Origin of the sequence: Amycolatopsis sp. A1MSW2902, from assembly GCF_017312175.1 — a bacterium.
Classification (GTDB): domain Bacteria; phylum Actinomycetota; class Actinomycetes; order Mycobacteriales; family Pseudonocardiaceae; genus Amycolatopsis; species Amycolatopsis nivea.
The window spans coordinates 8,872,817-8,930,133 of record NZ_QJPO01000001.1 but is presented as its reverse complement, the minus strand read 5'-3'; the positions used below and the strand labels follow the sequence as shown (position 1 = coordinate 8,930,133).

51 protein-coding genes and 2 pseudogenes (2 of these 53 running past the window's edge) are annotated in these 57,317 nt (G+C 69.4%); 25 read left to right on the top strand and 28 right to left on the bottom strand.

Annotated elements, in window-relative coordinates; genetic code table 11:
• Positions 1–366, top strand: the 3' portion of a protein-coding gene (locus DMP23_RS41810; RefSeq protein ID WP_337824235.1) for a MarR family winged helix-turn-helix transcriptional regulator. It extends 54 nt beyond the left edge of the window; only the last 366 of its 420 coding nucleotides appear in the window; its start codon lies beyond the left edge, outside the window; it ends in the stop codon at positions 364–366.
• A 346-nt stretch (positions 367–712) separates the two neighbouring features.
• Here DMP23_RS41810 and DMP23_RS41805 read toward each other — a convergent pair whose 3' ends face one another.
• The gene (locus DMP23_RS41805) at positions 713–1,627 is read right to left on the bottom strand and encodes a proteasome assembly chaperone family protein (protein WP_134728155.1); all 915 of its coding nucleotides are present in this window, start codon (positions 1,625–1,627) and stop codon (positions 713–715) included.
• A 174-nt stretch (positions 1,628–1,801) separates the two neighbouring features.
• Here DMP23_RS41805 and DMP23_RS41800 point away from each other — a divergent pair, with 174 nt between their 5' ends.
• The 6 genes from DMP23_RS41800 to DMP23_RS41775 all read left to right on the top strand — a co-directional run bounded on the left by DMP23_RS41800 (position 1,802) and on the right by DMP23_RS41775 (position 7,954).
• Positions 1,802–2,314, top strand: coding sequence for a PH domain-containing protein (locus tag DMP23_RS41800; protein ID WP_199817936.1), 513 nt, complete (start codon positions 1,802–1,804; stop codon positions 2,312–2,314).
• A 74-nt stretch (positions 2,315–2,388) separates the two neighbouring features.
• Positions 2,389–3,840 carry a PH domain-containing protein gene (locus tag DMP23_RS41795; protein WP_205673072.1) on the top strand — a complete coding sequence of 484 codons (1,452 nt, stop codon included), beginning with the start codon at positions 2,389–2,391 and terminating at the stop codon, positions 3,838–3,840.
• 62 nt (positions 3,841–3,902) lie between these two features.
• The gene (locus DMP23_RS41790) at positions 3,903–4,658 is read left to right on the top strand and encodes an IclR family transcriptional regulator (protein ID WP_051729280.1); all 756 of its coding nucleotides are present in this window, start codon (positions 3,903–3,905) and stop codon (positions 4,656–4,658) included.
• 16 nt (positions 4,659–4,674) lie between these two features.
• Positions 4,675–5,193 carry a GNAT family N-acetyltransferase gene (locus DMP23_RS41785; protein WP_337824234.1) on the top strand — a complete coding sequence of 173 codons (519 nt, stop codon included), beginning with the start codon at positions 4,675–4,677 and terminating at the stop codon, positions 5,191–5,193.
• A 355-nt stretch (positions 5,194–5,548) separates the two neighbouring features.
• Positions 5,549–5,746: a hypothetical protein gene (locus DMP23_RS41780; protein WP_037715481.1), complete on the top strand. Its 198-nt coding sequence runs from the start codon at positions 5,549–5,551 to the stop codon at positions 5,744–5,746.
• Positions 5,747–7,072: 1,326 nt separating this feature from the next.
• Positions 7,073–7,954, top strand: a complete 882-nt coding sequence (locus tag DMP23_RS41775; RefSeq protein WP_337824233.1) for a hypothetical protein — start codon at positions 7,073–7,075, stop codon at positions 7,952–7,954.
• Between the two features lie 66 nt (positions 7,955–8,020).
• On the opposite strand, the gene DMP23_RS41770 is transcribed toward DMP23_RS41775, so the two are convergent.
• The 3 genes from DMP23_RS41770 to DMP23_RS41760 all read right to left on the bottom strand — a co-directional run bounded on the left by DMP23_RS41770 (position 8,021) and on the right by DMP23_RS41760 (position 10,988).
• Complete coding sequence (locus tag DMP23_RS41770; protein WP_337824232.1) at positions 8,021–9,292, bottom strand: aminotransferase family protein; 1,272 nt, start codon at positions 9,290–9,292, stop codon at positions 8,021–8,023.
• Between the two features lie 69 nt (positions 9,293–9,361).
• Positions 9,362–9,646, bottom strand: a complete 285-nt coding sequence (locus tag DMP23_RS41765; RefSeq protein WP_337824231.1) for a hypothetical protein — start codon at positions 9,644–9,646, stop codon at positions 9,362–9,364.
• A 13-nt stretch (positions 9,647–9,659) separates the two neighbouring features.
• Positions 9,660–10,988, bottom strand: a complete 1,329-nt coding sequence (locus DMP23_RS41760; RefSeq protein ID WP_238604386.1) for an MFS transporter — start codon at positions 10,986–10,988, stop codon at positions 9,660–9,662.
• 247 nt (positions 10,989–11,235) lie between these two features.
• On the opposite strand from DMP23_RS41760, the gene DMP23_RS41755 reads away from it, so the two are divergent.
• Positions 11,236–11,913, top strand: coding sequence for a GntR family transcriptional regulator (locus DMP23_RS41755; protein ID WP_336157515.1), 678 nt, complete (start codon positions 11,236–11,238; stop codon positions 11,911–11,913).
• A 2-nt stretch (positions 11,914–11,915) separates the two neighbouring features.
• Here DMP23_RS41755 and DMP23_RS41750 read toward each other — a convergent pair whose 3' ends face one another.
• Genes DMP23_RS41750 through DMP23_RS41740 form a run of 3 tightly spaced genes read right to left on the bottom strand, consistent with a single transcriptional unit; the run spans position 11,916 to position 13,553 of the window.
• Positions 11,916–12,344, bottom strand: coding sequence for an EVE domain-containing protein (locus DMP23_RS41750; protein WP_337824230.1), 429 nt, complete (start codon positions 12,342–12,344; stop codon positions 11,916–11,918).
• On the bottom strand, positions 12,341–13,192 hold the full coding sequence (locus tag DMP23_RS41745) for an NAD(P)H-binding protein (protein ID WP_337824229.1): 852 nt from the start codon (positions 13,190–13,192) through the stop codon (positions 12,341–12,343). The genes DMP23_RS41750 and DMP23_RS41745 overlap by 4 nt, the downstream gene beginning before the upstream one ends.
• Positions 13,185–13,553: a VOC family protein gene (locus tag DMP23_RS41740; protein ID WP_337824228.1), complete on the bottom strand. Its 369-nt coding sequence runs from the start codon at positions 13,551–13,553 to the stop codon at positions 13,185–13,187. The genes DMP23_RS41745 and DMP23_RS41740 overlap by 8 nt, the downstream gene beginning before the upstream one ends.
• Positions 13,554–13,616: 63 nt before the next feature.
• On the opposite strand from DMP23_RS41740, the gene DMP23_RS41735 reads away from it, so the two are divergent.
• The gene (locus DMP23_RS41735) at positions 13,617–14,066 is read left to right on the top strand and encodes a MarR family winged helix-turn-helix transcriptional regulator (RefSeq protein ID WP_337824227.1); all 450 of its coding nucleotides are present in this window, start codon (positions 13,617–13,619) and stop codon (positions 14,064–14,066) included.
• A 1-nt stretch (position 14,067) separates the two neighbouring features.
• Here DMP23_RS41735 and DMP23_RS41730 read toward each other — a convergent pair whose 3' ends face one another.
• Entirely contained in the window at positions 14,068–15,714 is a 1,647-nt protein-coding gene (locus DMP23_RS41730; protein ID WP_337824226.1) for a thiamine pyrophosphate-binding protein, read from the bottom strand.
• 184 nt (positions 15,715–15,898) lie between these two features.
• On the opposite strand from DMP23_RS41730, the gene DMP23_RS41725 reads away from it, so the two are divergent.
• Together DMP23_RS41725 and DMP23_RS41720 are read left to right on the top strand one after the other, a co-directional pair.
• Positions 15,899–17,266: a WS/DGAT/MGAT family O-acyltransferase gene (locus DMP23_RS41725; RefSeq protein ID WP_037817087.1), complete on the top strand. Its 1,368-nt coding sequence runs from the start codon at positions 15,899–15,901 to the stop codon at positions 17,264–17,266.
• A gap of 66 nt (positions 17,267–17,332) precedes the next feature.
• Positions 17,333–18,562: an MFS transporter gene (locus DMP23_RS41720; protein WP_337824225.1), complete on the top strand. Its 1,230-nt coding sequence runs from the start codon at positions 17,333–17,335 to the stop codon at positions 18,560–18,562.
• Here DMP23_RS41720 and DMP23_RS41715 read toward each other — a convergent pair.
• The 3 genes from DMP23_RS41715 to DMP23_RS41705 form a co-directional block, all read right to left on the bottom strand.
• Entirely contained in the window at positions 18,519–19,004 is a 486-nt protein-coding gene (locus DMP23_RS41715; protein WP_134728144.1) for a MaoC family dehydratase, read from the bottom strand. The genes DMP23_RS41720 and DMP23_RS41715 overlap by 44 nt on opposite strands.
• Positions 19,005–19,065: 61 nt before the next feature.
• Positions 19,066–20,448 carry an amidase gene (locus DMP23_RS41710; RefSeq protein WP_037817092.1) on the bottom strand — a complete coding sequence of 461 codons (1,383 nt, stop codon included), beginning with the start codon at positions 20,446–20,448 and terminating at the stop codon, positions 19,066–19,068.
• A complete protein-coding gene (locus tag DMP23_RS41705; RefSeq protein ID WP_443111368.1) occupies positions 20,430–21,377 on the bottom strand; it encodes a D-2-hydroxyacid dehydrogenase in 948 nt (315 codons plus the stop codon). Before DMP23_RS41705 ends, DMP23_RS41710 begins: the two co-directional genes overlap by 19 nt.
• A 162-nt stretch (positions 21,378–21,539) precedes the next feature.
• Here DMP23_RS41705 and DMP23_RS41700 point away from each other — a divergent pair, with 162 nt between their 5' ends.
• From DMP23_RS41700 to DMP23_RS41690, 3 genes are read left to right on the top strand one after another with little or no spacing between them, the layout of a single operon-like run.
• Positions 21,540–22,280 (top strand): maleate cis-trans isomerase family protein, encoded by a 741-nt coding sequence (locus DMP23_RS41700; protein WP_037817095.1) that lies wholly within the window; start codon positions 21,540–21,542, stop codon positions 22,278–22,280.
• Between the two features lie 46 nt (positions 22,281–22,326).
• Positions 22,327–23,052 carry an aspartate/glutamate racemase family protein gene (locus DMP23_RS41695; RefSeq protein ID WP_037817096.1) on the top strand — a complete coding sequence of 242 codons (726 nt, stop codon included), beginning with the start codon at positions 22,327–22,329 and terminating at the stop codon, positions 23,050–23,052.
• A 3-nt stretch (positions 23,053–23,055) separates the two neighbouring features.
• Positions 23,056–23,742 (top strand): GntR family transcriptional regulator, encoded by a 687-nt coding sequence (locus DMP23_RS41690; protein WP_037817098.1) that lies wholly within the window; start codon positions 23,056–23,058, stop codon positions 23,740–23,742.
• A gap of 299 nt (positions 23,743–24,041) precedes the next feature.
• Here DMP23_RS41690 and DMP23_RS41685 read toward each other — a convergent pair whose 3' ends face one another.
• The 4 genes from DMP23_RS41685 to DMP23_RS41670 all read right to left on the bottom strand — a co-directional run bounded on the left by DMP23_RS41685 (position 24,042) and on the right by DMP23_RS41670 (position 27,649).
• Entirely contained in the window at positions 24,042–24,542 is a 501-nt protein-coding gene (locus DMP23_RS41685; protein WP_337824224.1) for a GNAT family N-acetyltransferase, read from the bottom strand.
• Positions 24,543–24,595: 53 nt separating this feature from the next.
• Positions 24,596–25,063, bottom strand: coding sequence for a DUF4262 domain-containing protein (locus DMP23_RS41680; protein ID WP_134669781.1), 468 nt, complete (start codon positions 25,061–25,063; stop codon positions 24,596–24,598).
• Between the two features lie 70 nt (positions 25,064–25,133).
• Complete coding sequence (locus tag DMP23_RS41675; RefSeq protein WP_134669779.1) at positions 25,134–26,189, bottom strand: tartrate dehydrogenase; 1,056 nt, start codon at positions 26,187–26,189, stop codon at positions 25,134–25,136.
• Complete coding sequence (locus DMP23_RS41670) at positions 26,186–27,649, bottom strand: NAD-dependent succinate-semialdehyde dehydrogenase (protein WP_134669777.1); 1,464 nt, start codon at positions 27,647–27,649, stop codon at positions 26,186–26,188. Before DMP23_RS41670 ends, DMP23_RS41675 begins: the two co-directional genes overlap by 4 nt.
• A gap of 93 nt (positions 27,650–27,742) precedes the next feature.
• Between DMP23_RS41670 and DMP23_RS41665 the strand changes: the two genes are divergently transcribed.
• From DMP23_RS41665 to DMP23_RS41650, 4 genes are all read left to right on the top strand, one after another.
• Positions 27,743–28,999: an aspartate aminotransferase family protein gene (locus DMP23_RS41665; protein WP_037817109.1), complete on the top strand. Its 1,257-nt coding sequence runs from the start codon at positions 27,743–27,745 to the stop codon at positions 28,997–28,999.
• 3 nt (positions 29,000–29,002) lie between these two features.
• Positions 29,003–29,503 carry a DUF3830 family protein gene (locus DMP23_RS41660; RefSeq protein ID WP_037817111.1) on the top strand — a complete coding sequence of 167 codons (501 nt, stop codon included), beginning with the start codon at positions 29,003–29,005 and terminating at the stop codon, positions 29,501–29,503.
• Between the two features lie 780 nt (positions 29,504–30,283).
• The gene (locus DMP23_RS41655; protein ID WP_134669775.1) at positions 30,284–31,669 is read left to right on the top strand and encodes an FAD-binding oxidoreductase; all 1,386 of its coding nucleotides are present in this window, start codon (positions 30,284–30,286) and stop codon (positions 31,667–31,669) included.
• Between the two features lie 5 nt (positions 31,670–31,674).
• A complete protein-coding gene (locus DMP23_RS41650) occupies positions 31,675–33,237 on the top strand; it encodes an acetolactate synthase large subunit (RefSeq protein WP_337824223.1) in 1,563 nt (520 codons plus the stop codon).
• Here DMP23_RS41650 and DMP23_RS41645 read toward each other — a convergent pair.
• The 4 genes and pseudogenes from DMP23_RS41645 to DMP23_RS41630 all read right to left on the bottom strand — a co-directional run bounded on the left by DMP23_RS41645 (position 33,234) and on the right by DMP23_RS41630 (position 38,276).
• Complete coding sequence (locus DMP23_RS41645; RefSeq protein ID WP_337824507.1) at positions 33,234–34,712, bottom strand: MFS transporter; 1,479 nt, start codon at positions 34,710–34,712, stop codon at positions 33,234–33,236. The two genes, DMP23_RS41650 and DMP23_RS41645, sit on opposite strands and share 4 nt — an antisense overlap.
• Before the next feature lie 56 nt (positions 34,713–34,768).
• Positions 34,769–34,867, bottom strand: a pseudogene (locus DMP23_RS41640) (DUF3761 domain-containing protein); the annotation flags it as partial.
• 89 nt (positions 34,868–34,956) lie between these two features.
• Positions 34,957–35,409 carry a hypothetical protein gene (locus DMP23_RS41635; RefSeq protein ID WP_337824222.1) on the bottom strand — a complete coding sequence of 151 codons (453 nt, stop codon included), beginning with the start codon at positions 35,407–35,409 and terminating at the stop codon, positions 34,957–34,959.
• A gap of 38 nt (positions 35,410–35,447) precedes the next feature.
• Entirely contained in the window at positions 35,448–38,276 is a 2,829-nt protein-coding gene (locus tag DMP23_RS41630; protein WP_337824221.1) for a hypothetical protein, read from the bottom strand.
• A 345-nt stretch (positions 38,277–38,621) separates the two neighbouring features.
• Here DMP23_RS41630 and DMP23_RS41625 point away from each other — a divergent pair, with 345 nt between their 5' ends.
• Positions 38,622–40,022 carry a hypothetical protein gene (locus tag DMP23_RS41625; protein ID WP_337824220.1) on the top strand — a complete coding sequence of 467 codons (1,401 nt, stop codon included), beginning with the start codon at positions 38,622–38,624 and terminating at the stop codon, positions 40,020–40,022.
• A gap of 51 nt (positions 40,023–40,073) precedes the next feature.
• Here the strand turns inward: DMP23_RS41625 and DMP23_RS41620 are convergent, their stop codons facing one another.
• The gene (locus DMP23_RS41620) at positions 40,074–42,245 is read right to left on the bottom strand and encodes a 3-hydroxyacyl-CoA dehydrogenase NAD-binding domain-containing protein (RefSeq protein WP_037817120.1); all 2,172 of its coding nucleotides are present in this window, start codon (positions 42,243–42,245) and stop codon (positions 40,074–40,076) included.
• Between the two features lie 8 nt (positions 42,246–42,253).
• Positions 42,254–43,465, bottom strand: a complete 1,212-nt coding sequence (locus DMP23_RS41615) for an acetyl-CoA C-acetyltransferase (RefSeq protein ID WP_337824219.1) — start codon at positions 43,463–43,465, stop codon at positions 42,254–42,256.
• Positions 43,466–43,625: 160 nt separating this feature from the next.
• Between DMP23_RS41615 and DMP23_RS41610 the strand changes: the two genes are divergently transcribed.
• The 4 genes from DMP23_RS41610 (at position 43,626) to DMP23_RS41595 (ending at position 48,813) form a co-directional block, all read left to right on the top strand.
• Positions 43,626–44,807 carry a TetR/AcrR family transcriptional regulator gene (locus DMP23_RS41610; protein WP_275293383.1) on the top strand — a complete coding sequence of 394 codons (1,182 nt, stop codon included), beginning with the start codon at positions 43,626–43,628 and terminating at the stop codon, positions 44,805–44,807.
• A gap of 190 nt (positions 44,808–44,997) precedes the next feature.
• Entirely contained in the window at positions 44,998–46,176 is a 1,179-nt protein-coding gene (locus tag DMP23_RS41605) for a low temperature requirement protein A (protein WP_238604373.1), read from the top strand.
• A 101-nt stretch (positions 46,177–46,277) separates the two neighbouring features.
• Positions 46,278–47,573, top strand: a complete 1,296-nt coding sequence (locus DMP23_RS41600; RefSeq protein WP_037817128.1) for an acyl-CoA dehydrogenase family protein — start codon at positions 46,278–46,280, stop codon at positions 47,571–47,573.
• Positions 47,574–47,601: 28 nt separating this feature from the next.
• Positions 47,602–48,813, top strand: coding sequence for an acyl-CoA dehydrogenase family protein (locus tag DMP23_RS41595; protein ID WP_337824218.1), 1,212 nt, complete (start codon positions 47,602–47,604; stop codon positions 48,811–48,813).
• 63 nt (positions 48,814–48,876) lie between these two features.
• On the opposite strand, the gene DMP23_RS41590 is transcribed toward DMP23_RS41595, so the two are convergent.
• The gene (locus DMP23_RS41590; RefSeq protein ID WP_337824217.1) at positions 48,877–49,239 is read right to left on the bottom strand and encodes a winged helix-turn-helix transcriptional regulator; all 363 of its coding nucleotides are present in this window, start codon (positions 49,237–49,239) and stop codon (positions 48,877–48,879) included.
• A gap of 75 nt (positions 49,240–49,314) precedes the next feature.
• On the opposite strand from DMP23_RS41590, the gene DMP23_RS41585 reads away from it, so the two are divergent.
• On the top strand, positions 49,315–50,241 hold the full coding sequence (locus DMP23_RS41585; RefSeq protein WP_337824216.1) for an NADP-dependent oxidoreductase: 927 nt from the start codon (positions 49,315–49,317) through the stop codon (positions 50,239–50,241).
• A gap of 10 nt (positions 50,242–50,251) precedes the next feature.
• Here DMP23_RS41585 and DMP23_RS41580 read toward each other — a convergent pair whose 3' ends face one another.
• A complete protein-coding gene (locus DMP23_RS41580) occupies positions 50,252–51,199 on the bottom strand; it encodes an NADPH:quinone reductase (protein ID WP_037817265.1) in 948 nt (315 codons plus the stop codon).
• A gap of 108 nt (positions 51,200–51,307) precedes the next feature.
• On the opposite strand from DMP23_RS41580, the gene DMP23_RS41575 reads away from it, so the two are divergent.
• On the top strand, positions 51,308–51,703 hold the full coding sequence (locus DMP23_RS41575; RefSeq protein ID WP_337824215.1) for a hypothetical protein: 396 nt from the start codon (positions 51,308–51,310) through the stop codon (positions 51,701–51,703).
• Here DMP23_RS41575 and DMP23_RS41570 read toward each other — a convergent pair.
• The 5 genes and pseudogenes from DMP23_RS41570 to DMP23_RS41550 form a co-directional block, all read right to left on the bottom strand.
• Entirely contained in the window at positions 51,696–52,751 is a 1,056-nt protein-coding gene (locus tag DMP23_RS41570; RefSeq protein WP_037817139.1) for an alpha/beta fold hydrolase, read from the bottom strand. The two genes, DMP23_RS41575 and DMP23_RS41570, sit on opposite strands and share 8 nt — an antisense overlap.
• Positions 52,752–52,854: 103 nt before the next feature.
• Positions 52,855–53,721 carry an SDR family oxidoreductase gene (locus DMP23_RS41565; protein WP_037817142.1) on the bottom strand — a complete coding sequence of 289 codons (867 nt, stop codon included), beginning with the start codon at positions 53,719–53,721 and terminating at the stop codon, positions 52,855–52,857.
• 60 nt (positions 53,722–53,781) lie between these two features.
• Positions 53,782–54,292: pseudogene (locus tag DMP23_RS41560) on the bottom strand (GNAT family N-acetyltransferase).
• A gap of 70 nt (positions 54,293–54,362) precedes the next feature.
• Complete coding sequence (locus DMP23_RS41555) at positions 54,363–55,520, bottom strand: acyl-CoA dehydrogenase family protein (RefSeq protein WP_043832814.1); 1,158 nt, start codon at positions 55,518–55,520, stop codon at positions 54,363–54,365.
• Positions 55,517–57,317: the 3' portion of an acetyl/propionyl/methylcrotonyl-CoA carboxylase subunit alpha gene (locus DMP23_RS41550; RefSeq protein WP_337824214.1), read on the bottom strand. It continues 185 nt past the right edge of the window; the window shows 1,801 of its 1,986 coding nt (coding positions 186–1,986); its start codon lies off the right edge, out of view; its stop codon occupies positions 55,517–55,519. Before DMP23_RS41550 ends, DMP23_RS41555 begins: the two co-directional genes overlap by 4 nt.

Below are 57,317 nucleotides of genomic sequence, written 5' to 3'. Positions count from 1 at the left end.
CGCGTCGAGGGCGACCGCCGCTGCCTCGCTGCGGGCGGCGTGACGACCGCGCAGCTCGGCGCGCTGCTCGCGGTGCACGACCAGCCCGGGCTCACCCAGCGGGAACTGGCCACTGAGCTGGGCCAGCGCGAATCGGCGATCACCGCGATGACCGGACGGCTGGTCGACGCGGGGCTGATCGTCCGGCGGCAGCATCCGGAACAGCACCGGGCGCTGGTCCTGGACCTGACGGCGGAGGGGAACGCGACGATCGCCCGGTTGCGGCCGGTGATCGACTCGTTCAACCGCGAGTTGCACGCGCTGCTCGGGGACGCGTTCGGGCCGACCAGCGAGGCGCTGCGGTATCTGGCTGGCTGGCCGGGCTGACACGACCCCAAGCCACGCCCATGCGGCGCACGCTGCGCGAACCCGCTAGCCGATGCGCCTTCTGCGGGATGCGACTGTGCGTGAGGGGAACCCTGACGGAATCAGATTCCCTGAGGGGCCCCCGCACGCACAGTCGCGGAAGCGCGCCGGGCAGCGTTAGGGGCCGGTCCGGGTGCCAGGCCGCCCCACGCACCGGCTAGCTTCACCAGATGTCACCCGCCACACGCGCCCCCGCAGCCTCGCGGCAACGTGCGGGCCGCACCATGTCCGGTGTGGCGATCATGGCGGCCCGGCTCTGGTGGGCCTGGCAGACGGTCCGGTCCGCAGGCGTTGCTTACCTCTCGGCTCAGCGTTCGGAGCCGTCCCCGCCCTGTTCGGCGAGGAATCGCTCGAACTGCGAACCCAGTTCGTCCGCGGTCGGCATGTGTTCCTGCGATTCGGCGAGCAGGCTGTGCCCGGACGCTTCGGTGAACGTGTCGTACTGACGTTCCAGCGCGCGCACCACGTCGGCGGATTCCTCGGATTCGGCCACCTGACGGTCGATTTCCGCCTTGGCCACCTCGGCCGCAGTGCGGAGTTCGCCGTCGGGCAGGCGCAAGCCGGTGGCCTTGCCGATCGAGTCGAGGATCGTCAGCGCGGCGGCCGGGTAGGTCGACTGCGCCAGGTAGTGCGGCACGTGCGCGGCGAAGCCCATCGCGTCGTGGCCCCATTCGCCGAAGCGGTACTCGAGCATCGCGGCGGCGCTGCCCGGGACCTGCATGCGGTTCGGCAGCGGCTGGTGCTCCCCGACCAGGTGTTCGCGGGTCGCGTGCGCGGTGACGCCGAGCGGGCGCGTGTGCGGGGCGCCCATCGGGATCCCGTGGTACCCGACGGTGAGCCGCACGCCCCAGCGCTCCACCAGCTGCCGCACGGCGGCCGCGAACAGCTCCCATTCGCGGTCCGGCTCGGGGCCGGACAGCAGCAGGAACGGGATGCCGTCGTCGTCGTGCAGCAGGCGCACGACCAGCTCGGGGGCCTCGTATTCCTCCCAGTGGTCGACCGCGTAGATCATCGACGGGCGGCGCGACCGGTAGTCGATGAGCCGGTCGACGTCGAACCGCGCGATGACCCGGTTCTCCACCTCGCCGGCCAGGTGGTCAGTGACCAGCTGCCCGGCCGACCCCGCGTCCATGAAGCCCTCGAAGAAGTGCAGAAGCACCGCTCCGTCCAGGTCGGGGACGTCCGAGTCCACCTCGTACAGTTCCTCGGGATCGAGTCCCACCGGATCCTCCTGCTGCTCGCTTGCACGGACGTACGCGATACAACGCGGCCCGGCTGCGAATCCATCCCGCGCGCGGCGGAAATAGTAACGCCCCGCACTCACCAGCCACCCCGGATCGGGGCATCGTGACACTTGTCGTGGGCATCGACCCCCGCGCTCAGGCACTCTGAGCACGTGAACATCGAGGAATCCACCACGCTTGAACTGCGGCTGCGCCCGCCCGAACACCGGGTGAGCCGCCGGGCGATCGGCCACTGGGCGGCGTCCGCGGGGGCGGGCTGGCTGCTCGTGCTCGCGGTGCAGGCGGTGGTGGTCGCGACCGCGGACGACCCGCCGTCGTGGCTCACGGTGACGCTGCTGCTCTCCTGCGTGCTGACCCCGCTGCATCTGCTCGTCATGCCGCAGTGGCGCTACCGCGTGCACCGCTGGGAAGTCACCGGCGAGGCCGTCTACACCCAGTCCGGCTGGCTGAAGCAGGAGTGGCGGATCGCGCCGATCTCGCGGATCCAGACGGTCGACGTCGAACGCGGCCCGCTGGAGCAGCTGTTCGGGCTGGCCCGGCTCACCGTGACGACCGCGTCCGCCGCCGGGCCGCTGCGCATCTCCGGACTCGACCGCGACGTCGCGGTCGCGCTCGCCGACGAGCTAACCCGCACCACCCAGGCCGTGCGCGGGGACGCGACGTGAACGCGACCGCACCCTCCGCACCCGTCTCGGCCGAAGGCGCCGGCGACGCGCCCTGGCATCGTCTCGACCGCCGGATGTTGTTGATCCGCCCGGTTCTCGACCTGGTGAAGTCGCTGCCGGTGCTCGTCGGCGCGCTGGTGCTCGGCCACGGGAACTACTGGCAGTGGATCGGTCTCGTCGCCACCGCGGTGACGATCGGCGTCGGCATTTCGCACTGCCTCACCTCGCGCTATCGCGTCACCGCGACCCAGATCGAATGGCACACCGGATTGCTGCTGCGCAAGCAACGCGCGATTCCGCTCGATCGAATCCGTACCGTAGACGTGCTTTCGGAACCGAAACATCGGCTTTTCTCGCTGTCTGCGGTACGAATCGGTACCGGACGCCATGATCACGGAAAAGGTCCGGGCAAGGACCAGCTGGTGCTCGACGCGGTCACCCGCGCCGAAGCGCAGCGGCTGCGGACCTTGTTGCTGCACCGGAAACCGGCGGAAACCGAAGCGGCGCAACCGCCCGAGTCGCTCGTCGCCGAGGTCGACAAGCGCTGGGTGCGCTACGCACCGTTCACGTTGTCCGGACTCGCGGTGGTCGCCGCGATCCTCGGCACGGTCTATCACTTCGCGCACGAACTGCACTTCGATCCGACGAGTTTCGGGCCGCTCCGCGACCTCACCGCCCGCGCGCTCGAGCAACCGGTGTGGCTCACCGTGGTGCTGGCCGCGGCCGGGCTGCTCGTGCTGGTGTCGGTGCTGTCGGTCGGCGGATACGTGTTGTCGTTCTGGAACTTCCGGCTCACCCGCGAACCGGGCGGCACGCTGCACATCCGGCGCGGGCTGATCACGACGCGGTCGGTGTCGATCGAGGAGGACCGGCTGCGCGGCGTCGAGATCAAGGAACCGTTGCCGCTGCGGATGGTCGGCGGCGCGAAGTGCGTCGCGGTCGCGGCCGGACTGCGCGAGGGCAAGGGCGCGGACCGCGGCGGCGGCCTGCTGCTGCCGCCGGCTCCGGCAGGGAAAGCCCGGGAGATCGCGAGCGAGGTGCTCGGCGAGGACTTCGCGAATGTCCCCCTCGTACGGCATTCGCGGCGCGCGCTGACCCGCCGCATCACCCGCGCCGTGTTCGCTGTGCTGGCGCTTTCGGCCGCGCTGTTCGCGCTGGCCCGGCTCGATGTCCTGCCGGAATGGCCGTGGCAGGCCGCGCTGGTGCTGCTGCCGTTCGCGGTGCTGGCCGGCTTCGACCGGTACCGCTCGCTCGGCCACGCGATCACCGGCCGGTATCTGGTGACCCGTTCCGGGTCGCTGGCCAGGGCTACGGTCGCGGTCCGGCGTGACCGGCTCACCGGGATCGTCGTGCAGCAGTCGCTGTTCCAGCGGCGGGCCGGGCTGGTCACCGTCATCGCCCCGGTCGCCGCCGGTCGCGGGCACTACCGCGTGCTCGACGTGGAGCAGGGCGCCGGGCTCGCGCTCGCCGACGCCGCCGTTCCCGGATTGCTCACGCCGTTTCTTGCTGTGTCAGAAAAACCGTGACCTGTGGTAATTTACCGACGCGTTCGTGACTGAATTCGGTGCTCCTACGGAGAGGTTTCAGGATGTCTGAACCCGGACTCCGTCGCACGGCCGGTGCCAACAGTTCCCGGAAAGTGCTCCAGTTGCTGTTGTCGTTCACCGAACAGCGCTGGGAGGCCAGCGTGGCGGAACTCGCCGAGGTGGTCGGCAGCCCGGTCGCCACCACCTACCGCTACGTGCAGTTGCTGAAAGAGCTGCAGCTGCTCGAGGAGTCGCGGTCCGGGCGGTATCACCTCACCAGCCGCGTCATGCCGCTCGCGCGCGCTGCCCGGCTCGCGAACGACCTGGCCAGGGTGGCGCGGCCGCTGATGGAGGAGGCGGTGCGCGAACTCGGCGAGACCGTGCTGCTGTTCCAGCACTTCGGCGACGTCGCGGTGTGCAGCGACCGGGTGGAATGCGACCGCCCGATGCGGTTCACGTTCCAGCCGGGGCATTCGACCCCGCTCGGCGTCGGCGCGACCGGGAAGATGCTGCTCGCCCTCCTTCCCGACGGTGAACGCGAACGCCAGGTCGCCCGGATCTCCGCGGAACGCGGCGCCGAGGTGCGCGACGACCTCAAGGACGCGCTGGCCAACCGCTACGTGCAGAGCTGGGGCGAGATCGAGGACGGCGTGTGGTGCTGCTCGGTGCCGGTCGACGTCGACCGGCACCGGCCGAGCGTGCTGACGTTCGTCGGCCCGGCCACCCGCATCGGCGACGCCGAGCGCGAACGGGCGATCATGGCGTTGCGCGGTTACGCCGGGCAGATCGCAAAAGCGATTTCCGAGTACTCCGTGTAGCCGTAAAGTCGGGCCGGTGATCCGTCTCGCTGTCCCCGCCGATCTTCCTGCGCTGCCTGACCTCGAACGTGCTGCCGGAGAACCGTTCCGGACGGTCGGCATGGCCGAGATCGCCGATGACGCTCCGCCTTCGGTCGACGAGCTCTCGGTGTTCCAGTCCGCGGGCCGCTGCTGGGTTTGGGACGACGGCGGGACGATCGCGGCGTACGTGCTCGCCGAGGAGGTCGACGGTTTCGGTCATGTGGAACAGGTTTCGCTGCTGCCGAGCCACGCGCGCCGCGGGTTGGGGCGGGCGCTGATCGAGACGGTCGGGGCGTGGGCCGCGGAGCGCGGGCTGTCCGGGCTGACGCTGACGACGTTCGCCGAGGTGCCGTGGAACGCGCCCTACTACGAGCGACTCGGGTTCCGCGTGCTGGCCGACGAGGATCAGGGTCCGGCCCTGCGGGAGATCCGGCGGGCGGAAATCGCACGGGGACTGGACCGGTGGCCTCGGGTGGCGATGATGCGGTCTGCCCGCGTTTCTGGTGTGGGGTAAGCGGTTTCGGCGCTGTTCGGGCTGATTCCGTTGGGGTCGCCCGCGCCCCGGATCAGTCCGACAGTCCCGCGTTGGGGCAAGCGAGCTCACGACACTTCCGACTCGCTCCGGCCACTGCCGGAACTTCACTCGCCGCCGCTCGCCTCGTCGGCCAACCCCACGATGTCTCGCGGGTTTTCCTTGCCGGGCTGGCGGTCTTCCCGCGTCAGCCGCGCGTGGGTCGCTCGGGAGGGGGACCTGGATTGCCGCGAGAATCGAACACGTGTTCTACTGGGTGGGCCGGCCCCGGAGGGGGAAGCTCCGCGGGCCGGCACCCAGGCAGAACGTGTCCGTCGATCGATCCCCAGGAGGCAGTGTGGCGGTCAAGATCACCCACCTCGCCAGTGGTCAGCAGGTCCGCTTCGCGAACGCGGACGGCGCCCGCCGCTATGCCGAAATCATGGGCGGCGGAGTGGACAAGTGGCGGTTCACGATCGTCCCCGGGGACAGCGGCGCTCCGGGGATGCCCGCGGCGGTCGTCAATGTACCGGTGTGGCGGACTGTGGCTCGCTGAGTGCGGCCCCGGCGATGGGGGCTTTCGGCGGTGGCTCGGTGGGCTCCGGTGAGTGCGGGCCAGCAGCGGGCAGCTGTCGCCGGTGGCTCGGTGGCTTCCGGTGATCGCGGCCCGGCAGCGGGCGGCTGTCACCGACGGCTCGACGGCCCCCGATGAGTGCGACCCGGCAGCGGGCGGCTGTCACCGACGGCTCGACGGCCCCCGATGAGTGCGACCCGGCAGTGGACGGCTGTCACCGACGGCTCGACGGCCCCCGGTGAGTGCGACCCGGCAGCGCGCGGCTGTCGCCGACGGCTCGGTGGCTTCCGGTGAGTGCGACCCGGCAGCGCGCGGCTGTCGCCGAAGGCTCGGTGGCTTCCGGTGATTGCCGCCCCGCGACCGGTGCCACTCCCCCGACGGCTCCCCGGCGATCGTCCCCCGGCTGTCGGCGATCCGCTCCGATGGCATCCCGTGATCGCCGTCCAGCGACCGGCGGCACCGCCCGACGGCTCCGCGCGATCGCAGCCCAATGATGGGCTGCTTTCACCGGTGGCACCCGGCGATTCCCGCCCCGCGACCGGCGGCGCTTCCCGCTGACTTCCGGCGATTGCCGTCCGGCAACCGCCGCTCAGCGGGCGTCGCAGCGGCCATCCGCCTGATGCGATTTCCGCTCGGTGCCAGTCGCCGAGCAGCGGTCCCGGCGGTGCCCGGCGATCCCCGCCCGGCACCCGGCGATTCCCGTCCGGCGACCGGCGGCGCTCCCCGGTGACGCCCGGCAATTGCTGTCCGAAGACCGCGGCGCAGCGGCCATCCGTGGTGCGGCGTCCGCTCGGCGACGGTCGCCAAGCAACTCTCCCGGCGACCCCGCACAAAGGTCACCGAACAACCGCCCGGTGACCGTCGCCAAGCGGCCGTCACCCGGTCACCACTCAACCGCCGCCCGGAGCCTTCCCGAGAGACCGTTTGCCCGTCGACAGCACGGTAATCGGCCGACACATCACCGTCGTGCCGGTCAGTGGGACAACGTTACCTGCTGTTTGTTGCTTACCGGCCACGCTGTGTGCTCCACTGTCGATCACCCACTGCTGTAAGTCCCGCGTCTGCGGGACCGCCGCTTGTCAGCAGCGACCACCTCGGCACGGTCCTGCGATCCGTGCCCGACGGACAGAAGGAGCGGCTCCTTTGCTTGCGCACCAGCGTGGAACACATCTGCGGGGAAACAGCCGGCGTGGAAAAATCCGGGGCACCGTCGCGTTGGCGGTCCTCGCGCTCGCGGTCGGGGCCGGTGCGGCTCACGCGGCGCCGGCGGCTGCCCCGAAGGCTACGGCGTGGCCTGGCGGGTCAAAGGTGGCCATCGCCGACGACTCCGGGGTTTTCGGCAGCAACCTCAGCGGCGTGTCGTACGAATCGCCCACCGTGCTGTGGGCGGTGAAGAACGGCCCGAGCACCCTGTACCGGCTCGTCCAGGACGGCGCCAAGTGGCGGCCCGACACCGCCAACGGCTGGCCCGAGGGCAAGTCCATGCACTACTCCGACGGCAGCGGCGACCCGGACGCCGAAGGGGTCGTCTTCACTCCGGACGGCGTCTTCACCGCCACCGAGCGCGACAACGACGACGGCGATACGAGCAAGCCCGCCGTGCTTCGGTACGCGACCTCGGGATCGGGCAAGTCGCTCAACGCGACCGGGGAGTGGGACCTCACCTCCGACCTGCCGTCGGTCGAGCCCAACAAGGGGCTCGAGGCCATCTCCTGGGTCCCGGACTCGGCGCTCACCGCGCACAAATTCCGGGACGAGCACACGAAAGCCGCCTACAACCCGGCGAGCTATCCGAACCACGGGACCGGCCTGTACTTCGTCGGGCTCGAGGACAACGGGAAGGTCTACGCGTACGCGCTCGACCAGTCCGGGGGCAAGTACACGCGCGTCGCCACCATCGACAGCGGGTTCCCGGCGATCATGGATCTCGAGTACGAACCGTCGACCGGCCACCTGTGGGCCGAATGCGACAACACCTGCAAGGGCCGCACCAGCACGCTCGACGTCAACTCCAAGGGCGCGTTCGCGGCCACCGCGCAGTACGACCGCCCGTCCGGGATGTCGAACTACAACAACGAGGGCTTCGCCATCTCGCCGACCTGCGCGAACGGAAGCAAGCAGGTCGTGTGGTCCGACGACGGCAACGACGACAACCACGCGCTGCGCACCGGGACGCTCTCCTGTAAGTAGTCCTTTGTAGACAGACAACTGCGGCGGCACCGGAAACCCCGGTGCCGCCGCAGTGTCGCAAGAGCGTCAGTTCTTCAGCAACCGGTCCAAGGCCCGCGGAACGGCCGTGGCCAGCAGGTCCAGTTCCGCCTCTTCGGCGACCAGCGGCGGCGACACCGCCATCCCCTTGCCGAGCGAGCGCACGATCACGCCCTCCTCGAGCAGGAACTTGTGCAGCCTCCCGGGCGCGCCCGGGTCCGCGGCCAGCAGGTCCGGCGCGAGTTCCACCGCGGCCAGGAATCCCAGCCCGGCCCGGACCTCCGCCACCGCCGGGTGCCCGACCGCACCGGACAGCGCGTCCGCGAGCGGCTTCTCCAGTGCCTTGCCCCGCGGGATGATGTCGTCGCGCTCGTAGATGTCCAGCGTTGCGTTCGCCGCGGCGCAGGCGACCGGGTGCCCGGCGTACGTCGCGCCGTGGCGCAGGATCGGCGCGCCCGGACGGCCGGTGAAGAACGGCTCCGCCACGTGCGGCGCGACCAGCAGCACGCCGAGCGGGATCGTCCCGCTCGTCACGCCCTTCGCCGTGGTCACCAGGTCCGGCTGCACCGACCAGCGGTCGATGCCGTACCAGGTGCCGAGCCTGCCCCACGCGCAGATCACGCAGTCCGCGACGAACAGCACCTCGTGCTTGCGGCAGATCGCCGCCACTTCCTCGATGTAGCCCTCCGGCGGCAGCAGCACGCCGCCCGCGCCGATGACCGGTTCGCAGAAGAACGCGGCCACCCGTTCCGGCCCCACGCGGAGGATCTCCTCCTCCAGCGCCGCCGCGTTGTCATACGGCACCTGCGAGAAATCCGCGGCGGGCGGACCCCAGCCCTCCGCGTTCGCCGGAATGCCGGCCGCGGCGGTGCCGAATCCGTGCGTGCCGTGGTAGCCCTGGGTCCGGCTGATGATGTGGGTTTTCTCCGGACGTCCGGTGTGGACGAAGTAGGACCGCGCGATCTTCACCGCGGTGTCCACCATGTCGCCGCCGCCCGAGCCGAGGAACACCTTCGACCCCGGCACCGGAGCCAGCTCGGACAGCCGCGAAGCCAGCTTCAGCGCGGGTTCGTTCGCGACGCCGCCGAACAGGTTGTACGCGTCGAGCTTCTCCAGCTGCTCGGTCACCGCGCGGGTGATCTCGGGACGGCCGTGCCCGAGGTTCGAGTACCACAGCGACGCGGAGGCGTCGAAGTAACGGCGGCCCGCGTCGTCCCAGACATAGGACCCCTCGCCGCGGGTCACCACGAACCGGTTTCCGTCGACCGCGCCCATGTCCGCGAACGGGTGCCACAGCGGGTTCGGCTGCTGGTCCGGCATTGCTCCTCCTCGGGGTCGGCTCAACCGGCCGGCGCCGCGGGGAGCGGCGACCGGCCGCCGCCGCCCTTTCTACCCGCCCGGCCGGGGATCGGCGAACCGCGACCCCTCGACGCGCGCCATCGCGGAACCCCGCAGCCCGTGGGCCCGATGGCTCCGATGGCGCTGACCCCGGCCGGGCAGACTAGGCGCCTGCCGCCGTGCCGGACGGCGGCAGGCCAGCTCGCCCTTGTACAGCTCGGCGGCGCGGACCAGATCGGCGTAAGCCTCGACGTGGATCCGGTTGATCGCGTCGTGCGCGTCCCGGGCGGCCGCGTCGAGCCACGCGCAGTAGTCGCTTCGGGTCTGGGTCCGCATCGCGCGCCCCCGCTCAGACGTTTTCGACGGTGGTTGCCTGTGCGTTCGAAGGCGCGGAACTCAGCGACGCGCCCTTCCGGTCCTTGACGAAGAAGCTGGTGACCAGGCCGATCAGGGTCATCACGGCGAGGTAGCCGCCGACCGCGTAGACCGTGCCGGTGCTGGTCTGCAGGCTTTCGGCGATGGTCGGCGCGAACGCCCCGCCGAGCACCGCGCCGATCGCGTACGAGATCGCCGCGCCGCTGTAGCGGACTGTCGTCGGGTACATCTCCGCGTACAGCGCCGACTGCGGGCCGTAGGTGAACCCGAGCCCGACCGAGAACAGGAACAGCGCCACCAGGAGCAGTCCGACGTTGGCCGTGTTGATCAGCGCGAAGAACGGGAACATCCACGCCAGCTGGATGACGAACCCGATCCGGTAAGTGCGGACGCGGCCGATCCGGTCCGCGAGCCAGCCGCCGACCAGCGTGCTCACCAGCCAGGCGACCGCGGACAGCATCACCGCGATCAGCACGGTCGACCGGCCGAGGTGCAGGGTCTTCGTCGCGTACGACTGCACGTATCCGCCGGTGGTCATGTACCCGACGGCGTTGTTGGCCGCGAACAGCAGCGCGCCCGCGACGACCAGCTTCCAGTGGTGCCGGAACAACTGCACGAGCGGCATGCTCGACCGCGCCTTCTTCTCGCGGACCTCCTCGAACACCGGGCTTTCCGCGACTCGCGACCGGATCATCAGTCCGGCGACGATCAGCACCACGCTCAGCAGGAACGGGATCCGCCAGCCCCACGCCAGGAACTGCTCCGGCGAGGTCAGCGCGGTGACCAGCGCGAGGACGCCGTTGGCCAGCAGCAGCCCGATCGGCACGCCGATCTGCGGGAACGCACCGTACAGCCCGCGCCGCTCGGCAGGCGCGTGCTCGACCGCGAGCAAAGCCGCCCCACCCCATTCGCCGCCGGCCGAGAGCCCCTGCACGATGCGCAGCAGCACCAGGATGATCGGTGCCCACACCCCGATCGACGCGGTGTTCGGCACCAGGCCGATCAGCACCGTCGAGATCCCCATCAGCAGCAGGGTGAGGATCAGCATCGCGCGCCTGCCGAGCCGGTCGCCGAGATGTCCGGCGATCACCGCCCCGATCGGGCGGAAGAAGAAGCTGATGCCGACCGTCGCGAACGACACGATCAGCGCGTCCTTGCCGAGGACCGCGAAATACTGCGTCGCGAACACCAATCCGGCGCAGATCGCGTAGATGAAGAAGTCGAACCATTCGATAGTCGTGCCGACCATCGCCGCCAGGACGACGCGGCGGTGCTCTCTGCTGATCCCGGACGTGCGCGGCATCGCGCCTCCCCTGCTGACAGTGCTTCAGACCGTGCCAGATCGTATATAATCAGCCGCCATCCCGACAAGCCTCAATCAGGTAACTGAGCAGGACTTTTGTCTACAGTGGTCGAAACTGGCAGCGTGCCCGCCGATTCCAGTCAATGGCCACAGCGGGCAGATGGTATATTATTTAGCAGAGCGAACGGACCGGTTACGGTTGCCTGGACACCCCGCCGCGGCGGGTGGCGAAGGGGAGGCGACAGGGATGTCCACCACGCACGAGCAGGCGGGGCTGAGCAAGAGCCAGCACACGTATCAAGTGCTGAAGTCCCGGATCACCGCGGGCGAATACCCGGCCGGGCACCGGCTCGTCCTGGGTTCGCTGGCCAAGGAATTCGACGTGAGCACGGTCCCGGTGCGGGAAGCGGTGCGGCTGCTGCAGGCCGAGGGCCTCGTGCACTTCGAACGCAACGTCGGCGCGACCGTCGCGGCGATCGATCCGGTCGGCTACGAGCACACGATGCAGATGCTCGCGATCGTGGAAAGCGCGGCGACCGCGCTCGCCGCACCCCATCTGACGGCCGACGACCTCGCCGAGGCGCGCGAGCTCAACGACCGGATGCGCGCCGGCCTCGGCCAGCTCGAACCGGTCGAATTCACCCGGCTCAACCACGAGTTCCACGAGGTGCTCTACACCCGCTGCCCCAATCCGAGCCTGGTCGACCTGGTCAAAAAGGGCTGGGCCCAGCTCGCCACGATCCGCGATTCGACCTTCTCGTTCGTGCCCGCCCGCGCGCTCGCCTCCGTCGCCGAACACGACCAGCTGCTGGACCTGATCCGCTCCGGTTCCGGGGCCGAGTGGATCGAGCACTGCGCGCGGGCGCACCGGTCAGCGACGCTGGACGCGTTCCTCAGCTGGGACGCGGACGCGCACCACAGCTGACTTCACGCGGTCATCCGCGCGAGGATCGTCGCGAAATCCTGCTGTGGCACGGGAAACAGACCGCGGCGAAACGGCAGACCCCAATGCGCCGGGTCGGTGACAAACGACAACTGGCCGACCAGCGGCTTCGCGTCCACCCGCGCGCAAGCGTGGAACGAAGCCGCGAGCCGCCACGGCCGGAAGTCGTCGCTGACGTAGGCCTGGTAAGGCTTTTCGCCGGTGATGGTGGCCCACGCGGTGAACTGCCGGACCGGCGCGCCGCCCTGCAAGCTCGTGCGCGGCGAGTAGAAAATCATCTCGTCGCCGGGACGCGGCTGGCGAAGACGTTTGCCCGCACCGTGATCCGCCTGGGTGAAGCCGCCCTCGACGGCGGCTTCCACGTGGTCAAGGCTGACGGTGTTGATCCAGAAGCGCTGGGCAGCGGCGTTCACTTCGCGGTCAGCCCTTCGACCAGGCCGGTCGTCGGCCTGCCGAGGAGCCGGGAAAGATCGTCACCGACCCGCACGAAAACCCTGGCAGCAATGGTTTCGTCCAGACTGACCAGGAAATCGGCCATCTCATCAGCCATGCCTGTTTTGCGGAGCAGCGCCCGCAATTCCCCGGGAGTGACCGGCTGATAGGCGACTTCCCGCTCCAGCACCACCGACATCGCGTCGGCAATGTCGGCGTAGGTGAAGTCCGTGTCGCCGGAAAGGTTGTACGTGACGTTGTCGTGCCCTTCGGTGGTGACCACGACGGCCAGCGCCTCGGCCAGATCCTTCCGGCTGGCCGCCGCGACAACAGCGTCACCGGTCGCCGCGGCGAGAACGCCGGTGAAGCGGGGTCCGGCCAGCGACTGGACGTAGTTCTCGATGTACCAAGTGTTCCGCAGGATCGTGTACGGCGCGCCGGAATCGACCAGGGCCTTCTCGGTCGCCCGGTGGTCCGCGTTGATCTCGAACCGGTCGTCGTCGGCTCGGACTCCGCTGGTGTAGTAGAGGTGCCGGACGTTCTTCGCGGCTTTGATGACCGACTCGTGCTGCGCGAGGCGATTCTCGTCGCGGCCAGAGATCAACACGATGTCCGAATGCCGCGCGACCAGGTCCGCGACGCCCGACTCATCCGACAGGTCGACGGACGCGGCACGGAAACCGGCGGAAGCGAGTTCCGCGAGACGCGCCGGGTTGCGTCCGGCCGCGGTGATCGTCTCGGGACTCCTGCCCCGCTCGACCAGCGCGTCCAGGACATGCTGGCCGAGTGCTCCGGTAGCCCCGAAAACGAGGGTGCTCGCCTCAGCCACGGTCGTGGAGGGTGACGTGGTAGCCGTCGGGGTCGGCGAAGGTGAACGTGCGGCCGAAGGGACCGTCGATCGGCGCGGAGACGATGGGGTGCCCGTCGGCGACGAGCGCGTCGTGAATGGCCTGGACGTCGGTCGCGAGCAGCCAGATCGCGGCGCCGATGCCGGGCTGCGCGACGGAGGCGAGGTCAGTGCCGGGCACGACCTCGCGGAGGGCGAACGCGATCGGCTTCGTCTCGAAGACGACGGCGTGCGGCGGTCCGGCCGGCGAGCGGACGAGGCCGAGGTAGCGCTCGTAGAACGCCTGGGAAGCGTCCAGGTCAAGCGCCTGGAGGGAGAGGAAATCGGGGCCGATGGCGGGCACGGTGCTGCTCCTTTTCTTCGTGTCAGGTTCCTGACACGAGCCACTGTATGTCAGAATCCTGACATGAGTCAAGACGGCGCTGGGGTCGACCTGGACAAGTCGCTGGGCTACCTGCTGAAAGAGACGTCGAGCGCGTTGCGGGCGGCCATGGAGGAGGTGCTGCGTCCGCTCGGGATGACGGTGACGCACTACTCCTGCCTCGAGCTGCTGGCGCAGCGGCCGGGCCTGTCGAATTCCGAACTCGCGCGCGGCACGTTCGTGACCCGGCAGTCGATGAACGTGCTGCTCCAGACCCTGGAGCGGGACGGTTACGTGACCAGGCCGGCGGAGGCGCCCGTCGGGAAGGCCCTTCCCGCCCGGCTCACGCCGCGCGGACGGCGGAGCCTGGAGAAGGCGAGCGCCGCGGTCCGGGCTGTCGAGGTCAGGATGCTGTCCGGGCTGACCGAGGCCGAGCAGGCGGACGCGTTCCGGATCCTGCGCAGCATGGCCAGTTCCCTGCGGGACGGCGGATAGCTCAGCCGCGCGGTTTGCGGTACCAGCGCGGCGAAGTGTTCAGCGGCGGCTTCAATTTCGCGCGCACCACCAGCACGTTCGGCTCGTCCGATTCGACGAATTCGCTCAGCAGACGGCGAAACGCGCGGCCGAAGCCGGACACCCGGTCCGCGTGCACGCCGAACGAACGGGCCAGTCCGACGAAATCCGGGCTGTCCCAGTCGACCCCGCGGTGCGGCAGTCCTTCCTGGTCCTGGTCGAAGCGCAGCATGCCGTAGCCGCCGTCGTCCACGACCACGACCGTCACCGGCAGCTGTTCCTCGGCGAGCGTCGCCAAATCCCCTACCGCGTAAAGGAAACCGCCGTCGCCGGTGACGCACAGAACGCGCCCGCCGCCCGCCGCCTCGGCCGCCGCGCCCGCGCCGAGCGACGCCGGGAAGCCGTAGCCGAACGTGCCCCAGCCCATCGGGTACGCCAGCCGCCGCGGCGCGCGGACCCGGTGGAAGCCGCCGATCCAGTATCCGGCGACGCACATGTCCGTGACGATCGTCCCGTCCGCCGGGAGCACTTCCTCCAAAGTGGACAGAAAATCGGCGGCCTGCGGTTCCTCGTCGCGGATGCGCCTGCGCACCCGGCGGCCGATGCCGGCCAGCCGCGCGGTCAGTTCGTCCAGGCCGGGCCGCGTATCCGGATGCAGGGATTCGACGACGCGGCGGGCGTCGCCGACCAGGGTGACGTCCGGCCGGTAGTTCTTCGCCGCGTCGCCCGCGTCGACGTTGACCGCGATCAGCTTCGGCGGCGCGGGCATCTGCCAGTTCTGCGTCATCAGGCCGTCGAAATCGGTGCCGATCGCGAGCACCACGTCGGCCTCGTCCCACAGCTGCCCGACCTCCGGCGCGTGCACCGGATTCGGGGCCAGGCAAGGATGTTCGGGCGGAAGCAGGCCGCGCGCGCCGAAGGTGGTGACCACCGGCGCGGCCAGCCGTTCAGCGAGATGCCCGATCGCTTCGCCCGCTTCGGAGCGCAACGCGCCGCCGCCCGCCCAGATCAGCGGACGGCGCGCGGACGCCAGCAGCTCCGCCGCGCGCGGCAGATCCGGCAGGTCGAGCACGCGTTCGGCGGGCGGCGCGGGCGGTTCGCGTGGCGGCGTGGTCTCGCGGAGGAAATCGGTCGGAATGCCCAAATACACCGGACCGCTTTGCGGCATCAGCGCGAGCCGGGCGGCGCGGTGCAACGTCGCGGCGATCTGGTCCGCGCGGTGCACCGTGAAACCGGCTTTCGTCACCGGGGCGAACATCGCCTGCTGATCGGAGGTTTCGTGCAGCACTCCGCGCACGACACCCGGACGGCGCAGCGTCGACGGAATGTCCGTGGCGATCACCAGCACCGGAGCCGCGGACGCCATCGCTTCGCCGACCGCGCCGAGCGTGTTCGCCGCACCGGGTCCGGTGGTCACGAGCGCGACGCCGAGTTTTCCCGTCCTGCGCGCATAACCGTCGGCGGCGTACCCCGCGGTCTGTTCGTGCCGGACGTTGACGAGCCGGATCCCGGTGTCCGCCAACGCCTCCCACAGCGGCAGGTTGTGGACTCCCGGCAGGCCGAACACCACCTCGGTCCCGAGAGCCGTGAGCGCGTCCCCCAGCTGCTGAGCTCCAGTCCGTCCTGCCACGCCAGCGATGGTATCCGCCTCGCGTAAGCAGCTGCAGACAACGTCACCGGACAGGGGTTGTCATCGCCGCGCGGCCCCGCTGTCCCCCGGCCGGCCGCGAGATCTGAGGCGCCGCCTTTTTCGTGCGTACACTCCGGGTGCCGGGGACGCCGAGGTCCCCGCGGCAGCGGAAAGGGGTGGCCGAATGCCGTTGATGCCGGTGACCGACTCGATGTTCCTGATGGTCGAGACCCGCGAGCACCCGATGCACGTAGGCGGGCTCCAGCTGTTCCGCAAACCCGACGGCGCGGGTGACGACTATCTGCGCGACCTCCGCCGCTCCCTGCTCGAATCGGACAACATGCGCGGCGTGTTCCGGATGCGGCCGAGCCGTCCGGTGAACACGGTCGGGCACGTGCGCTGGTCGCGCGACACCGATCTGGAACTCGACTACCACTTCCGGCACTCCGCGCTGCCGCAGCCGGGCCGGATCCGCGAACTGCTCGAACTCACCTCGCGCTGGCACAGCACGCTGCTCGACCGGCACCGGCCGCTGTGGGAAACGCACCTCATCGAAGGACTGCGCGACGGCCGGTTCGCGGTGTACTCGAAGATCCACCACGCGCTGATGGACGGCGTTTCGGCGCTGCGGCATCTGCAGGGCACGCTCTCGGACGATCCCGCCGACCTGGACTGCCCGCCGCCGTGGGGTTCGCGCGACAAGCCGGCCGCGAACCGCAACGGCCGTGCCTCCGCGTCGCCGTTCGCCCTCGTGGGCAAGACGTTCGAGCAGGTCGCGGGCATCGCGCCGGCCGCGGCGAAGGTGGCGCGCGAGGCGTTCCGCGAGCACCGGCTCACGCTGCCGATGCAGGCGCCGAAGACGATGCTGAACGTGCCGATCGGCGGCGCGCGCCGGTTCGCCGCGCAGTCCTGGCCGCTCGACCGGGTGCGCGAGGTCGCGACGGCCGCGGGCGTGTCCCGCAACGACGTCGTGCTCGCGATGTGTGCCGGCGCGCTGCGCGACTACCTGATCGAACAGAGTGCGCTGCCGGACGCGCCGCTGGTCGCGATGGTCCCGGTGTCGCTGCGCCGCCGCGACTCCGGCGACGCGACCGGCAACAACATCGGCGCGCTGCTGTGCAACCTCGCCACCGACCTGACCGATCCGGCGCAGCGGCTGGCCGCGATCTCGGAGTCGATGTCGAACGGCAAGAAGCTGTTTTCGCAGCTGTCGCCGCTGCAGACGCTGCTGCTGTCCGGGATCAACGTGGCCCAGCTGGGCGCGTCGCCGATCCCCGGGGTCGTCGGCAACACGCGGCCGCCGTTCAACCTGGTCATCTCGAATGTGCCCGGCCCGCGCAAGCAGATGTACTGGAACGGCGCGGCGCTCGACGGCATCTACCCGGCGTCGGTGCTGCTCGACGGGCAAGCCCTGAATATCACGCTGACCAGCAACGGGGACAATCTCGACTTCGGCGTCACCGGATGCCGGCGCAGTGTCCCGCATCTGCAGCGGATCCTGACGCATCTGGACACCGCGCTCGCCGAACTGGAGTTCGCGACCCGGGGGTAGCGCGGGCACTGGATGGCGCCGGAGACGGCGTGGTTATTCGATTGACAGCCGCGGGAGGCTCGGCCGGTGAGCCTCCTGGAGCCGTTGCGGCACCGCAGTTTCCGTGCCCTCGCCGCCGGGCGGACGCTCGGCACCTTCGGCAATTCGGTCGCTCCGGTCGCGCTCGCGTTCGCGGTGCTCGACCGCACCGGGTCGGCGGTCGATCTCGGGCTGGTCGTCGGGGCGCGGTCGCTCGCGAACGTGCTGCTCCTGCTTTTCGGCGGCGTGCTCGCGGACCGGCTGCCGCGCGCGGTGATCCTCCAGGGCACCGAGATCGCGGCCGGGCTCAGCCAGGCCCTGATCGCCGCGAGTGTCCTTTGTGGATTCTCCTCGGTCCCGTTCCTGATCTCGCTGAGCGTGGTCAACGGAGCGGTCTCGGCGATGTCGCTGCCCGCCGCGGCGGCGATCACCCCGCAGACCGTGCCGCGCGACCTGCTGGCGCCGTCGAACGCGTTGCTGCGGCTGCTGGTCAACGGCGGTCGCATCGCCGGGGCGGGAGTCGCCGGGGTCGCGGTGGCGGCGGTCGGATCCGGCTGGGCGCTGGCGGTCAACGCGCTGCTGTTCTTCGCCGCCGCGCTCGCCTACCACGCGGTCCGGCTGCCGCGCGCCGAACGAGCGCCGGGCAGCAGGCCGATCGCCGACCTGATCGCCGGATGGCACGAATTCCGGTCCCGCACCTGGGTGTGGGCGGTGGTGGCGCAGTTCGCCGTCGTCAACGCCGCCGGGTTCGGCGCGCTCACGGTCATCGGGCCGGTGGTGGCGGACGAGACGTTCGGGCGGTCCGGCTGGGGACTGGCGCTGGCGATGCAGACCGCGGGCGCGCTGCTCGGCGGGCTCGTCGCCGCGCATTGGCAACCGCGGCACGCCTTGTTCATCGGGGTGGCTCTGGTGACGATGGACGCGCTGCCGGCACTGACGCTCGGCTGGTGGCCGTCGCTCGTCCCGGCGCTGATCGCGATGCTGGTGGCCGGGCTGGCGATGGAGCAGTTCAGCGTCGCCTGGGACGTTTCGCTGCAGGAACACGTCCCGCCGGACCGGCTCGCCCGCGTGTATTCCTACGACATGCTGGGGTCGATCGCCGCGATGCCGCTCGGGCAGATCGCGGCGGGTCCCCTCGTGCAGCACTTCGGCCGCGAGCCGGTGCTCGTCACGTGCGGAGTGCTGGTCGTCGTCGCGACCGGCCTCGCGCTGTGCAGCCGGGAGATCCGGCAGCTCACGAACCGGCAGGCGGCACCGGTCGCACCGACAGGAAGTTGACCGCGCTCGCGCTGAACACCAGCTCGTCGTCGCCGTTGAACAGTTCCATCTTGGTGCGCACGAGGCCGCGGTCGGGCTTCGACTTCGACAGCCGCGCCTCGGTGACGGTCGCCCGCATCCGCAGCCGGTCCCCCGGCCGCACCGGACGCGGCCAGCGCAGTTCGTCGACGCCGGGGCTGCCGAGGCTCGCGACCGACGACAGGTAGTGGTCGGCGAACATCCGCATCATCAGGCTCGACGTGTGCCAGCCGCTCGCGATCAGCCCGCCGAACGGGCCCTCCTTCGCCGCCACCGGGTCGACGTGGAAGCTCTGCGGGTCGTACTTTTCGGCGAACTCGACGATCTCCGCCTCGGTGACCGTCGTGTCGCCGAACTCGTACACCGATCCCTCGGGGTAGTCCTCGAACCAGCGGTCGTCGATGGGCACGGTGAACTCGGTCATGCGGGACAGCCTGCCACAGCTCGTCACCGGCGAAACGTGCCGAGAGTCTCCCCAGCGGACGTCACGGCGCGGCCCAGGGACGGACCTCCTCGAGCAGCTTCGCCACCGCCAGCACCAGGTCGTCCGAATGCCGGGGGCCGACGATCTGCAGGCCCACCGGAAGGCCCGATTCGGTGCGCCCGGCCGGGACGCTGATCGCGGGCTGCTGCGTCATGTTGAACGGATAGGTGAACGGCGTCCACTCCGGCCATTCGGTCATCCCGCTGCCCGGCGGCACGTCGTGGCCGGCCTCGAACGGCGGGATCGGGACGGTCGGCGTGAGCAGCACGTCGTAGCGGGTGTGGAACTCGCCCATCAGGATGCCGAGCGCGGCGCGTTCCGCGGTCGCGTCGAGGTAGTCGCCCGCGGAATAGGTGCGGCCCTGTTCCCACACGCGGAGCAGGCCCGGGTCGATCCGCGACTCGCTGCCCGGCGGGAACGCTTCGAGGGACTTCGCCGCGCCCGCGGACCACAGCACGTCGAAGGCGTCCTTCGGGTCGGCGAATCCGGGGTCGGCCTGCTCCACCTGCAGTCCGGCGTCGGCGAGGGACTGCACCGCCGACTGGACGATCGCCGCGACTTCCGGGTCCACGTCGGCGAAACCGAGCGTCGGCGAGTACGCGGCGATGAGCCCGCGCACGTCGCGCCGCACTGCCTCGCGGTACGCGCTGATCGGCGGGGCGAGCCCGGTCGGATCGCGGTGGTCCGGCAGCGCGAGGACGTCCAGCAGCAACGCCGTGTCGTCCACGCAGCGCGCCATCGGCCCGGCGTGCGCGAGCGGCCCGAACGGGCTCGCCGGGAACAGCGGGACCCGGCCGTGCGTCGGCTTCATGCCGACGATTCCGCAGAACGACGCGGGAATCCGGATCGAGCCGCCGCCGTCGGTGCCGACGGACAATTCGCCCATCGCCGCCGCGACCGCGGCCGCGCTGCCGCCGCTGGACCCGCCCGCCGTCATCCGCGGGTTCACCGGATTGCGCGTGATGCCCGCGAGCGCGCTGTCGGTGACGCCCTTCCAGGCGATCTCCGGCGTGGTGGTCTTGCCCAGCACGACCAGGCCCGCCTCGCGCATCCGCGCCATCACCGGGCTGTCGACCTCCCACGGCTGGTCGGCCGGGATGCTCGTGGAACCGCGCAGCGTCGGCCAGCCCTGGGTGAGGAAGATGTCCTTGATCGACGCCGGGACGCCGTCGAGCGCGCCGATCGGATTCCCGTCGCGCCAGCGCGCCTCGGCCGCTTTCGCCTGCTCCAGCGCGCGCTCGGCGTCGACGAGGCAGTAGGCGTTGACCTCGCCGTCGCGATCCTCGATGTTCTGCAGGGCGCTCTTGGTCGCCTCGACCGGCGACAGTTCGCCGGTGGCGTAGGCGGCGACGAGTTCGCTGGCGGTCAATTCCCGGTCGCCCATCCGGCGCCTCCCTGCGATTCGGACGGCACGTAGCCGAGCCGTTTGTCCACGACGTTCCAGAGCGGTTCCCCGGCGAGCCAGCGCCGGAAGTTCCCGGCGAACACCTCTACCAGCGTCCGCCGCCAGCCGAGGAAGTCCCCCGACATGTGCGGGGACAGCAGAACGTCCGGCATGGTCCACAGTGGACTTTCGGCGGGCAGCGGCTCGGTTTCGAAGACGTCGAGGGCGGCGCCGGCGATCTCCCCCGCCTGCAGCGCCGCGATGAGATCGGACGTGACCACCAGTTCGCCGCGCCCCACGTTGACGAACCGCGCGGACGGTTTCATCGCGGCGAACGCGGCGGCGTCGAACATGCCCTTGGTCTGGTCGGTGAGCGGCGCGACCGCGACGACGTAGTCGAACTCGGGCAGATACCCCGTCAGCCCGGCGGATTCGCGCACGACGCCGAAATCCGGATCCCCGACCCGGGCCCGCCGCCCCGCCCCGGACACGCGCATCCCGGCCGCGCGCAGCATCCGCGCGATGGCCCTTCCGATCGGTCCGGTGCCGACCACCAGCACCTCCCGCCCGGCGATCCGCTCGGTCTCGCGGTGCTGCCACGTGCCAGCGCGCTGCAGGTCGAGCGAACGCGCGAAGTCCTTGGCGAACGACAGCACGACGCCGAGCACGTACTCGGCGATGGCGTCGTCGAACACCCCGCGCGAGTTCGTGAGCACGACGTCGCTCTCGCGCAGCCCCGGGAACAGCACCGGGTCGACGCCGGCGCTCGCGATGTGCAGCCACTGCAACCGGTCCGCGGCGGGCCAGGCGCCGGGGACGGCCCCGGAAAGGAAGTCGTAGACGAAAAGCGCGTCGGCCCCGGCCAGCGCACCGGCGAGGCCGCGTTCGTCGGTGTAACGAACTACCGCCGCGTCTTCGATAGCGGCCATGTCCGGTGGATGGTCTGCCCCGCAGAGCACTGCCAGTACGGGGTTTTCCGGAGCGGTCACGATTGACACGGTAAAAGTGGCTCGTATGATTGTCAACAATCCGAGGACCACCCCCGGAGCACCGGACGGGCATCGGCACAGGCGTATTCCGGAGGCTGAACCTTGGATCTGGACTTCCTCGCGTTCGAGGGCCCGCTCGCCCAGCGCGGCATCGGCGTGATCGCGCCGTTCGACCTCGCGCTCGAGCGCGAGCTGTGGCGCTGGGTGCCGATGGAGGTGTCGCTGCATCTCGCCCGCACCCCCTACGAACCGGTGCCGGTGAGCATGGAGATGGCACAGCTGGTGAGCGACAGCAGGCACCTCGCCGCGGCCACGCGCGACGTGCTGCACGTGGAGCCGGAGGTGGTCGCGTACCTGTGCACCTCGGGCAGCTTCGTGAACGGCATCGACTACGAACGCTCCCTCACCAAGGCGATCTGCGACGCGGGCGCGCCGGACGCGGTCACCACGTCCGGGGCGCTGGTCGAGGTGCTGCACCAGCTCGACCTGCACCGGGTCTCGGTGCTCACGCCCTACGACGCCGACCTCACCGGCAAACTCCACGATTTCCTCGGCGAGGTCGGCGTGACCACGGTGTCCAGCGACCACCTCGGACTGGGCGGCGGCATCTGGAAGGTCAGCTACCGCACCATCGCCGAGCGGATCCTGGCCGCGGACCACCGCGACGCCGAGGCGATCTTCGTCAGCTGCACCAACCTCCCGACGTTCGACCTGATCGAACCGCTGGAAAAGGCGCTCGGCAAACCCGTGCTGACCGCCAACCAGCTGACGATGTGGGCGTGCCTGCGCCGGATGCAGCTGCCCATCGTGGGACCCGGCCAGTGGCTGCGGGAGGTGTCTTGACCAGTCCCGCTAATATTGTCGACAATTTGCGCATCCCGGAGGTTTCGTGACCACGATCGGCTTCATCTACCCCGACCACGCGGCCGAGGACGACTACCCGCTCGCGGAACAGCTTCTCGGCGGCTCCGACGGCGACATCAGCCTGCCGGTCGCGCACATCTACGGGACCGACCTGCACGCCGTGCCGGAACTGCTCGACCTCGGCAGCGAAGCCCGGCTCGCCGAAGGCGCGCGGCTGCTGACGAAGCACCAGCCGGAAGCGGTGGTGTGGGCGTGCACGTCCGGCAGCTTCGTGTACGGCTGGGACGGCGCGCGCAACCAGGCCGACCAGCTCGCCAAGGCCGCCGGAGTGCCGGCCTCGAGCACGTCGTTCGCCTTCGTGCACGCGGCGAAAGCCCTTGGCGTGCAACGAGTCGCGGTGGCCGCGAGCTACCCCGACGACGTCGCGCGGCTGTTCGTGGACTTCCTCGCCGCGGGAGGCGTCGAGGTGCTTTCGATGTCGAGCGCCGACATCGACACCGCCGCCGAGGTAGGCCAGCTCGCCCCCGAGGCCGTGGTGGACCTCGCGGTGAGCCACGACCACCCGGACGCCGACGCGGTCCTGGTGCCCGACACCGCGATGCGCACGCTCGGCGAGATCACCGACATCGAGGCGAAGCTCGGCAAGCCGGTGCTGACCGCCAACCAGGTGACAGTGTGGGAAGGCCTGCGCCTGACCGGCACGACCCGGCTGGTGCGTTCGCTGGGCGCGTTGTTCCGGACGAGGGGCTGACCCGTGGTCGCACTGCCGGACATAGAGCCGGTCAGCCGGGAATCGACCGCCGCCGTGATCGCGCGCCAGCTGCGCGACGCGATCATGACCGGCGCGCTGCCGCCGGGCACCCAGCTCGGCGAAACCGACCTGGCCGCCCGCTTCCAGGTCTCGCGCGGCCCGCTGCGCGAGGCGATGCAGCACCTCGTGTCCGAGGGGTTGCTGCGCAGCGAACGCCACCGGGGCCTGTTCGTGATCGACCTCGAACCGGAGGATGTCTTCGACATCTACCTCGCCCGCTCGGCGGTCGAACGGGCCGCCCTGCTGTGCGCGTTCCGCGGGGACCGCGAGGCAGTGGCGGCGATGCTGGAACAGAACGTGGCCGACATGGCGGCGGCCGCGGACGATCCGGCCGCGCTGTCGGAGGCTGACCTGCGCTTCCACGAGGCGCTGATCAACGCCTCCGGCAGCAAACGGCTGGCGCGGATGGCCCGGACGCTGCTGATCGAGACGCGGATGTGCCTGACCCTGCTGCAGAGCACGTATCAGGGCGTGGAGGACCGGCTGGAGGAGCACACGAGGATCATCGAAGCCCTTCGGTCGGACGACGAGGAGACGGCGCTGCACCTGCTGGACGCGCACATGGAGGACGCGATCAGCCGGTTGCTTCCGGGGCGGACCCTGAAGGGCGGGGTCGCGGTTCCGGAGTGAGGCGGGCGGGTTTTCCGGACGGCCGCTTCTCCTCCCCTGCACCGCAGGGAGCACGCCACTCACCCCGCGCTGCCCGATTACCGCATGAGCACACGCAATCCGCGCTCGGCGGATGGCGACGCGGTCGTCTCCGCACCTGACCGGACCGCTTGCCCCCGTGGTGGCGAACCGCACGGCGGTCCGTTCCTCGCGAGCGAACCGGTGCAGCACGAAGCTGGAAGCGCGACCGGGCAATGCGAGCAGCAGCAACGGAATGGCTAAGTCCGCACCGCTCCGCCGTGGCGACCAGGAGATGCGGCTCAGCTCGCCGACGACTCCAGCGTGATCCAGTACCGCCGCACCGGCCCGTGGTCGGTCTGACGGGTTTCCTCCAGCACACCGCCCGCGCGTTCGATCGTCTTGGCGGACGCCAGGTTCTCCCCCTCGCACACCAAGAGCACGCGAGACAAACTCAGCCGCCGGGCTTCGGGCAGCATCTGGTGCAGTGCCCAAGAAGCGAGACCACGGCCGCGCGCGGACGGACGGAGGCCGAAGCCCAGGTGCCCAGCCCACCGAACGTACGAGGCCGGTCCAGCGCGCAGGGCGATTCCGCCGAGCACCTGTCCGTCCTCGACCACCCAGCGGTACACACCGCGGTCCGCGGTCAAGGAGCCGACCCAGGCGGCGAAGCCAGCCGGAGAATCGACCTGATCCGACGCGGACAGGCCGAAGCCGTCCTCGTGCAAGCCCGGGCCCCATTCGCGATGCGCTTCCAGCCACGAGCGGTGCAGGCGGACGGTGGGGGCCAGCAGTTCGGGCATGCTTCGACACTACCGGCCACCGGCGCGGAAAACCCTGCAACAGCAACAAAAACTCACGCATAACGCACCCCCAGCACGGGCTGTCCGCCGCGGCCGGAGTTGTACTGCGGAGACCACGGGAACCAGCCCGCCGAGTCGGCGTACACCAGCTGTCTGGCTTCGATTCCCGTGCCATAGCAGCACACCGCGATGTCCAGGTGCGCCGCCGGAGCGCTGAGCTGGACGATTTCCACTCGCGGCAACCGAGGCAGCAGCCACTGCTGCCCGGGCACCGGCGGGCCGGTGTGCAGCGAGTGTTCGGCCGCGGCGTTCAGCAGCCGCACTGCCTGGTGTGGCAGCAATCCCGTGACGACCAGCTCGGGCAGGCCCTGCACGGTCAGGCCCGCGGTGTACGCCCAGGGCGGCCGGGAACCTGTTCCCAGCACGCCCTGGACGCACCAGCCGTGCTCCCTGATCTCGTCGAGCACCTCGATCAGGTACTGCTCCTCCGGTCTTTCCGGTTCCTCGCACCTCTGGCACATCGGCTCCTCCTCCCCTCGGGGACCCGTCGGCGGGTCAGGGAAGAGTCAACCGCGCGGCACCGACGAAAAATCAGCGGAGCGAAGCGGCCACCGCGGTGCCGAGCGCGGTTGTGGTAGCGGTTCCGCCGAGGTCGGGGGTGAGCGTTTCGCCCGCGGTCAGCACCTCGTCGACCGAGGCGCGGATCGCTTGTGCGGCAACGGTTTCCCCGAGGTGCTCCAGCAGCATCGCCGCGGCGAGGATCTGTGCGACCGGGTTCGCGATGCCCTGTCCGGCGATGTCCGGAGCACTGCCGTGGACCGCCTCGAACATCGACGGAAACTCACCTGATGGGTTGATGTTTCCGGACGGGGCCATGCCCAGTCCGCCGGTGATCGCGGCCGCGAGGTCGCTCAGGATGTCGCCGAACAGGTTCGACGCCACCACCACGTCGAGCCGGTCCGGAGCCTGCACCATCCGCGCGGCGAGAGCGTCCACATGGCACTGTTCCGCGCGGACGTCCGGGTACTGGCCCGCGACTTCCGCGAAAATCTCGTCCCAGTACGGCATCGAGTGGATCAGCCCGTTGGACTTCGTCGCCGACGTGACGTGCTGAGAACGCGTGCGCGCGAGTTCGAAGGCGTACCGGATGATCCGTTCCACCCCGACCCGCGTGAACACCGACTCCTGCAGCACGAACTCGTCCGGCCGCCCGGCGTTGTGCCGTCCGCCGATCTCCGAGTACTCGCCCTCGGAGTTCTCCCGGACGATCACCATTTCCAGCTCGTCGGCCTTCCGCCCGGCCAGCACCGAGGACGTCCCCGGCAGCAGCCGCACCGGACGCAGGTTGACGTACTGCTGGAACGCCCGCCGCAACGGGATCAGCAGGCCCCACAACGAAACGTGGTCCGCGACGCCGGGGAAGCCAACGGCGCCGAGCAGGATGCCGTCGAACCCCGACAACTGCTCGACCCCGTCCTCCGGCATCATCGCGCCGGTCTTCGCGTACCGCTCGCAGCTCCAGTCGAATTCGGTCCATTCCAAGGAGAATCCGTACTTGTCCGCGGCGGCGTCGAGGACCCGGCGCGCCTCGATCGTGACGTCGACCCCGATCCCGTCGCCGGGGATGCTCGCAATCCGATGGGTCACAGGTTCACCGCGATGTACTTGGTCTCCAGGAATTCCTCGATGCCGACCGTGCCGCCCTCACGGCCGAGACCGGACTGCTTGACGCCGCCGAACGGGGCCGCCGGGTTGGACACGATGCCCTGGTTGAGGCCGATCATCCCGGCCTCGAGGCGTTCCGACACCCGCAGCGCGCGCTTCAGGTCGCTGGTGAACAGGTAGGACACCAGGCCGAATTCGGTGTCGTTGGCCTTCTCGACCGCCTCGTCCTCGGTGTCGAACGGGGTGATCGGCGCGACCGGGCCGAAGATTTCCTCGCTGGCCAGCCGGGCGTCCACCGGAACGTCCGTGAGCACGGTGGCCGGGTAGAAGTGCCCGGGACCGTCGACCCGCGAGCCGCCGGTGAGCACCCGCGCGCCCTTGTCCGTGGCGTCCTTGACCAGCTCGGTCACCTTCTTCACCGCGGCCTCGTCGATGAGCGGGCCGACCACGACGCCTTCGTCGGTGCCGCGGCCCATCGGCAGCGCCTGCATCCGCTCGGTGAGCCGGCGGGAGAATTCCTCGGCCACGCCGCGCTGCACGTAGAACCGGTTGGCCGCGGTGCACGCCTCGCCGATGTTGCGCATCTTGGCCTGCATCGCGCCCTCGACCGCGGCGTCCAGGTCCGCGTCGTCGAACACGACGAACGGCGCGTTGCCGCCCAGTTCCATCGAGGTGCGCAGCACCTTCTCCGCGCACTGTTCCAGCAGCTTGCGCCCGACCCCGGTCGAGCCGGTGAACGAGAGCTTGCGCGCGCGTCCGTCGCGGATCAGCGGCTCCATCACGCCGCCCGCGTCCTTGGTGGTGACGACGTTCAGCACGCCTTCGGGCAGTCCGGCGTCGGCGAGGATCTGGGTGAGCGCGAGCATCGACAGCGGCGTCTGCGCGGCGGGCTTGATCACCATCGTGCAGCCCGCGGCGACGGCCGGGCCGATCTTGCGCGTGCCCATCGCCATCGGGAAGTTCCACGGCGTGATGAGCAGCGTCGGTCCGACCGGCTGGCGCGCGATTAGGAACCGCCCGTTGCCGTTCGGGGCCACCGCGTAGCCGCCGTCGATCCGCACCGCCTCCTCGGCGAACCAGCGGAAGAACTCGGCGGCGTAAGTGATCTCCCCGGCGGCCTCGGCCAGCGGCTTGCCCATTTCCAGCGTCATCAGCAGCGCCAGCTCGTCGCGGCGCTCGATGAGCTTGTCGTACGCGCGGCGCAGGATCTCGCCGCGCTCCCGAGGGGCGACCGCGGCCCAGTCGGCCTGTGCCGCGACGGCCGCGTCGAGCGCCGCGAGACCGTCCTCCGGCCCGGCGTCCGCGACCTGGCACAGCACCTCGCCGGTGGAGGGGTCCTGCACGTCGAAGGTCTTGCCGCTGCGCGCGGAGACCCACTTGCCGCCGATGAAGAGTTCCTTGCCGACCGCGCTCACGACGCCGTTCTCGGTGATCCCGCTCATCCAGCTCGCTCCTGTTCCTGTTGTCCCGAACTCATGCTATGGATATTGTCAACAATCGACAACCGTCTCCACCCGCACCCAGGAGGGCGCCGCATGGCCCAGCTTTCCCCGCTGCTCAAGCAGGCAACGCCCGTCGTCGTCGACCACGGTGAAGGGGTTTACCTCTACGACGTGGACGGGAAACGTCATCTCGACTTCACCGCGGGCATCGGGGTGACCAGCACCGGCCACTGCCACCCGCGCGTGGTCGAAGCCGCACGCGAGCAGATCGGCAAGCTCGTGCACGGCCAGTACACGACAGTCATGCACAAACCGCTGCTCGAACTGACCCGCAAGCTCGGCGACGTGCTGCCGTCCGGGCTCGATTCGCTCTTCTACGCGAACTCCGGCAGCGAGGCCGTCGAGGCCGCGCTGCGGCTGGCGCGGCAGGCGACGAAGCGGCCGAACGTCATCGTGTTCCAGGGCGGATTCCACGGCCGCACGGTCGCCGCCGCGACCATGACCACCTCCGGCACGCGGTTCAGCGCGGGCATCTCGCCGCTGATGTCCGGCGTGCACGTCGCGCCGTTCCCGTACGCCTACCACTACGGCTGGGACGAGGAGACCGCGACGAAGTTCGCCTTGCGCGAGCTGGACTATCTCTTCCAGACCGTCTCCGCGCCGAACGAGACGGCCGCGTTCTTCATCGAGCCGGTGCTCGGCGAGGGCGGCTACGTCCCGGCCAACACCGAGTTCATGGCCGGGCTGCGCGAACGCGCCGACCGGCACGGGATCCTCCTGGTGCTCGACGAGGTGCAGGCCGGGTTCGGCCGCACCGGCAAGTTCTGGGGCCACGACCACTTCGACGTCCACCCGGACGTCGTGCTGATCGCGAAGGGCCTCGCGAGTGGCTTCCCGCTGTCGGGCATTGCCGCTTCGGAAGAGCTGATGGCAAAGGCGTACCCGGGGTCGCAGGGCGGCACGTACGGCGGCAACGCGGTGTCGTGCGCGGCGGCGATCGCGACGCTCGACGTCATTCAGGACGAAGGCTTGGTCGAGAACGCCGCGGAGCGTGGCCGTCAGCTTCTCGAGGGCGCGCGCGTCATCGCGGACAAGACGCCGGCTATCGGCGACGTACGCGGCCTCGGGCTCCTCGTGGGCACTGAGTTCACGACAGCGGACGGCGAACCGGACACGGCCACCGCGCAGGCGGCACAGCAGGCAGCTGCCAAGAGCGGACTGCTGTTGCTCACCTGCGGCGCGTACTCGAACGTCGTGCGCATGGTGCCGCCGCTGGTCGTCAACGCGGAACAAGTCGACGACGCGCTGCGCATCTGGGGCGAGGTCGTCACGTCGGTCACGGGGAGCTGAAGCATGGCGCGCTACATCACCATCAGCCTCGACAAGCGCGGCGTCACCTGCCGCGCCCGGCTGCTCGACGACGAAGCACCGCGCACCTGCAAGGCGGTGTGGGACGCACTGCCGCAGAGCGGTTCGGCCTACCACGCGAAGTACGCGCGCAACGAGGTCTACACGCTCGTGCCGCCCTTCGCCGAACCCAAGCCGGGCCGCGAGAACCCGACCATCACCCCGATTCCGGGCGACGTCGTCTACTTCGGATTCGAGGCATGGGAAATCGGCAATCCGGCGTACGGCTACGACGAGGGCAGCGAGGCGCACAGCGACCAGGGTGCCACGGATCTCGCGATTTTCTACGGCCGCAACAACCTGCTGATCAACGGCGACGCGGGCTGGGTGCCCGGCAACGTGTTCGCGACGATCGAGGAGGGCCTGTCCGAGATGGCCGAGGCCGCGCAGGATCTGTGGCTGCGCGGTGTGGAAGGCGAGACGCTGTCGTTCGCCCGCGCTGACTGACAGTCGCTCCAGGGCCGGTTCCTCCGCTGCGGAGGGACCGGCCTTTCGCTTGCCCGGATCGGGCCGGATTGTCTCTCCGGAGTGAAGCCGGGTTAACCCTCCGCGATCATGAACTCGGCCCGATATTCGCTGCCGGGCAAGGGATCCGGCCCCGATGATCACCCGGCGGTGTGAACCTCGGCAACTCACCAATCGTGGCTTCGCATTCACCGTTTCGAGGGGCCGCGCCGCCCGGTTGCCGCAGTGCGCGTCTGCTACCCAGGGTGATCGACGCCGGGGTTCGCTACGAACCGTGGCGAAGAGTCCACAGTGCACCCCCGGCGGCAAACCCGAAAGCCTTACATGTTTAACATGGGAAGATTCCCCGGCCGCCGATCCCTTGCCAGCACAGGGAAATCCGCGTTTTGACACCGTGAGCGGGCCGGTGGAAATCTGCGATGGCTCCTCGCGAGAGCACCAAGGAAGAACAATCCGAACAAGGAGCCCCTCAATGCAGATGTTCACCCAGCACGTGCACCACGGCCACGACCTGATCTCGGGTCTGCTCGCGCACCTGGCGCACGTGCTCGGCTGGCTCGTCTGACCGGCACCGAGGATTAACCCAGGGGCCGGCCTGTTGGCGCGGGCCGGTCCCTGCTTGGGTTCTCCCCCCTTCCTGGCCACGCGCGCGGCGTGGCCTTTTTCGTGCCCGCGTCGGCTAACGTGAAAACTATTCATGGCCAGCCTCGGACCAGAACGGCTAGGCTGCGGCCACGAAGCACGCGCGCACGAGGGAGTGGCATGAGCGAGATCGCTGCACAGCTGGCGGGGGCCGTCGGAGCGGGGAACCTGCTGACCGGTGACGCGATTTCCGACGACTACGCGCACGACGAGGCGCTCAGCACGCCGGGGCAGAAACCGGCGTACGTCGCGAAACCCGCCACCGCCGAAGAGGTCTCCGCGCTGGTGAAGATCGCCGCCGCCGAGGGCGTCCCGGTGACCGCGCGCGGGTCCGGCAGCGGGTTGTCCGCCGCGGCGCGGCCGGTCGAAGGCGGGCTGCTCGTCTCGTTCGAGCGGATGAACTCGGTGCTCGAGATCGACACCGGCAACCACGTCGCCGTCGTCCAGCCGGGCGTCACGCTGGCCGAACTCGACGCGAAGACCGCCGAACACGGCCTCACCTACCCTGTTTATCCCGGCGAGCTGAGCGCGAGCGTCGGCGGCACCGTCGGCACCAACGCCGGCGGGATGCGCGCGATCCGCTACGGCATCACCCGCGGCAACGTCTCCGGTTTGCAGGCGGTGCTCGCGACCGGCGAGATCATCCGCGTCGGCGGCCGGATGTCGAAGATCTCCAGCGGCTACGACCTCACCCAGCTGATCATCGGCTCGGAGGGCACCCTCGCGCTGGTGACCGAGGTGATCGTGAAGCTGCAGCCCCGGCTGCCGCACGGCGCGACGGTGCTGGCCCCGTTCGACGATTTCGAGCAGGTGATGGCGGCCGTGCCGAAGATCGCCGCGAGCGGTCTCGCCCCGCAGATCCTCGAGTACATCGACAACATGACGATGGCCGCGATGGTCTACAACGACAAGCTCGAACTGGGCGTCCCGGCGGAAATCCGCGACCGGACCCAGGCGTATCTGGCCGTGGCGCTGGAAAACCGGGTGGCCGACCGGCTCGGCGAGGACGTCGAAGCGCTCGGCGAACTGCTCACCGAACTCGGTGCGATCGACGCCTACGTGCTCGAAGGCGGAGCCGCCCGCAAGCTCATCGAAGCCCGCGAAAAAGCCTTCTGGAACGCCAAAGCCGCGGGCGCGGACGACGTGATCGACGTGGTGGTGCCGCGGACCGCGATGCCGCAGTTCCTGGCCAAAGCCCGCGAGCTGGCGATGGCGGCCGGCGGCGGCGCGATCGGCTGCGGGCACGCCGGCGACGGCAACGTCCACCTGGCGATCTTCTGCAAGGACCCGGACACCCGCTCGCAGCTGCTGACCGACATCTTCGGTTACGCGTACGAACTCGGCGGCGCGATCTCCGGCGAGCACGGCCTCGGCCGCACCAAGACCAAGTACTACGCCAAACTCGAAGACCCGGCGAAGCTCGATCTGCTGCGCCGGGTCAAGGAAAGCTTCGATCCGGCCGGGATCCTGAACCCCGGCGTTCTGTTCGCGCAAACCGGAAAGTGAGCACAGTGAGCACGCTCAACGGCGCCCAGTCCCTCATCCGCACGCTCGTCGACAGCGGGGTCGACGTGTGCTTTTCCAACCCCGGCACGTCGGAAATGCATTTCGTCGCCGCGCTCGATTCGGTCCCGGAGATGCGCGGGGTGCTCGCGTTGTTCGAGGGCGTCGTGACCGGTGCCGCGGACGGGTACGCGCGGGTCGCCGGCAAGCCCGCCGCGACGCTGCTGCATCTCGGCCCCGGGCTGGGCAACGGCCTGGCGAACCTGCACAACGCGCGGCGCGCGCACACGCCGGTGGTCAACGTGATCGGCGACCACGCCACCTATCACAAGCAGTACGACGCCCCGCTGGAGTCGGACATCGACGCCATCGCGGGCTCGCTCGAAGGCTGGGTGCGCCGGTCCGGGCACACGAAGGACGTCGGCGCGGACGCCGCGGCGGCGGTCGCGGCAGCACAGGACGCCCCGGGCCGGGTCGCGACGCTGATCCTTCCCGCCGACGCGTCGTGGGGCGAGGGCGGCGAAACGTGCGAGCCGATCCCGCCGCGCGTCCCGCAGACGGTCGACTCGACGACCGTGCAGAAAATCGCGGACGTGCTCGGCAGCGGTGAGCCGGTGGCGTTGCTGATCGGCGGGTCCGCCTGCCGCGAAGCCGGTTTGCGCGCGGCCAGCCGGATCGCGGCCGCGACCGGGGTGAAGGTGCTCGCCGAGACGTTCCCGGCGCGACTGGAACGCGGTGCCGGCCTGCCGAACATCGAACGGCTGGGCTATCTCGCCGAGCAGGCGAAGTACCAGCTGGACGGGATCAAGCACCTGATCATCGCGGGCACGAAGGCACCGGTGTCGTTCTTCGCCTACCCCGGCATGCCGAGCGAGCTGACCCCGGAAGGCGCGGACGTCCACGTCCTCGCGAACGTCGGGCAGGACGTCCCGGCCGCGCTGGAAGCGGTCGCCGCCTTGGTCGCCGCGGACACCGAGCCGGTTTTGCAGGAGGCCGGACGGCCGGAGCTGCCGAGCGGTCCGCTCACCGTGCAGAACTGGGTCGACGTGATCGGCGCGCTGCTGCCGGAGAACGCGATCATCGTGGACGAGGCGAACACGTCCGGTCTCATGCTCCCCGCCGCGACCGCGGGCGCGCCTCGGCACGACGTGCTGACCCTGACCGGCGGCGCGATCGGCTACGGGATGCCGGTGGCCGTCGGCGCGGCGATCGCGGCTCCGAAGCGACCGGTGATCAACCTCGAATCCGACGGCAGCGCGATGTACACGATCTCCGCGCTGTGGACGCAGGCGCGCGAGAACCTTGACGTCACCACGGTGGTGCTCAACAACAACGCGTACGCGATTCTGCGGATGGAACTGCAGCGCGTCGGCGCGTCCGGCGACGGGCCGCGCGCGAAGGACCTGCTGGACATCGGCCGTCCGGACCTGGATTTCGTGAAGATCGCCGAAGGCATGGGCGTTCCGGCGACCCGGGCGACGACCGCGGAGGAGCTGGCCGAGCAGTTCCGGCGCGCGGTCGCCGAACCGGGCCCGCACCTGATCGACGCGGCCGTTCCGCCGCTGCTCTAGACCCCGGCGAGTTCCGGGCTGGCGGCACGGAATCGCGGCACCACCGCGGTCAACGCCAGCCCGGCCACCGCCGCCACCGCGGCGACCGCGAACGTGGCGCGGAAACCCGCGAGCGAGGGCACGGTGAACGAGCCGACGGTGATCGTCAGATGGGCAAGCATCGTGGCCATCACGGCGCTGGACGTCGACGTGCCGACAGACCGCATGAGCGAGTTGAGCCCGTTCGCGGACGCGGTTTCGGTGACCGGTACCGCGCTCATGATCAGCGCGGGCATCGCGGCGTAAGCGATGCCGACGCCCGCCCCGATGATCACCGACGCGATGATCAGCTCGACCGCGTTGGCCATCAGGAAAATCGCGAAGACGTAGCCGACCGCGATCACGGTCGCACCGGTCATGAGCGTGACGCGCGCGCCGTAGCGGTTGGTCAGCCGCGCGGAGACCGGGGACAGCGCCATCATGACCAGGCCGTTCGGCGCGAGGCACAGACCGGCTTCGACCATGCTGAGCCCGAGTCCGTAGCCGGTCGCCGACGGTGCCTGCAGCAACTGCGGGAACGACAACGACATCGCGTACATCGCGAAGCCGACGAGGACCGACGCGAGATTCGTGAACAACACCGGCCGCCGCGCCGAAACGCGCAGATCGACCAGCGGGTCCCGACGGCGCAGCTGATACCAGCCCCAGGCCGCGAGAACGACCACGGCGGTCGCGGCGAACCCGAGCGTCGCCGGACTCGCCCAGCCCCATTCGCTGCCCTTCACGATCGGCAGCAACAGGCTGGTGAGACCGACGATCAACCCGAGCGTGCCGAGGAAATCGAACGGCGCGGGCGTGCGGACCGGCGATTCCGGAACGAACCGCAGGATCAGCAGCGCACACCCGAGCCCGAGCCCGGCCGCGCCCCAGAACAGGACGTGCCAGTCCGCGTGCTCGGCCACGATCGCCGCGACCGGCAACCCGATCGCACCGCCGACGCCGAGCGTCGCGCTCATCAGCGAAATCGCGCCGCTCACGCGCTCCGGCGGCAGTTCGTCGCGCATGATGCTGATGCCGAGCGGAATGACGCCCATCGCGCAGCCCTGCAACCCGCGGCCGACGATCATCAGCGCGAGCGAACTGGTGAGCGCCGAGACCACGGATCCGGCGATCAGCACCGCGAGGCTCGCGAGCAGCACGCGGCGTTTGCCGTAGAGATCGCCGAGCCGCCCCGCGACCGGCGTGCAGACCGCCGCAGCCAGCAGCGTGACGGTGACGACCCACGACGCGTCCGTTGGCGTGGTGTCGAGCAGTCTCGGGAACGCCGGGATCAACGGGATGACCAGCGTCTGCATGAACGAAGCGACCAGCCCGCACGAGGCGAGCACCACGATGATCGGCCCCGAACCCGCCCGCGCCACCACGTCCCCCGTTCCGTATGCCGTACCGGATTCGCACGCTACCGGGCGCGGCGGGCAGAACGGGCGGTTCGTGATCGATCCGACTTAGCGGACTGGTCCGTTTGGCCCAATGCCTGCTTGGGTCGTCGGGTTCACAGCCACTGTTTGACGCCGCCGTGACCGGAGCAGGTGCCGGAACGGTGCTGGCTGTAGCTGTAGGTGCCGTCGTTGCAGAGGGTCGTCGCGCCGGCGGAGAGCAGCTTTGGGAGCGGTCACTCGCGGCGCGGACTGGGCGGTCGCGCCGCCCGGCGGCGTGGAGAACGCGAACGCAACCGTCGAGTCAGTCCTTCGCGAGCCGGGAGATCGTCGCCAGCATTCTCCGCACGCCGAAAACATGGCCGCCGCTTCCGACGACGAGCAAGCGGTAGCCCGCTCCGGCCACCCCGGGGAACCGGGCCCGGCTTTCGGCGCGGACCACGGTCTGTGCGGCGGAGACGGATTCGAGCCGGAACGTGAGGCGGTACTCGGAAAACCGGTGTCGTCCGGCAAGCGCGAGCTGGTGCGGCGGTTCGGCGACCACGACTCGGAAGCCGGGCACGGTGGATCCTTCCGCGAGCGGACGCGGGCCGGTCGCCTTCCAATCGGCGCAGCGGACCGCCCAAGCGTACGCGGTGGCCAACCTGCCGGAGAAGCGTTCGGCGACCTGGTTGACCGCGCGCCAGGTGGTCTCGGCGTCGGCGGGCACGGTGACGCGATGTTCGTCCAGGACGGGCAATTGCTCTTCGGCAGTCATCGGCTCCTCCGTGGGCATCGTCTCACGCGCCCGCGGGCTCAGCCGTCCGCGGGACACCACGGGTCCGGGGCGCGCAGGACCGACTTGCCGCAGAAGCCCTGTAGCGCCGGGTCGACTTCTCCGCCTTGGACCTGCAGCACCGCGAGCGGTTTGTCCTGCGGGACGTGCCTGCCGATGTCGCCGCCGTAGTCGATGGTTCCGCTCACGCCCTCGATGTATTTGTTGATCTGGTTCGCGTCCGGCCGCGAGGTGTGGATCGCGGCGATCTCCCGCCACACCGCACCGGGCGTGACCGGGATTTTCGACGACGTCTCCCGCAGGTACGCGGTCGCAGTGATCATCACCAGTGCGGCGTCGTAGGACAACGCGGCGTGGCCGTCGAACGAGCGGCCTTTTTCGGTGTGTTCAAAGGAGAACTTGGCGTTGAGCGTGGAGTAGAAGTCACGCGCGAGACCTTTCGCGGGTGTGGCCGGCGCGTTCGCGAGCGCGAAATAATAGTACGGCAGCGCGCGATGATCTTCTCGCGCAACGGAGTCGGCGACGAAACGCGCGACATCGTCGTCGCCGATGATCGTCGCGGTGCTGCCGCATTGTGCGGCCCCAGCCAGGAACGCTCCGAAATCGGGGACGCCTCGGCCGGCGAAGAACGCGTACCCGTCGTAGGAGCAGCTGTCGCGCCCGGCGGCACCCGCGTTGCCCACGAGCCGGTCGCCGTAGCGGAGATGCGCGGACCTCGCTTTTTGCCCTTCGTCCGGGACGAAAGCGCGTGCCTCGACCGCGAAACCCTTGTCCTTGAACTCTTTCAGCAGATTGTCGCGAAGGTTGGGACTGTAGAAGTCAGTGTCGTCGTCGGAGTAATAGATGCGAAGCGAGCGCGGACCGGGGCGCTGGGCGGCAAAGGCCGCGGCCACCGCGGCTTCCCGGCGGTTTTGCGGTGCGACCTGGAAGTAGATCGGGTTCTGATCCGCGAGCTGATCGGCGGTGAGGGTCGCCGCGACCACCGGGATGCCCGCGTCGCCGAGTGCGCGGATCGTGGTGGCGGTCGGCTCGCTGCTCATGTCGAGTCCGACCACGCCGACGATGCTGGGGTCCTGTTTCGCCATCTCCAGCAGGGTGCGCGCGACCTGCGCACCCTGGAGCATTCCCTTGCCGCCGTTGGCGATCAGCATGCGCACGATCGGTTCGGCCGCCGCGGTCGCGTCGAGCTGCCGCGACTGCGCGACCGCGAAGCCTTCCAGCGATTCGCGTTCCGCGGTGAGCCCCTCGGCGGTGCCGTTCGACGACGTCAGCGCCTCCAGGTCGACCAGCGTGATGTACGGCCGTTCCGGATGCTGCCGGTGCAGTTCCTCGGCCCGCCGGTTCTGGTCCGCGACCACGGCTTCGACCTGCTGGATCGTCCCCTCCTTGTCGACCGGGGAGAACAGCGTGAAGGTGCCGTCGGACACTCCGACGCACTGGTCGTCCACCCGGGTCAGCCACTCGCTCGACGTGCCGCAGTGACTGTCCAGAAAGGACTGATAACGCACCACGGCGAACGCGGCGACCAGCGCGAGCACCACCGCGGGCACCCCGGCCCGGATCCAGCGCGTCGTCCACCACGCCGCCCGCCCGCGTCCGCCGGACAGGTCGTAGTGCTCGCCGAGCGCCAGCATTCGCTTGCGCACCTCGGTTTCCTCGGCCTCGGTCTGCGGCACGTCGAGGCCGATCGGCAGGTACCACGCGGTCGGGCGGCGGGCGCGGCGGTCCGCGCTGAGCCGGTTCTGCCACACCCGGTACGCGCCCGCGGCGTCGGTCGCGTGGTACTTCGGCCGGTCCTCACTCGGCGCGGCGTCCGGCGGCGGAGCCTGGCTCGCGCTCACCACCAGCAGCGGGTCGAAAAGCCCGACCTGGTTGCGGACGTCGTTCATGAGCCGGAGCAGCCGGTAACCGCCGTTCGCGGGACCGACCTCGTCGAGCAGCAGCACCGGATAGGTCATCCGGCGCCGCCGCCAGAACTGCCACGGCCGCAGCCGGTACTCGCGGCGCAGGTCTTCCAGGAACGCGTTGACCAGCAGCCGCGCGACGTACTCGGGCGATTCCTTCTGCCATTCGCCGTCGGTGAGCCGCAGCGCGAAGCGCACGAAACTGCCGGACATCTCCGGTGCGAGGTGCGGCTGGCGCAGGAACCACCGGTACCGCCCGGACAGCCCGGGCACGCGCCCGGTGACCGCGAGCCGGAAGGTGCCGAACGTCAGCAACCGCAGCAGCAGCAACGGAAATCGCCACGCCGGATGCTGCGGCACCAGCTCGCGGCTGACACTGTCGATGGCCGAGCGGAAGCGGACCAGCAGGCCGTTCTCCTGCAGCTCGCGCAACAGCGTGCGTTCGGGATCGGTGTCGCCGTCCGGAAACTGCTTCGCCATGAGCTGATCGACCAGCGTGAACAGCCGGAACCGCAACCGGCTTTCCCGGGTGCGGCCGCTGCGGACGAGGCTGTTGCGGACGTGCCACAGCAGGTCGCGCACGGCATCGACGCTCTCCTTGGTCGCCTCGGCGGCGGAATCGGTGTCCGGCCGATCGGCGAGGGGCAGATAGACCGAACGCACGGTGCCCGCCGGTTCCGCGTTCTGCAGCCGGGACGCCAGCTCCTTGAGCACGCCCGCACGCGCGTCTCCGACGAGGCACACCATCGGCAGCCCGCGCCGCCCGGCACGCTCCCGGTGATAACCGGGACGCCATTCTCCGTCGTCCAGCAATTCCCGCGGCCGGTCGCCGCTTCGAGGTCGTTGGTAAAGCGCCCCGATGAGCTTGACGAGCCGATCCGCACCAGCGAACGCGAGCTGCTCCCCCGCGACTGCCACCGTCTGGTCCATGCCGAAGTAAACCACGCGGCTCAGGGGAGGAGTCCCGGAATTATGCCGCCATGCCAAGGGTTTTGCGATTTGCTCCGGGCGACTTGCGGCCGTTCGGGTGGCCAGGGTTCAGCCGTTCGCTGGACGGGAGGTTGCACTGAGCTACCGGCTCTTGTTCACAGATCGATCAATTCGATATCATCGCTACGAAAAACGTAGAATTTGCTCATCGCAACTAGGCAATCGGACTGATCCAACGCCTGAACTCCTAGCAAATCGTCGCCTTTCTCAATATCTCATGATCACCATGATCGGAGGAAGACAGAGCAGGCTGGTTCATGTGTGGTGGAGCTGGAACCTGGTCGCCGATGAGGGGTGGGCATGAAGAACGACAACCAGAGCGCACAATTCCAGGCTGCCTACGACGAGCTGACCAAGCAGCCTTCGATCGCGGTCTCGTCTAGTCGTGCGATGGCAGCGGAGGTCAAGCAGCTTCAGGCGGACGACGAGAAGAAGGCCAACGAAGAAGAGAAAGACTTCGAAAAAGTGCCCATGCTGGAAGAGGTCCAGCTCCATCCGCACGGCTTCCGCGCTACGCCGTGGGCGATACTGCAGGCGTACGGCCGGGCGACCGCGCTGTCCAGTCAGAGCCCTTCGCGCGGCCTTGCCCACCACTGGAACTGCCTCCGCTACCTCGCCACGCTGCGTTCGGAAAACGGCCAGTTGACGCGGTCGGAGGACGGAAACGATGCCAGGTGGCACGTAAAGACCGCGCAATCGGCCGATGTCGGGGTGGCAATCGGGTTGCTCGCCGCGCAGGAGTCGCTGTCCAAGCAGCACCCAGGTTATCGGTTCCAAGCGGTCGACGCCGATCTCGTTCTGGACGCCGGTTGGGCACTGCGCGCGCCACGCCCCAAAGAACAAACACAGAAGCCTGCGTCCGATCGACCAGGTTATTTTCTGGTCGGCCGGCAAGCCGGCGCTCCGCTTCGGGTCGTTGCTGCCGACTTCCGCGGACTGCATAACACGGCCGTCCACCAACGCAAGCAGTTGTACCGGTCGGCGACGAGGTTCCATCGGCTGGCGTTCGGACGCGAAGCCCAGCGCATGCCGAGCATCGCGGCGTCGACCACGCTCTCCGGCACGCACGGAGTCGAGGTATACCTCCTCGGTCATCAAGCTGATTTAAGCCTTGCCGTCCCAAACCATCCACTGCCCCATCTCACCGGTCCGCAGCGGGAAGAGTTGTACACCCCGTTCATTGAAACCGTGAACGATAACGGCGAAAAGGAAAGCAGGCTCGGTTTCCATCTCGCGGAGAACCGGTACGAATGGTTTTCCAGGGTTGTGGTCCGAGCCTCAGCAGCGATGCTGCTGGCTTTCGCCGGAGACCGGACCAGCGCGGCAAGACAGCTCACCAAGCGGCAAGGCATCCGTGTGGGCAAGCAGGACAACGAAGACCACATGCCCCCGGCCCGCTGCGACGTCGAGGTGCGTCTGGGCGGGCTGGAACTCGTCGGCACCGATCATGTCTTTCGCTTTCGCGGCAAGCGCGTCGAGGTGTTCTCCGGACTCCCCAAGCCGCTCTACAAAGTGCTGCGCAACGGTGCCGGTGCCCCGGACTACGAAGCCACCGTACGGGACGTCCGCGCGCACTGGAATGAAGGCAACGCTCGGGACGCTTGGCAGGGAATCATGACAATGGACGAGGACGGTGCTGTCATGGGCTTGCGCGCCCTCAGCGATGAAAACTCCGTCCAGCTCAAGCCCATCACCGCATAAACGACGGGGCTGCTCCGGGAAACCCTGGAGCAGCCCCGCCAGTCACAAAATTTACTCGTAAATCTCGCCCTTGGCGGCCTTCTCCACCAGCGACTGCGGCGGCTCGAAGTGGCTGCCGTACCGCGCCGCCAGTTCGCGGGCCCGGTCCACGAAGCCCTGCAGGCCGCCCTCGTACTGGTTGATGTACTGGATCACGCCACCGGTCCAGGGCGGGAAACCGATGCCGAAGATGGACCCGATGTTGGCGTCCGCGATCGAGGTCAGGACGCCCTCGTCGAAGCACTTCACCGTTTCCAGCGCCTCGGCGAAGAGCATGCGCTCCTTGAGGTCCTCGAACGGCACGTCCGCCGAACCCGAGTTGAACGCCTCGCGCAGGCCCGGCCACAGACCGGTGCGCTTGCCGTTCTCGTCGTACTCGTAGAAGCCCGCCCCGGTGGAACGGCCCTTGCGGTCGTACTTGTCGAGCATCGTGTCGATGACGGCCTCGGACGCGTGCGCGTTCCAGGTGCCGCCCGCGGCCTCGATCGCGGCACGGGTTTCCGCGCGGATCTTGCGCGGCAGCGTCAGGGTCAGCTCGTCCATCAGCTGCAGCGGCGGCGCCGGGTAACCGGCCTGCGAACCCGCCTGCTCGATCGACGCCGGCTCGACGCCCTCGCCCAGCGCGGCCACGGCCTCGTTGATGAAGGTGCCGATGACCCGCGAGGTGAAGAAGCCGCGGCTGTCGTTGACGACGATCGGGGTCTTGCGGATCTGCAGCGTGTAGTCGAAGACCTTCGCCAGCGTGGCGGGCGACGTCTTCTCGCCGCAGATGATCTCGACCAGCGGCATCTTGTCCACCGGCGAGAAGAAGTGGATCCCGATGAAGTCCTCGGTGCGCTGCACGCCCTCGGCGAGGGTGGTGATCGGCAGCGTCGAGGTGTTGGAACCCAGCACCGCGTCCGCGTTGACGATGCTCTCGATCTCGCCGAACACCTTGTGCTTCAGCTCGACGCTCTCGAACACGGCCTCGATGACGAAGTCGACGCCGGCGAAGTCGGCCGGGTCGGCGGTCGGCTTGATCCGCGCCAGCAGCGCGTCCGACTTCTCCTGCGTGGTCTTGCCGCGCGAGAGCGCCTTCTCCTCGAGCTTGACCGCGTAGCCCTTGCCCTTGTCAGCCGCCTCCTGCGAGACGTCCTTGAGGACCACGTCGATGCCCGCCTTCGCGGAGACGTAGGCGATCGCGGCGCCCATCATCCCGGCGCCGAGCACGCCGACCTTCTTGGCGGTGAACTTCTCGAACCCGTCCGGACGCGAACCGCCGGAGTTGATCGTCTGCAGGTCGAAGAAGAACGCCTTGGTCATGTTCTTCGAGACCTGCCCGATGGCCAGGCTCACGAAGTAGCGCGTCTCGACCTGGATCGCGGTGTCGAAGTCGACCTGAGAGCCCTCGATCGCGGCGGCGAGGATCGCGCGCGGCGCGGGCATCGGCGCGCCCTTGAGCTGCTTGCGCAGGTTCGCCGGGAACGCGGGCAGGTTCGCCGCGAAGCTCGGGTTCGACGGGGTGCCGCCCGGGATCTTGTAGCCCTTGACGTCCCACGGCTGCACGCCGCCCTCGGGGTTGGCCTTGATCCACGCCTTCGCGGCGGGCACCAGCTCGTCGACGGTGTCCACGACCTCGTGCACCAGGCCGATCTCCAGCGCCTTGCGCGGCTTCATCCGCTGGCCCTGCAGCAGGACGTTCAGCAGCGCGCTCTGGATGCCGAGCAGCCGCACGGTGCGGACCACGCCGCCGCCGCCGGGCAGCAGGCCGAGGGTGACCTCGGGCAGGCCGATCTGGCTGCCCTTGACGTCGGCCGCGATACGGTGGTGCGTCGCCAGCGCGATCTCGAGTCCGCCGCCGAGCGCCGCGCCGTTGATGGCCGCGACGACCGGCTTGCCGAGCTGCTCGAGCCGGCGCATCTGGCTCTTCATCGCGCCGCTGGACGCGGTGATCTCCGCCGCGTGCTCCGGCTTCGCCTGGATCAGGTCGCGCAGGTCGCCGCCGGCGAAGAAGGTCTTCTTCGCGGAGGTGAGCACGACGCCGGTGATGTCGTCCTTCTCCGCCTCGAGCCGGTCCACGGTCGCGGCGAGCGACTCGCGGAAGGCCTGGTTCATCGTGTTGGCCGACTGGTCCGGGTCGTCCAGGGTCAGCGTGACGATGCCGTCGGAATCCTTGTCCCAGCGGATGGTCTTGCTTTCGGTCATCTCGGTCCTCACACCCGCTCGATGATGGTCGCGACACCCATGCCGCCGCCGATGCACAGCGTCACCAGCGCCCGGCGCGCCTCGCGGCGCTCCAGCTCGTCGACCACGGTGCCGACCAGCATCGCGCCGGTGGCGCCGAGCGGGTGGCCCATGGCGATCGCGCCGCCGTTGACGTTGATCTTCTCGTCCGGAAGGTTCAGGTCCTTCTGCCACTTGAGCACGACGGACGCGAACGCCTCGTTGAGCTCCCACAGGTCGATGTCGTCCGGGGTCAGGCCCGCGGTCTTCAGGACCTTCTCGGTGGCCGGGGTCGGACCGGTCAGCATGATCGTGGGCTCGGAGCCGATCGAGGCGGTGGCGACGATGCGCGCCCGCGGCGTGAGGCCGGCCCGCTTGCCCGCTTCTTCGCTGCCGACCAGGACGATGGCCGAGCCGTCGACGATGCCGGACGAGTTGCCGCCGGTGTGCACGTGGTCGATCTTCTCGACCTGGTGGTACTTCTGGAGCGCGACGGCGTCGAAGCCGCCCATCTCGCCGATCGTGGTGAAGGCCGGCTTGAGCTTCGCCAGACCCTCCACAGTGGACCCCGGACGGCGGTGCTCGTCGTGGTCGAGGATCGTGACGCCGTTCATGTCCTTGACCGGCACCACGGACTTCGCGAAGTAGCCGCCGGACCAGGCCGCCTCGGCCTTCTCCTGCGAGCGGACCGCGAAGGCGTCGACGTCCTCGCGGGAGAAGCCCTCCATCGTCGCGATCAGGTCCGCGCCGATGCCCTGCGGGGCGATGTAGTGGTCGTACGCGGTGGCCGGGTCCATGAACAGCGCGCCGCCGTCGGAACCCATCGGCACGCGCGACATCGACTCCACGCCGCCCGCGATGACCAGCTGGTCCCAGCCGGAGCGGACCTTCTGCGCGGCGACGTTCGTGGCCTCGAGCCCGGACGCGCAGAACCGGTTGAGCTGCACGCCCGCGACGGTCTGCGGCAGGCCCGCGACGAGCGCGGCGGTGCGCGCGATGTCCGCGCCCTGCTCGCCCACCGGGGACACGACGCCGAGCACGATGTCGTCGATCGCCTGCGGATCGAGGTTCGGGTGGCGGACCTTCAGCTCCTGGATGAGGCCGACCACCAGGTCGACCGGCTTGGTGCCGTGCAGGGCACCGCCCTTGTTCTTGCCCCGGGGCGTGCGCAACGCCTCGTAGATGTAGGCCTCGCTACTCACTGAACAACTCCTCCGCGAAGCGGCATGGATGGACACTGCGGTGTATCTCGCGGCCGACTATACCGGCCAGTAGGTGCTAATGGCCATTAACATAAGCCCGATGAACCCCATGGTGTCAATGGGTTGCCGTAGTTTCGATTAGCGCTATGGTCAGTTCACCATGAGTACGTATCCCGCCCGCGGCACGCGCCCTCGCGACCGCAAGGCCCAGCTCGCTGCCGTCGCGGCCGAGCTGTTCCGCGCGCGGGGGTTCCACGGTGTCGGGATCAATGACATCGCCGCGGCGGCGGGGGTCACCGGCCCCGCGCTGTACCGGCATTTCGCCGACAAGCAGGCGATCCTCGCCTACGTCGTGCTCGCCGGGATCGACGACATGGAGTCGGCCACCGCCGCCGCGCTCGCCGATTCCGCACCGCCGCTCGCCCAGCTGGACGCCCTTCTCACCGGCCTCGCGACGCAGGCGGTCGAGCGCCGGGAGATCGCCGCGCTGTGGCGCTGGGAGGGTCCGCATCTGCCGCGCGAGCAGCGCCGGGAGATCCGCCGCCGGTCCGGCGCCGTGCTCGACGCGTGGACGAAAGCCCTGCTCACCCTGCGTCCCGAGCTGTCCGCGGACGAGGCCGAACTGCTGTGCTGGGCCGCGCTGTCGGTGTTCGGGAGCGTCGCGGTGCACCACACGTCGGTGGCGCGCAAACGCTTCGTACCGCTGCTGGTCGAGCTGGCGCAGACTGTGCTCAACGCCTCACTGCCGGTCCCGGACGAACCCGCGCCGCCGGTCGCGAGCAGCCTCGGCACGCCGTCCCGCCGCGAGCAGGTGCTGACCGCCGCGACCGGGCTCTTCGCCGAACGCGGCTTCCACACGGTGAGCATGGAGGACATCGGCGCGGCGGCGGGCATCGCCGGGCCCAGCGTGTACCGGCACTTCCCCAGCAAAGCCGCGCTGATGGTCGCGATCGGACACCGCGCCGCCGACCGGCTCGCGCTGGCCGCCGAACAGGCACTGCAGGCCCCGGACGAACGATCCGCGCTGGGCCGGCTCGCCGCGTCGTACGTGCACATTTTGCTGCGCACGCCGGAACTGCTGGTGTCCTTCACGGCGGACCGCGCGACCATGCCGCAGCGGGACAAAGCCGATCTGCGCCGTGTCCAGCGGGACTACGTCGACCAGTGGGTTTCCTTGCTGTGCGCGGTGTTTCCGGAGCTTCCGGCGCGCGAGGCGAAGATCCGGGTGCATGCCGCGCTGACCATCGCGAACGACCTCAGCCGGACCGGGCGAATCAAGAACAGGCCGCATCTGCAGACCGAGCTGACGGCGGTGCTGCACGCGGTTCTCGGGCTCGGCTGACAGCGGCCGGGCTCGGCGGGCAGGCAGACCACTTCGCAAGTGGTTCTCTCTAAAAAATTGTTGCAACTTCACTAGTGAAGTACTTCAGAGGTGAAGTCACAACTTCTGAGAGAAGAGAACCTCGCGAGGTCGGTCGCACGCTGTCAGCGAAACCGCCCCGATCGGTCGCCCATCCGTGTCAGCATCGGCCGTGCCCACGAGACTGCTGCATCTGGTTCGCGCGGACGAAGACCACCGCGTCACGACCCTTGAGCTTTTCTTCGATCTGGTCTTCGTCTACGCCATCACGCAGACGACCGAACTGATGGCCGGACACCTGAGCCTCCTCGGCGTCGGCGAGGGACTGCTGGTGCTGATGGTGCTGTGGTGGTGCTGGTGCAGCTACGCGTGGCTCGGCACGACCATCCACGTCGACCACGGCATCGCCCGGCTGGCGATGTTCGGCGCGATGGCGGTGATGTTCCTCGTCGCGCTCACCGTCCCGCAGGCGCTCACCAACCAACCGGGCGGACTCGACGGGCCGTTGCTGTTCGTCGCCTGTTACGGCGTCGTGCGGCTGCTGCACATCGTCGCCTACGTCGGGGCCGCGCGGCACGACGCCGAACTGCGCCTGGTGCTGCTGAAGATGCTGCGCGGACTGCTCCCGAGCCTGGCTTTGCTGGCCGTCGCCGATGTCGTGGGCGGGCCGTGGCAGCCAGCGCTGTGGGTGGTCGCGCTGGCGGTGGACTATCTCAACGTCTATCTGACCGGTCCCGCGGGCTGGCGGCTGCACTCGCCCGCGCACTTCGCCGAGCGGTTCGGGCTGATCGTGATCATCGCACTGGGCGAATCGGTCGTGGCGATCGGCATCGGGATCGGGCATGTGCCGATCACCGGGCTCGTCGCCGGGTCGGCGATCTGCGGGATCGCGCTCGCCGCCGGGATGTGGTGGACGTACTTCGATCTGGTCGCGAACGTCGCCGAACGCAGGCTCGCCCAAGCCGAAGGCCTCGCGCGGACCAAGATCGCCACCGACTCCTACACCTACCTGCACCTGCCGCTCATCGCCGGCATCGTGCTCGTCGCGCTCGGGTTGAAGAAGACGTTCCTGACCCTGGACCACAGTCCGGCAGACGCACTGCACGGCGTCGCGCTGTGGGCGCTGACCGGCGGGCTCGCGCTTTATCTGGTCGCGCTCAGCTCGCTGCGGCGGCGCAACCTCGGCAGCTGGAACCGGCAGCGGCTCGTGCTCGCGGCGCTGCTGCTCGCCCTCACCCCGCTGCTGGGACACGTGCCCGCGACCTTGCTGCTGCTGATCGTCACGGCCTCGGTCCTGCTGCTCATCGCCTTCGAACGCACGTCGCTGGCCCGGCGGCCGGTCGTCGGGTGAGCCGGGCCGCACTGGCGGATTCCGCATCGCCGCGCTAACCTACTCGTGAGTAGGTAACGCGAGGGAGATGCTGCATGGCTGCGCCAAGGAAACGAGACGCGATGGGCCTCGGCCTGGCCGCGCTCACCCGGTTGGCCGGGAGCAAGGCGATCGACCGGGTCGGGCTGCGCGGGCCGGTGCAGAACCTGGTCAAGACGGGGACCCGCAGCGGGTTCCGCGCGGCGGGAGCGGCGACCAGGTCGTTCACCTCGGTCCAGCGGCTGGGCAAACCGGCGCGGCTGGCGAAGCCGGACGACCGCGGGCTGTTCGACCTGACGCCGGACGAGGACCAGAAGCTCATCGTCGAGACGGTCAGCGAGTTCGCCGCCGAACAGCTGCGTCCGGCCGCCGCGGACGCCGACGAGAAGCTCGCCGCGCCGGAGGGCCTGCTGAGCCGCGCGGCCGAGCTGGGCGTCAGCCTCGTCGGGATTCCGGAAGAGCTGGGCGGCGCGGGCACTGAGCGTTCGGTCGTGACGAACGCGCTGGTCGCGGAGGCGCTCGCGCACGGCGACCTCGGACTGGCGGTGGCCGTGCTGGCTCCGTCCGCGGTGAGCACCGCGCTGGTCGCGTGGGGCGACGAGCAGCAGCAGGCCGATTACGTGCCCGCGTTCACCGGCGAGCAGGTGCCCGCCGCGGCGCTCGCGCTGCTGGAGCGGACGCCGTTGTTCGACCCGTTCAAGCCCGCCACCAAGGCGAAGCGCACCCCGAAGGGCTACCAGCTCGACGGCGTGAAGTCGCTCGTCCCGCGTGCGGCGGAGGCCGAACTGTTCATCGTCTCGGCCGATCTGGAAGGCCGCGGACCGGCGCTGTTCCTGGTGGAATCGTCCAACGCGGGCGTGACGATCGAGTCCGAACCCGCGATGGGCCTGCGCGGCGCCGCCACCGGGAAGCTGCACCTGGAGAAGGTTTCGCTGCCCGCGGGCGCACTGCTCGGCGGCGGCAAGGCGGACGTGTTCACCGAGGTGGTCCGGCTTTCCCGGCTCGGCTGGGCGGCGCTCGCCGCCGGCGTCGGCAAGGCCGTGCTGGACTACGTGGTGCCTTACGTGAACGAGCGCACCGCGTTCGGCGAACCGATCAGCCACCGGCAGGCGGTCGCGTTCTCGGTGGCGGACATCGCGATCGAGCTGGAGGGCCTGCGCCTGGTCACGCTGCGCGCGGCCGCCCGGGCCGAGCAGGGCAAGGAATACGCGCGGGAAGCGGCGCTCGCCCGCAAGCTCGCGACGGACAAGGGCATGCAGATCGGCAACGCCGGCGTGCAGCTGCTCGGCGGGCACGGGTTCGTGAAGGAGCATCCGGTGGAGCGCTGGTACCGCGACCTGCGGGCGATCGGCGTGATGGAAGGCGCCGTCCTCCTCTGATCCTTTTTCTTGCTCCGAAAGGCAACTCATGATCAACCTGGAAGCTCCGAAGAAGGCCGGCGCGCTGATCAACCAGGCGTACCAGGCCGCGGCCGAGGTGTTCCGGCCGATCTCGCGCAAGTACGACCGCGCCGAGCACACCTATCCGTCCGAATTGGACATGTTCGCCGCGCTGCTGGACGGACTCAATTCCTCCGGCGAGGGCGGCGCGGGCGCGGCGGGCGTGCGCCGGTCCGAAAAGGACGACGGCCCCAAGGGAAACCGCAACGGCGCCAACCTGAACGTGGTGCTCGGCACGATCGAAATGTGCTGGGGCGACGTCGGCCTGCTGCTGTCCATGCCGCGCCAGGGCCTCGGCAACGCCGCGATCGGCTCGGTGGCGACCGACGAGCAGCTCGAGCGGTTCAAGGGCCTGTGGGCCGCGATGGCGATCACCGAACCCGGCTGCGGTTCGGACTCGGCCGCCATCACCACGACGGCCACCGAGGACGGCGACGACTACATCCTGAACGGCGAAAAGATCTTCGTGACGTCCGGCCAGCGCGCCGACGCCGTCGTGGTCTGGGCGACGCTCGACCGCACGAAGGGCCGCGCCGCGATCAAGTCGTTCGTGGTGGAGAAGGGCACGCCCGGCTTCGAGGTCGTGCGCGTGGAACACAAACTGGGCATCCGCGCGTCCGACACCGCCGTGCTGCGCTTCGAGAACTGCCGCGTGCCGAAGGAAAACCTCCTGGGCACGCCGGAAATCGACACGGCCAAGGGTTTCGCCGGGGTCATGCAGACCTTCGACAACACCCGCCCGCTGGTAGCCGCGATGGCAATCGGCGTCGCCCGCGCCGCGCTGGACGAAACCCGCCGCATCCTCACCGAAGCGGGCGTGGTCATCGACTACGACCGCCCAGCCCTGACCCAGCACGCCGCGGCCGCGACTTTCCTGCAACTGGAGGCGGATTACGAGGCCGCGTACCTGCTGACGCTGGAATCGGCGTGGATGGCAGACAACCGTCAGCCGAACTCGCTGCAGGCTTCGATGGCCAAGGCGAAGGCTGGGCGGACCGTGGTCGATGTGACGCTGAAGTGCGTCGAGCTGGCCGGATCGTATGGGTACACGGAGGAATCGCTGCTGGAGAAGTGGTCCCGGGATGCGAAGATCCTGGATATTTTCGAGGGGACGCAGCAGATCCAGCAGCTGATCGTGGCTCGGCGAGTGCTGGGGAAGACGTCGGCTGAGCTGAAGTGATCGAGACCGCTCGGCCCGCTCGCCGGGAGCGGGCCGAGCGGTCTTCTGGGTCGACGCCGTCACTCAACTGTTCTGTTGAGCCGAATCCAGCGCATCCAAAACCGCTTCTCCATTAGCCCGAGCCCACTCCGTCAGCGTATGGATCGGCTCGATCAACGTAGCTCCCAGCGGTGTCAACTCGTACTCGACCCGCGGCGGTGCCTCCGCATACGCCTGGCGGCGAACGAGCCCGTGTGCTTCCAGTCGACGCAGCGTCTGGGTGAGCACCTTCCTCGAGATGCCGCCGATCAGCTCGACCAGGTCGCCGTGGCGGACCGGTCCCTCGCTGAGGCCCGCGAGCACGACCACGGTCCACTTGTCGGCGATCAAGTCGACGGCCAAGCGCGCTGGGCAATCGGCGAGGAAGATGCCGCGGGTACCGCTCATGGAGTCCAAGGTACCCGCAGGTACCTATCGGATTCCTAGCCTGGTTTTCGTACCCCTCCAGAAACCAGGAGAGTCATGCGAATCATCACCCAGCAAGAGCTCGGCGGTCCCGAAGTTCTCACGATCGTGGACGCGCCGGAGCCCCGGGCATTGCCGACCGAAGTCCTCGTGCGCGTCAAGGCGATCGGGCTCAATCCGTTGGAGGCGCGGCTGCGCGAGGGCGAGTTTCCGTTGCTCGGCGAACCGCCGTTCGTGCTCGGGTGGGACGTCAGCGGCGTGGTCGAAGAGGCGTTGAGCTGGCGGTTCCGGCCTGGCGACGAAGTGTTCGGGATGCCGTTGTTTCCCCGCGCGGCCAACGCGTACGCCGAGATGGTGGCTGCTCCGGCCTTGCATCTCGTCAAGAAGCCGAAGGAGCTTTCGCACGTCGAGGCCGCGGCGTTGCCGGTCGTCGGGTTGACGGCGTGGCAAGGGCTGGTCGACCTCGGCGGCGTGGCGGCGGGCGATCGGGTTCTGATCCATGGCGGTGGCGGCGGGGTCGGGCATGTCGCGATCCAGCTTGCCAAAGCCCTTGGCGCGCACGTGATTACCACTGCCAGCGAGAGCAAGCGGGAGTTCGTCGAGGGGCTCGGGGTCGACGAAGTCATCGACTACACGAAGGTCGATTTCTCCGAAGCTGCCAAAGAAATCGACGTTGTGCTCGACACGCTTGGCGGCGACGCGGCTGAGCGTTCGCTGGGGGTGCTCCGGCCAGGCGGGCACCTGGTGACGGCGGTCGCGGAGGAGGACACCGCGCTCATCGCGAAGTTCGAGGCGGCCGGGATGCGGTTCAGCGGCATCGCGGTCGAGCCGGATCCGATCGCACTGCGGGAACTGGTCGCGCTCGTCGAGCAGGGCAAGCTGCGGGTCCACGTGCAGGAGACGTTCCCGTTCGAGCGCATCGCCGACGCGCATCGGCTGCTCGAAGGCGGTCATCTGCGGGGCAAGGTCGTCCTCACCGTGTGACGTCGCGGGATTAGACCTCCAGCACGATCCGGCCTCGTGCCTCGCCTGACTCCTGCAACCGGTGTGCTTCCGCGGCCGAGGCCAGGGGCAGGCGAGTGCCGATCCGGGGCCGGAGGATTCCGGTGGACAGGCCCCGGTTGATGACGCGGGCAGCGGAACCCAGCGCGGTGACACCGGCGTTGCTGATGGCGAAACCGCGGATGCTGGCGTCGCGGGTGTACAGCTCGCCGATCGGCAGCGTCGGTTTCGATTCCATTCCGGCCATCGCCACGATGCGGCCGCCGCGGGACAGGAGTGGCACCGCCGAGACCAGGTCGTGTTTTCCGGCGTTGTCCCACAGCAGATCCACCACGGGGAGTTTGCGGTAGAGGTCAGGATCGGAATAGTCGAAAACCTCTTCGGCACCGCATTCCCGGCACCATTCCGCGTCCTCGGCGCGGGCGGTCGCGACGACGCGCAGGCCGGCGGTCGAAGCGAGTTGGACGACCGCGCTGCCGACGCCGCCCGCCGCGCCGAGGACCGCGATCGTCTCGCCGTACCCGGCGCCGGCGTGTTCGAAGAGGCCCAGATACGCGGTGGCGGCGGTGTGCAGGACCGCGACGGCGTCGTCGGAAACCCCGTCCGGCAAGCGATAAAGCCGTTCCTCGGGCACCGCGCAGTACTCGGCGAAGGACCCTTGCCGACCGTCGTGGCCGAGGCTGTTGCACCACACTCGGTCGCCGGGAGCGAAGCGGTCTACTGGCGACGAGACAACAGTGCCCACCAGATCCCGGCCGATGACGAACGGATACGAAAGAGCCGTGGGATAAGCGCCGGAGCGGATGAAGGTGTCGACGTGGTTCACCGTCACCGCGGAGACTTTCACCAGCACCTCGCGCGGCCCCGGCTCGGGGTCCGGGAGCTGCCCGACCTTGATCTGGGAACTGTCGCCGAGCGACGTCACGTATGCAGCGATCACCGCTTCACGGTACCGCCGGTTTTTCACCGACTTCGCACGGATATCGGATTGATCTCCGCCGCCCGCAATTCACCTGGAAAGCCGCGAAAATGCCCTAATCTCCCCGGCATGACCGCTCCGGTGGCGCCGGCCGACCTCAAACAGGCCCGCATCTTCATGTGGATCCAGGTCGCGCTGAGCGCGATCGGCCCGCTGCTGCTGGCCGGGATGGCCGGGGTTTCGCTGGTCGAGCTGATCAGCCTCACCCAGCTCTACATCGCGATCACCTACGCGACCGCCATCGCGCTCGCGGTGTGCGCGGTCGTATTGCCCAAGCGCCAGCAATGGGCTTACGTGACCGCCGCGGTCATCGAAAGCCTCCTGGTGCTGAACAGCGTCGTCACGCTGCTCAGCAAGGGCTTGCCCGGGCTGCTGCCGCTGATTTTCTCCGGGCTCGCGCTGCGGGCGCTGCTCACCCGCGACGTGCGGACGTGGTTCTTCCCGGCGCAGCCCTCGGCTAGCTGACCCGGTCGTCCAGGAACTCGTCCAGGTACCGCCAGGTCGTGCCCCGGGCGCGGCGTCCGGTGAGCACGCCGAGGTGCCCGCCGGGCGCGGTGCGGAACCGGACCTCCGGTGCGTTCTCCAGCAGCTGCACCACGCGTTCCACCGACGCCCGCGGCGCGATGGTGTCGTTTTCGCCCGCCACCACCAGCATCGGCGTCTTCACGTCGGACAGGCTGATCTTGCGCCCGTTCAGGTCGACGGTGCCCTCGGCGAGGTCGTTGGTACGGAACAGGCGGTGGTACAGCTGGCCGAACGTGCGCCCGGGATAGGCGTACATGTTGTCCATGAAGTGGTCCACGGCCTCGATCTGCGCGAGGTAGTCGCGGTCGTCGAGGTTCTTCAGGATCGCCAGCGGTTTCGTGATCTCCTTGGAGATCCCGGTGGCGCGGAAGACCCGGGTGACCAAATAGGACGGTGCGCCGCCGAACACCCGGTACACCGGGGTGAGCAGGTGCCCGCCGGTGAGGTCCACGAGCGGGCGGAACGGCGCGACGATCGGGATCGCGGTGAAATCGACCGGCGAGCCGACCGCGGTGATCGATTCGATCGGCAGGCCCGGCTGGTCCGCGCTGACCAGCATCGAGAAGATCCCGCCGAGCGACCACGACACCAGGTGCACGCCCTGTCCGCCGGCGTCCTCGCTGACCTTCCGGATCGCCCTCGGCAGCACCTCGTCGATCCAGTGCTCGATGCCGAGCCTGCGGTCGGAGAACGCGACCATGCCGTAGTCGACCAGGTAGGTCGGGCGTCCGCCCTCGACCAGGTGCTCGATGAGGCTGCAGCCGCGGCGCAGGTCGAAGCACAGCGCGGGCGCGGCCAGCGGCGGCACCAGCAGTACCGGCGGGCCCGAGGTCGTGGCCGCGCCGTGCGTCATCCGGTACACCGACCGGTTGGGCCCCTGGTCGATCAGCACCCTCGGCATCGGCCGCAGATCGGCGACCCCACCCTGGAAAACCTTGCCCACGACATTGGCCGCCGCGGCAGCCAACCGGGCCGGTGGGGAAACCATGCTGCGCCTCCTGGAACTCGTCGTCTGCCGGGCATCTTGCCGTGCGCGCGGGCACGGCATCAACACGCCACTCCCGCAAGCACCCGGCAAGCGCACGTCCGCCTCAGCTGCTCCCACCAGGCGGGACGGCCGACGGCGCGCTCCGGGCGGCCCTGCCCTCGTACTCGGCGCGCTCGGGCGAATGCGCGGCCGACGCGAGCAGTTGGTCACCGCCGAGGGCGCGCACCAGCCATTCGCCGAACGCGCGCGGGAACAGCCGGGTGATCCGGCCGGTCAGATCGAGCGATTTCGGGACGAAGACGTCGAACTTCGGCCGCTCCAGCGCGTCGACGATCGCCGCCGCGACGTCCTCGGGCCCCACTGACTTGATGAACCGCGCCTCGCCCAGCCCGGACGCGAGTTCGGTACGCACCACCGCGGGCATCACGCACGACACCTCGACACCGGTGCCGCGCAGCTCCAGCCGCACCGACTCGGACAACCCGACCACGGCGTGTTTCGTAGCGCAGTACGTGGCCGCTCCGGAGAATCCGGACTTTCCGGCCATCGACGCCACGTTCACGATGTGCCCGCGACCGCGCGGCTTCATCCGCTTGACCGCCTCGCGCGTGCCGTGCACGACCGCGTGCACGTTGATCTCCAGCAGCCGCCGCGTGGCCGCGTCGTCCTCCTCGTCCAGCGGCGAAAGCGGCATGATGCCGGCGTTGTTGATCAGCACGTCGATCGGCCCGATGGTGCGTTCGACGTCGTCCAGGAACGCGGTGAAGGCGGCCGTGTCGGTGACGTCCAGCGGCGACGCGACCACGTCCGGGCCCAGCTCGCCGGCGGTTTTCTCGGCGCGGATCCGATCGAGGTCGCCGAGCACCAGCCGGGCGCCGCGCCGGTGCAGCGCGGCGGCGGTGGCCGCCCCGATGCCCTGCGCGCCGCCCGTGACGACAACGACCTTTCCGGAGAGCGACTGCCTCGCCATGGCGGACTCCTCAGTCTATTGACACTGTGCCAATATCGTCCTCCGGATCAGCCCGGGCCGCTATCCCCCAACCCGTTGCTCAAGGACCTGGCCGAGCCAGCCGTCGACAGTGAACTGCTCGGTCGGCTTGAAGCCCTGGCTCTCGTAGTAGCGCGGCAGATCGCCGTCGCCGCCCGCCCAGCAGTCGACGCGCACGAGGTCGATCCCGCGCCGTTTCGCCTCGTCCATCGCGTGCTCCAGCAGCCGCGAGCCGACCCGGTGCCCGGTGAAAACGGCGAGACGTGATGAGCAGCCGCACGTACAGTTCGGGCTCGTCGACCTGCGGGGTGTACGGCATGGCTTGCCCGAGGATCAACGCGCCCGCGGGCTGTCCGTCGATCTCCGCCATCCGGAACCCGGGCTCGGCTGCGAACTCGTGTACGCGTTCGACGCGTTTCGGGTTCGTGCTCCACGGCTGCGTGCCCCATTGGCCCGCGCTGCCCCGCGCGACCAGCCATGCGACGGCGTCGTCGAAAAACCCCAGCAAAACGTCTGCGTCTCCGGCGGCCCCAGGCCGGATGGTGAACTCCATATCCCCACCATAGGGACAGGTGAAGCAGCGCCGCCGGGACTCCGCCCGGACGCCCCGGCGGCGCTGGGTCTCAGGCGCCGACCCCGAGGTGGCGCGCGATCAGCATCTTCTGGACCTCGCTGGTGCCCTCGCCGATCTCCAGGATCTTCGCGTCGCGGTAGAAGCGGCTGACCGGGAATTCGTTCATGAAGCCGTATCCGCCGAAGATCTGCGTCGCGTCGCGGGCGTTGTCCATCGCCGCGTTCGACGCCACCAGCTTCGCGATCGACGCTTCCTTCTTGAACGGTTCGCCGCGCAGCATCTTCGACGCCGCCTGGTAGTACGCCAGCCGGGCGGTGTGCGCGCGGACCTCCATGTCCGCGATCTTGAACTGGATCGCCTGGTACTCGCCGATCCGGTGGCCGAACGCGACGCGGTCCTTCGCGTACTTCAGGCATTCGTCCACGCAGCCCTGCGCGAGACCGACGCTCAGCGCGGCGATCGCCACCCGCCCCTCGTCCAAAATGGACAGGAACTGCGCGTAGCCGCGTCCGCGCTTGCCGACCAGGTTCTCCGCGGGCACCCGGACGTCCGAAAAGGACAGTTCGTGGGTGTCCGAGCAGTTCCAGCCGACCTTCGAGTACTTCGGGGCCACCGAGAAGCCCGGCGTGCCGGACGGGACGATGATCGCCGAGATCTCCTTGCGGCCGTTCTCCATCACGTCGGTGACCGCGGTGACGGTGACCAGTTTCGTGATGTCGGTGCCGGAGTTGGTGATGAACGCCTTGCTGCCATTGATGACCCACTCGTCGCCGTCGAGCCGGGCGCGCGTGCGGGTGGCCCCGGCGTCCGAGCCGCCGCCGGGTTCGGTGAGGCCGAACCCGCCGAGCGCCTCCGCCGTGGTCAGCATCGGCAGCCAGGTTTCCTTCTGCTCCTGGGTGCCGAAGCGGTAGATGGGCATCGCGCCGAGCGAAACCCCCGCCTCCAGCGTGATCGCGACCGAGGAGTCGACCCGCGCCAGTTCCTCCAGCGCGAGGCACAGCGCGAAGTAATCCCCGCCCATGCCGCCGAATTCCTCCGGGAACGGCAGGCCGAACAGGCCCATCTCGCCCATCTTGGCGACCAGCTCGTACGGGAATTCTTCCTTCTCGTACAGCGGCCCGATCACCGGCGCGACCTCCGCCTGCGCGAAGTCCTCGACCGTCTTGCGAAGCGCCTCGTACTCGTCGTCCAGCCGGAAGTCGATCACTGCTTCTCCTCCGCCGCGCTCACCACGGCCAGCGTCTCGTCGAGCGCGACCTGCTGGCCGACCCGCACCGAAAGCTCAGTCACCACACCGTCGATCGGCGCGGTCACGGTGTGCTCCATCTTCATCGCCTCGACGACCAGCAGCGGCGTCCCCGCGCTCACCGCGTCGCCCTCGGCGGCCTTCACCACGAGCACCGTTCCTGGCATCGGGCTCTTCACCGGACCGGCGCCCGCCGCCTCGCCGCGCGAGGACAACGTGAATTCCTGGTCGGCGAACGCGAACGACCGGCCTTCCCTCGCCAGCCACACTGTCCGTTGTGGACCGTCCGCACAGCGGTACCGCTCCACTCCGTTCGCCCGGCGCACCTCGAGCAGATCGCCCTCGCGACGGGCGGAAACGCGCACCGGCTCGGCGTCGTCCACCCGCACCGAAGCGTCCGACGGCGTGCCCTCGACCCGCACCACGGCCTGGTTTTCCCCGGTACGCAAGCGGAAGGTGATCCCGCCGGGACCGCTGAGCCGCCAGCCGCTCGGGATGTCCCACGGGTCCACGACCGCACCGGTCGGCTGCAGCGAGATCAGCCGGTCCATGGCCGCGGCGACGAAAAGGCCTGCCGGGACTTCCGAGGAGACCAATTCGGACAGCCGCCGGTCCACCAGTTCGGTGTCCAGCCGTCCGGCGCGGACGTCCTCGTCGGCGAGCAGGCCGCGCAGGAACGCGATGTTCGTGCCGAGCCCGAGCAACGCGGTGTCGGCGAGCGCGCGGTCCAGTTTCTGCAGCGCCGACGCGCGATCCGGGCCGTGCGCGATGATCTTCGCCAGCATCGGGTCGTAGTTCGACCCGACCACCGCGCCGACCGACATCCACGAGTCCACCCGCACGCCGTCGCCGGAGGGCTCGTGCACGGCCAGCACCGTGCCGCCGGTCGGGATGAACCCGCGCGCGGGATCCTCGGCGTAAACGCGGGCCTCGACCGCGTGCCCGTCGAGGCGCACGTCGTCCTGCGTCAGCCCGAGTGGCTCCCCTGCCGCCACCCGCACCTGCCAGGACACCAGGTCGAGGCCGGTCACCATTTCCGTGACCGGGTGCTCGACCTGCAGCCGGGTGTTCATCTCCATGAAGAAGAACTCGTCCGGATTGTGCGCGGACATGATGAACTCGACCGTGCCCGCGCCGACGTAGCCGACCGACCGCGCGGCTTCCGCGGCCGCCGCACCCATTTTCGCCCGGGTGGCCTCGTCCAGCAGCACCGACGGCGCTTCCTCGATGATCTTCTGGTGCCGCCGCTGCAGGCTGCACTCGCGTTCGCCGAGGTGCAGCACGGTGCCGTGGGTGTCGGCCAGCACCTGGATCTCGATGTGCCGCGGCGTGGTGACGAACCGCTCCATCAGGAGCGTGTCGTCGCCGAAGGAGCTCTTCGCTTCCCGGCGCGCGGACTCGACCGCAGCGGCCAATTCGGACTCTTGGTGCACCAGGCGCATGCCCTTGCCGCCGCCGCCCGCGGACGGCTTCAGCAGCAGCGGATAGCCGACTTTCGCGGCGGCTTCGGCGAACCCGCCCTCCGGAATGTCCATATCGGACGCACCGGGCACGACCGGAACCCCGGCCGCGGAGACCGTGGCCTTCGCCCGGATCTTGTCGCCCATCTTGTCGATCGCTTCCGGCGGCGGGCCGATGAACACCAGCCCGGCCTCCGCGCAAGCCCGCGCGAACGCGGTGTTCTCGGCGAGGAAGCCGTACCCCGGGTGCACCGCCTGCGCGCCGGTTTCCTTTGCCGCGGCGACGATCGCCGGGATC

Bases quoted from the DNA above. Each gene is read 5' to 3' on its own strand.
- DMP23_RS41795 (WP_205673072.1), top strand. From the start codon at position 2,389: ATGTTGTTGATCCGCCCGGTTCTCGACCTGGTGAAGTCGCTGCCGGTG.
- DMP23_RS41790 (WP_051729280.1), top strand. From the start codon at position 3,903: ATGTCTGAACCCGGACTCCGTCGCACGGCCGGTGCCAACAGTTCCCGG.
- DMP23_RS41770 (WP_337824232.1), bottom strand. From the start codon at position 9,292: ATGCCGGACCAGCAGCCGAACCCGCTGTGGCACCCGTTCGCGGACATG.
- DMP23_RS41765 (WP_337824231.1), bottom strand. From the start codon at position 9,646: ATGCGGACCCAGACCCGAAGCGACTACTGCGCGTGGCTCGACGCGGCC.
- DMP23_RS41760 (WP_238604386.1), bottom strand. From the start codon at position 10,988: ATGCCGCGCACGTCCGGGATCAGCAGAGAGCACCGCCGCGTCGTCCTG.
- DMP23_RS41755 (WP_336157515.1), top strand. From the start codon at position 11,236: ATGTCCACCACGCACGAGCAGGCGGGGCTGAGCAAGAGCCAGCACACG.
- DMP23_RS41735 (WP_337824227.1), top strand. From the start codon at position 13,617: ATGAGTCAAGACGGCGCTGGGGTCGACCTGGACAAGTCGCTGGGCTAC.
- DMP23_RS41725 (WP_037817087.1), top strand. From the start codon at position 15,899: ATGCCGTTGATGCCGGTGACCGACTCGATGTTCCTGATGGTCGAGACC.
- DMP23_RS41715 (WP_134728144.1), bottom strand. From the start codon at position 19,004: ATGACCGAGTTCACCGTGCCCATCGACGACCGCTGGTTCGAGGACTAC.
- DMP23_RS41710 (WP_037817092.1), bottom strand. From the start codon at position 20,448: ATGGGCGACCGGGAATTGACCGCCAGCGAACTCGTCGCCGCCTACGCC.
- DMP23_RS41705 (WP_443111368.1), bottom strand. From the start codon at position 21,377: ATGGCCGCTATCGAAGACGCGGCGGTAGTTCGTTACACCGACGAACGC.
- DMP23_RS41685 (WP_337824224.1), bottom strand. From the start codon at position 24,542: ATGCCCGAACTGCTGGCCCCCACCGTCCGCCTGCACCGCTCGTGGCTG.
- DMP23_RS41680 (WP_134669781.1), bottom strand. From the start codon at position 25,063: ATGTGCCAGAGGTGCGAGGAACCGGAAAGACCGGAGGAGCAGTACCTG.
- DMP23_RS41670 (WP_134669777.1), bottom strand. From the start codon at position 27,649: ATGAGCGGGATCACCGAGAACGGCGTCGTGAGCGCGGTCGGCAAGGAA.
- DMP23_RS41665 (WP_037817109.1), top strand. From the start codon at position 27,743: ATGGCCCAGCTTTCCCCGCTGCTCAAGCAGGCAACGCCCGTCGTCGTC.
- DMP23_RS41660 (WP_037817111.1), top strand. From the start codon at position 29,003: ATGGCGCGCTACATCACCATCAGCCTCGACAAGCGCGGCGTCACCTGC.
- DMP23_RS41655 (WP_134669775.1), top strand. From the start codon at position 30,284: ATGAGCGAGATCGCTGCACAGCTGGCGGGGGCCGTCGGAGCGGGGAAC.
- DMP23_RS41635 (WP_337824222.1), bottom strand. From the start codon at position 35,409: ATGACTGCCGAAGAGCAATTGCCCGTCCTGGACGAACATCGCGTCACC.
- DMP23_RS41625 (WP_337824220.1), top strand. From the start codon at position 38,622: ATGAAGAACGACAACCAGAGCGCACAATTCCAGGCTGCCTACGACGAG.
- DMP23_RS41620 (WP_037817120.1), bottom strand. From the start codon at position 42,245: ATGACCGAAAGCAAGACCATCCGCTGGGACAAGGATTCCGACGGCATC.
- DMP23_RS41610 (WP_275293383.1), top strand. From the start codon at position 43,626: ATGAGTACGTATCCCGCCCGCGGCACGCGCCCTCGCGACCGCAAGGCC.
- DMP23_RS41600 (WP_037817128.1), top strand. From the start codon at position 46,278: ATGGGCCTCGGCCTGGCCGCGCTCACCCGGTTGGCCGGGAGCAAGGCG.
- DMP23_RS41595 (WP_337824218.1), top strand. From the start codon at position 47,602: ATGATCAACCTGGAAGCTCCGAAGAAGGCCGGCGCGCTGATCAACCAG.
- DMP23_RS41590 (WP_337824217.1), bottom strand. From the start codon at position 49,239: ATGAGCGGTACCCGCGGCATCTTCCTCGCCGATTGCCCAGCGCGCTTG.
- DMP23_RS41585 (WP_337824216.1), top strand. From the start codon at position 49,315: ATGCGAATCATCACCCAGCAAGAGCTCGGCGGTCCCGAAGTTCTCACG.
- DMP23_RS41575 (WP_337824215.1), top strand. From the start codon at position 51,308: ATGACCGCTCCGGTGGCGCCGGCCGACCTCAAACAGGCCCGCATCTTC.
- DMP23_RS41570 (WP_037817139.1), bottom strand. From the start codon at position 52,751: ATGGTTTCCCCACCGGCCCGGTTGGCTGCCGCGGCGGCCAATGTCGTG.
- DMP23_RS41565 (WP_037817142.1), bottom strand. From the start codon at position 53,721: ATGGCGAGGCAGTCGCTCTCCGGAAAGGTCGTTGTCGTCACGGGCGGC.